At 65.6% G+C, this 57,671-nt stretch carries 42 protein-coding genes; 29 read left to right on the top strand and 13 right to left on the bottom strand.

Translation table 11 applies throughout. The features are described 5' to 3' along the window. Positions 1–319: 319 nt before the first annotated feature. The 3 genes from F2P45_RS20615 (at position 320) to F2P45_RS20605 (ending at position 4,687) form a co-directional block, all read left to right on the top strand. A complete protein-coding gene (locus F2P45_RS20615; protein ID WP_370663290.1) occupies positions 320–997 on the top strand; it encodes an N-acyl amino acid synthase FeeM domain-containing protein in 678 nt (225 codons plus the stop codon). A gap of 96 nt (positions 998–1,093) precedes the next feature. Beyond that, entirely contained in the window at positions 1,094–3,865 is a 2,772-nt protein-coding gene (gene prsT / locus F2P45_RS20610; protein WP_166879331.1) for an XrtA/PEP-CTERM system TPR-repeat protein PrsT, read from the top strand. Positions 3,866–3,919: 54 nt separating this feature from the next. Then, on the top strand, positions 3,920–4,687 hold the full coding sequence (locus F2P45_RS20605; protein ID WP_229505195.1) for an N-acyl amino acid synthase FeeM domain-containing protein: 768 nt from the start codon (positions 3,920–3,922) through the stop codon (positions 4,685–4,687). Here F2P45_RS20605 and F2P45_RS20600 read toward each other — a convergent pair. The 8 genes from F2P45_RS20600 to F2P45_RS20565 all read right to left on the bottom strand — a co-directional run bounded on the left by F2P45_RS20600 (position 4,684) and on the right by F2P45_RS20565 (position 12,313). Next, entirely contained in the window at positions 4,684–6,273 is a 1,590-nt protein-coding gene (locus F2P45_RS20600) for an FAD-binding oxidoreductase (RefSeq protein WP_166879328.1), read from the bottom strand. The two genes, F2P45_RS20605 and F2P45_RS20600, sit on opposite strands and share 4 nt — an antisense overlap. A 126-nt stretch (positions 6,274–6,399) precedes the next feature. Beyond that, positions 6,400–7,350, bottom strand: coding sequence for an EDSAP-1 family PEP-CTERM protein (locus tag F2P45_RS20595; protein WP_166879325.1), 951 nt, complete (start codon positions 7,348–7,350; stop codon positions 6,400–6,402). 157 nt (positions 7,351–7,507) lie between these two features. Further along, complete coding sequence (locus tag F2P45_RS20590) at positions 7,508–8,608, bottom strand: nucleotidyltransferase domain-containing protein (protein ID WP_223164796.1); 1,101 nt, start codon at positions 8,606–8,608, stop codon at positions 7,508–7,510. Next, entirely contained in the window at positions 8,605–9,519 is a 915-nt protein-coding gene (locus F2P45_RS20585; RefSeq protein WP_166879323.1) for an HprK-related kinase A, read from the bottom strand. The genes F2P45_RS20590 and F2P45_RS20585 overlap by 4 nt, the downstream gene beginning before the upstream one ends. Next, positions 9,516–9,797 carry an HPr-rel-A system PqqD family peptide chaperone gene (locus F2P45_RS20580; protein WP_166879321.1) on the bottom strand — a complete coding sequence of 94 codons (282 nt, stop codon included), beginning with the start codon at positions 9,795–9,797 and terminating at the stop codon, positions 9,516–9,518. Before F2P45_RS20580 ends, F2P45_RS20585 begins: the two co-directional genes overlap by 4 nt. Before the next feature lie 43 nt (positions 9,798–9,840). Beyond that, positions 9,841–10,494, bottom strand: a complete 654-nt coding sequence (locus tag F2P45_RS20575; protein ID WP_166879318.1) for a hypothetical protein — start codon at positions 10,492–10,494, stop codon at positions 9,841–9,843. Positions 10,495–10,733: 239 nt separating this feature from the next. Next, positions 10,734–11,342 carry an XrtA/PEP-CTERM system exopolysaccharide export protein gene (locus tag F2P45_RS20570; RefSeq protein ID WP_166879404.1) on the bottom strand — a complete coding sequence of 203 codons (609 nt, stop codon included), beginning with the start codon at positions 11,340–11,342 and terminating at the stop codon, positions 10,734–10,736. Between the two features lie 131 nt (positions 11,343–11,473). After that, the gene (locus tag F2P45_RS20565; protein ID WP_229505194.1) at positions 11,474–12,313 is read right to left on the bottom strand and encodes a S1 family peptidase; all 840 of its coding nucleotides are present in this window, start codon (positions 12,311–12,313) and stop codon (positions 11,474–11,476) included. A 472-nt stretch (positions 12,314–12,785) separates the two neighbouring features. Here F2P45_RS20565 and F2P45_RS20555 point away from each other — a divergent pair, with 472 nt between their 5' ends. The 17 genes from F2P45_RS20555 (at position 12,786) to F2P45_RS20475 (ending at position 36,674) form a co-directional block, all read left to right on the top strand. Continuing rightward, entirely contained in the window at positions 12,786–14,321 is a 1,536-nt protein-coding gene (locus tag F2P45_RS20555) for an XrtA system polysaccharide chain length determinant (RefSeq protein WP_166879313.1), read from the top strand. 25 nt (positions 14,322–14,346) lie between these two features. Next, positions 14,347–15,264: an XrtA-associated tyrosine autokinase gene (locus tag F2P45_RS20550; protein WP_166879310.1), complete on the top strand. Its 918-nt coding sequence runs from the start codon at positions 14,347–14,349 to the stop codon at positions 15,262–15,264. Then, on the top strand, positions 15,257–16,804 hold the full coding sequence (locus tag F2P45_RS20545) for a TIGR03016 family PEP-CTERM system-associated outer membrane protein (RefSeq protein WP_166879308.1): 1,548 nt from the start codon (positions 15,257–15,259) through the stop codon (positions 16,802–16,804). The genes F2P45_RS20550 and F2P45_RS20545 overlap by 8 nt, the downstream gene beginning before the upstream one ends. Before the next feature lie 16 nt (positions 16,805–16,820). Next, positions 16,821–17,834 (top strand): XrtA/PEP-CTERM system-associated ATPase, encoded by a 1,014-nt coding sequence (locus F2P45_RS20540; protein ID WP_166879306.1) that lies wholly within the window; start codon positions 16,821–16,823, stop codon positions 17,832–17,834. After that, positions 17,831–18,715 (top strand): XrtA system polysaccharide deacetylase, encoded by an 885-nt coding sequence (locus tag F2P45_RS20535; protein ID WP_229505193.1) that lies wholly within the window; start codon positions 17,831–17,833, stop codon positions 18,713–18,715. Before F2P45_RS20540 ends, F2P45_RS20535 begins: the two co-directional genes overlap by 4 nt. Continuing rightward, on the top strand, positions 18,712–19,809 hold the full coding sequence (locus F2P45_RS20530; protein WP_166879303.1) for a FemAB family XrtA/PEP-CTERM system-associated protein: 1,098 nt from the start codon (positions 18,712–18,714) through the stop codon (positions 19,807–19,809). The genes F2P45_RS20535 and F2P45_RS20530 overlap by 4 nt, the downstream gene beginning before the upstream one ends. 2 nt (positions 19,810–19,811) lie before the next feature. Further along, complete coding sequence (locus F2P45_RS20525) at positions 19,812–21,029, top strand: TIGR03087 family PEP-CTERM/XrtA system glycosyltransferase (protein ID WP_166879302.1); 1,218 nt, start codon at positions 19,812–19,814, stop codon at positions 21,027–21,029. Further along, the gene (xrtA, locus tag F2P45_RS20520) at positions 21,029–22,588 is read left to right on the top strand and encodes an exosortase A (RefSeq protein WP_370663289.1); all 1,560 of its coding nucleotides are present in this window, start codon (positions 21,029–21,031) and stop codon (positions 22,586–22,588) included. The genes F2P45_RS20525 and xrtA overlap by 1 nt, the downstream gene beginning before the upstream one ends. Then, positions 22,585–23,733: a TIGR03088 family PEP-CTERM/XrtA system glycosyltransferase gene (locus tag F2P45_RS20515; RefSeq protein ID WP_166879299.1), complete on the top strand. Its 1,149-nt coding sequence runs from the start codon at positions 22,585–22,587 to the stop codon at positions 23,731–23,733. The genes xrtA and F2P45_RS20515 overlap by 4 nt, the downstream gene beginning before the upstream one ends. Further along, a complete protein-coding gene (locus F2P45_RS20510) occupies positions 23,721–25,622 on the top strand; it encodes an XrtA/PEP-CTERM system amidotransferase (protein WP_166879297.1) in 1,902 nt (633 codons plus the stop codon). Before F2P45_RS20515 ends, F2P45_RS20510 begins: the two co-directional genes overlap by 13 nt. A 17-nt stretch (positions 25,623–25,639) precedes the next feature. After that, positions 25,640–26,854, top strand: coding sequence for a TIGR04063 family PEP-CTERM/XrtA system glycosyltransferase (locus F2P45_RS20505; RefSeq protein WP_166879393.1), 1,215 nt, complete (start codon positions 25,640–25,642; stop codon positions 26,852–26,854). Continuing rightward, on the top strand, positions 26,851–28,032 hold the full coding sequence (locus F2P45_RS20500; RefSeq protein WP_166879295.1) for a glycosyltransferase family 4 protein: 1,182 nt from the start codon (positions 26,851–26,853) through the stop codon (positions 28,030–28,032). The genes F2P45_RS20505 and F2P45_RS20500 overlap by 4 nt, the downstream gene beginning before the upstream one ends. Then, on the top strand, positions 28,023–28,982 hold the full coding sequence (locus F2P45_RS20495) for a glycosyltransferase family 2 protein (RefSeq protein ID WP_166879292.1): 960 nt from the start codon (positions 28,023–28,025) through the stop codon (positions 28,980–28,982). Before F2P45_RS20500 ends, F2P45_RS20495 begins: the two co-directional genes overlap by 10 nt. After that, positions 28,979–30,097 (top strand): glycosyltransferase family 4 protein, encoded by a 1,119-nt coding sequence (locus tag F2P45_RS20490; protein ID WP_166879289.1) that lies wholly within the window; start codon positions 28,979–28,981, stop codon positions 30,095–30,097. Before F2P45_RS20495 ends, F2P45_RS20490 begins: the two co-directional genes overlap by 4 nt. A 3-nt stretch (positions 30,098–30,100) precedes the next feature. After that, positions 30,101–31,387: a glycosyltransferase gene (locus F2P45_RS20485; protein ID WP_166879286.1), complete on the top strand. Its 1,287-nt coding sequence runs from the start codon at positions 30,101–30,103 to the stop codon at positions 31,385–31,387. Beyond that, positions 31,384–32,841: a lipopolysaccharide biosynthesis protein gene (locus F2P45_RS20480; protein ID WP_166879283.1), complete on the top strand. Its 1,458-nt coding sequence runs from the start codon at positions 31,384–31,386 to the stop codon at positions 32,839–32,841. The genes F2P45_RS20485 and F2P45_RS20480 overlap by 4 nt, the downstream gene beginning before the upstream one ends. A 581-nt stretch (positions 32,842–33,422) precedes the next feature. Beyond that, positions 33,423–36,674, top strand: a complete 3,252-nt coding sequence (locus tag F2P45_RS20475) for a hypothetical protein (protein WP_166879281.1) — start codon at positions 33,423–33,425, stop codon at positions 36,672–36,674. 4 nt (positions 36,675–36,678) lie between these two features. Here F2P45_RS20475 and F2P45_RS20470 read toward each other — a convergent pair whose 3' ends face one another. From F2P45_RS20470 to F2P45_RS20450, 5 genes are all read right to left on the bottom strand, one after another. Beyond that, on the bottom strand, positions 36,679–38,802 hold the full coding sequence (locus F2P45_RS20470) for a GNAT family N-acetyltransferase (protein WP_166879278.1): 2,124 nt from the start codon (positions 38,800–38,802) through the stop codon (positions 36,679–36,681). Continuing rightward, positions 38,766–39,932, bottom strand: coding sequence for a DegT/DnrJ/EryC1/StrS family aminotransferase (locus F2P45_RS20465; RefSeq protein ID WP_166879275.1), 1,167 nt, complete (start codon positions 39,930–39,932; stop codon positions 38,766–38,768). Before F2P45_RS20465 ends, F2P45_RS20470 begins: the two co-directional genes overlap by 37 nt. 6 nt (positions 39,933–39,938) lie before the next feature. Beyond that, complete coding sequence (locus F2P45_RS20460; protein WP_166879273.1) at positions 39,939–41,792, bottom strand: asparagine synthetase B family protein; 1,854 nt, start codon at positions 41,790–41,792, stop codon at positions 39,939–39,941. A gap of 88 nt (positions 41,793–41,880) precedes the next feature. Continuing rightward, the gene (locus tag F2P45_RS20455) at positions 41,881–43,116 is read right to left on the bottom strand and encodes a pyridoxal-dependent decarboxylase, exosortase A system-associated (RefSeq protein WP_166879270.1); all 1,236 of its coding nucleotides are present in this window, start codon (positions 43,114–43,116) and stop codon (positions 41,881–41,883) included. After that, positions 43,113–44,723, bottom strand: a complete 1,611-nt coding sequence (locus tag F2P45_RS20450) for an acyl-CoA ligase (AMP-forming), exosortase A system-associated (protein WP_166879267.1) — start codon at positions 44,721–44,723, stop codon at positions 43,113–43,115. The genes F2P45_RS20455 and F2P45_RS20450 overlap by 4 nt, the downstream gene beginning before the upstream one ends. Positions 44,724–44,971: 248 nt before the next feature. On the opposite strand from F2P45_RS20450, the gene F2P45_RS20445 reads away from it, so the two are divergent. From F2P45_RS20445 to F2P45_RS20400, 9 genes are all read left to right on the top strand, one after another. After that, positions 44,972–46,318, top strand: coding sequence for a putative O-glycosylation ligase, exosortase A system-associated (locus F2P45_RS20445; protein ID WP_166879264.1), 1,347 nt, complete (start codon positions 44,972–44,974; stop codon positions 46,316–46,318). Further along, positions 46,315–47,361, top strand: a complete 1,047-nt coding sequence (locus tag F2P45_RS20440) for a polysaccharide deacetylase family protein (protein WP_229505192.1) — start codon at positions 46,315–46,317, stop codon at positions 47,359–47,361. Before F2P45_RS20445 ends, F2P45_RS20440 begins: the two co-directional genes overlap by 4 nt. 208 nt (positions 47,362–47,569) lie before the next feature. Beyond that, positions 47,570–47,815: an acyl carrier protein gene (locus tag F2P45_RS20435; RefSeq protein ID WP_099873596.1), complete on the top strand. Its 246-nt coding sequence runs from the start codon at positions 47,570–47,572 to the stop codon at positions 47,813–47,815. Next, positions 47,815–49,692: a hydrolase 2, exosortase A system-associated gene (locus F2P45_RS36325; RefSeq protein ID WP_229505191.1), complete on the top strand. Its 1,878-nt coding sequence runs from the start codon at positions 47,815–47,817 to the stop codon at positions 49,690–49,692. The genes F2P45_RS20435 and F2P45_RS36325 overlap by 1 nt, the downstream gene beginning before the upstream one ends. 34 nt (positions 49,693–49,726) lie before the next feature. Further along, positions 49,727–50,353 (top strand): tetratricopeptide repeat protein, encoded by a 627-nt coding sequence (locus tag F2P45_RS20420; protein ID WP_166879261.1) that lies wholly within the window; start codon positions 49,727–49,729, stop codon positions 50,351–50,353. Positions 50,354–50,406: 53 nt separating this feature from the next. Then, a complete protein-coding gene (locus tag F2P45_RS20415) occupies positions 50,407–51,618 on the top strand; it encodes a VanZ family protein (RefSeq protein ID WP_166879259.1) in 1,212 nt (403 codons plus the stop codon). A gap of 58 nt (positions 51,619–51,676) precedes the next feature. After that, positions 51,677–52,441, top strand: a complete 765-nt coding sequence (locus F2P45_RS20410; protein WP_166879256.1) for a tetratricopeptide repeat protein — start codon at positions 51,677–51,679, stop codon at positions 52,439–52,441. Positions 52,442–52,681: 240 nt separating this feature from the next. Next, complete coding sequence (locus F2P45_RS20405; RefSeq protein ID WP_166879253.1) at positions 52,682–53,512, top strand: tetratricopeptide repeat protein; 831 nt, start codon at positions 52,682–52,684, stop codon at positions 53,510–53,512. A 248-nt stretch (positions 53,513–53,760) separates the two neighbouring features. Continuing rightward, on the top strand, positions 53,761–57,534 hold the full coding sequence (locus tag F2P45_RS20400) for a DUF6531 domain-containing protein (protein WP_166879250.1): 3,774 nt from the start codon (positions 53,761–53,763) through the stop codon (positions 57,532–57,534). Positions 57,535–57,671 lie beyond the last annotated feature (137 nt).

Here is a 57,671-nt window from a genome sequence, read left to right as displayed (position 1 = left end):
CTTAAAGACCGTCATTCCCGCCTGCGCGGGAATGACGGTTTTGCCGTTGATGGGGCAATCGAACGTGGGCAGGACGCCGGCCAGGCGAGGAGATCCATCACTCAGCTGTTGCATATTTGCGAAGAAAAATTTTAATTGTCTCCCTGCATCTTGCTGTCGATGTTAGGATAGTCCTTGTTAGCAATATGTTACTGAATTCGCAGCTTGGACAATATCTTCGGGATCATAGTCGATGGATCAGTTTCTCAATAATGTTGAAACAACTCGTTTCAATTTTCCCGCGCCCGATACTGGTAATCTCGGCAGCCATTGCGTTTTTGTGGAAGATAATTCTGATAACATCTCCGAGATGACGATCAATACACGAAGCTTCGGGATTCGCGTTGCCGACACCGAGGAAGGGCGTAACCGCGCCAGCATGCTCATCAATAAGATGTATGCCTGGCGTGGATATGCCGGGACCCATCGGCTTGAGGACAATCCCAACCAGATCACCCTGTCGGCCTTCGACCAGGGCGAAGTCATCGGCACCGTGACGCTCGGGGTCGACTCCCCGGTCGGCATCCTGGCCGACGAAGTGTTCAAGGATCACATCGACGAATTCCGCGCGCGCGGCGCCAAGGTGTGCGAAATCAGCAAGCTGGCCTTCGACCCCACGGTGCGCTCCAAGTTCGCGCTCGGCTCGCTGTTTCACATCCTGTACATCTACGCCCACCATATTTACCAGTGCACGGATGCGTTTATCGAGATAAATCCGCGTCACCGGCGCTATTATGAGCACATGCTCGGTTTTCGCACCCAAAGCGGGGTGCGGATCAATCCGCGCGTTGATGCGCCCGCTCATTTGCTCTGGCTCAGCCTCGATTTCATGGGGTCCGAGATCGAACGCCTGGGCGGCGTGCACGACGATGCGGGCACCGAGCGCTCGCTCTATCCCTATTTTTTCTCGAAGCGCGAGGAAGCCGGCATCGCCGACCGCCTGCTGTCGATCGGCTGAGCCCTGCCGCAGGCGGCGCGGCATGCCGGCGGCGCTTCATTCCCGCAATCGGCGCGGGGCGGCATCAGGCCAGCGCCATGGTACAACAGGATCGTCATGTCAACGCAAGCGCACTCCCTGGCCGGCGCCGCCGCCCTCACCACCCTCCTTATGCTGGGTGCATTAGGCGGCTGCGGCAAGACCGAAACGGCGGCAACCCTGCTGGCCGACGCCAGGCAATTCCAGCAGAAGGGCGACCATGTGTCGGCCCTGATCCAGCTCAAGAACGCGGTCGCCAAGAATCCGCTCGATGCCGAAGCGCGCCTGGCGCTGGGCGAAGCCTATAACAAGCTGGGCGACGCCGTCTCGGCCGAGAAAGAAGTGCGCAAGGCCATGGAGCTGGGCATGGCGCCCGAACGCACCTTGCCCGAACTGTTGTTGGCGCAATTGTTTCAGGGACAGTTCCAGAAAGTCATCGACGCCACCGCCGACAGCGCCTACACGGCCAACGTCAAGGTGGTCAGCCAGCGCGGCGCCGCCTTTTACCAGCTCGGCAAGCGCGCCGAAGCGGCCGACGCGTTCGAACGCGCCCTCAAGCTCGATCCCGGCTATCCGGTCGCGCTGATGGGCCTGGCGAATATCGCGCTGGCCAATGGCGACCAGGCGGGCGCGGCGCGCTATGTGGCGCAGGCGGTCGAGAAAAACCCCAAGGATGTCGAGAGCTGGCTGTTCAAGGGCGATTTCGAGCGCTCCCAGGGCAAGCCGGCCGAGGCGCTGGCCGCGTACGACCAGGTGCTCGCGCTCGACCCCGCCAGCGCCGGCGGCCACCTGCAAAAGGCCTACCTGTTCATTGCCGAGCGGCGCTACGAGGAAGCCGGCGTCGCGCTGGCCGCCGCCAAAAAAAGCGCGCCGAAGAACCTGATGGTGACCTACGCCCAGGCCATGCTCGACTTTACCCAGGGCAAGCACGCGGCCGCGCTCGACTCGCTGCAGCAAGTGCTGCGCGTGGCGCCCGACCACATGCCCTCGGTGCTGCTGGCCGGCGCCGTGCACTTCACCCTCAAGTCGCTGCCGCAGGCCGAGCAGAACCTGAAGAAATACCACGAAGCCCATCCCGAGAGCGCTTACGCGCGCAAGCTGCTGGCCTCGACCCGCATCGCCGCGGGCGACCCCAAGGGCGCCATCGCGGTGCTCGCGCCGGTCGTGGCCGCTTCCCAGGATGCCCAGCTGCTGGCCATCGCCGGCAAGGCCTACACCGACAACCGCGAGTTCGGCAAGGCCACCGAGCTGCTCGAGCGCGCCAGCACGCTCGATCCGAAAAAGGCGCAGCTGCGCACCGCCCTCGGTTTGAGCAAGCTGGAACAGGGCGAGCAAGCGCGCGCCCTGACCGAACTGGAACTGGCCAGCACGCTCGACCAGACCACCAGCGCCGCCGGCACCACCCTGGCCATGACGGCGCTGCGCCTGAACCAGTTCGACAAGGCCCTGGCCGCGCTGGCGCCGCTCGAAGCGCGCACGCCGGGCGACCCGATGATCCTCAACCTCAAGGGCCTGGCCCTGCTGGGCAAGAAGGACCAGGCCGGCGCGCGTATCGCCTTCGAAAAAGCGCTCAGCCTGCATCCGGATTTTTTCCCGGCGCTCGACAACCTGGCGCGCCTCGACATGCAGGCCGGCAACCTGGACGCCACGCGCCGCCGCTACGAAGGCTTCCTGGCCAAGTATCCCGACAGCGTCGACGCGCTGACCGCGCTCGGCGCCATGGCGGTGGCCCAGCGCCGCCTGCCGGAAGCCGCTACCCTGCTCGAGCGCGCCAGCGCGGTCGACCCGGCCGCGGTCGGCCCGGCCATGGTGCTGGCCAACCATTATGTGCGCACCGGCCAGGCGGACAAGGCCCTGACCCTGGTGCGCAAGCTGCTGGTGGCCAATCCCGACAACCCGGCCGTGCTCGACCTGCTCGGCCAGCTGCAGGCCGCCACCGGCGACAACGGCAGCGCCATGGAAACCTTCACCAAGCTGACCGTGGCCGCGCCGCAGTCGGCCGAAGCGCATTTCCGCCTCGGCACGGCCCATGCGGCCATGGGCAACCTGCCCTCGGCCAGCGCCTCGCTCAAGCGCGCCCTGAGCTTGCAGCCCGCGTATCTGGACGCCCAGCTGGCGCTGGCGTCGGCCCACCTGCGCCAGAAACAGTTCAACGATGCGCTCGGCGTATCGCGCGCCATGCAAAAGATGCATCCCAAGCTGCCGGTCGGCTATGTGGCCGAAGCCGATGTGTTTTTGGTCCAAAGCAATATGGCGGCCGCCATCCCCCTGTACGATAAGGCGTTTTCTTTGGGCAACAATGCCGAGCTGCTGATCAAGCTGTACGAAGCCTTGCGCATCGGCGGCAAGGCCAGGGAGGCCGATGCCAAAGTGCAACAATGGCGCGCCGCCCATCCGGACGACGTCAAGGTGCCGGGTTACCTTGGAGAGCAGTATATTTCCAATAAAAAATATCAATTAGCAATTACGGAATTTGAAGCCATACTGAAGAAGTCACCCGGCTATCCGAGCGCGCTGAACAACCTGGCGGTGGCCTACCAGCTGGCTGGCGATGCGCGCGCACTGCCGACCGCCGAAGCGGCCTTCAAGGCGCTGCCCGGTAACGCGGCGGTCATGGATACCCTGGGCTGGCTGCTGGTGCAGCAGGGCGACCTGGCGCGCGGCTTGCCGCTGCTGCGCGAGGCCAGCGCCAAGCTGCCCGGCGTGCCGGAAATCCGCCTGCACCTGGCCAGCGGATTGATCAAGGCGAAACAACACGCGGCGGCGCGCAAGGAACTTGAATTTTTGCTGGAGAAACACAAACAATTTCCGCAACTGGAAGAAGCACGGGGTTTGCTCAAACAACTATAGAGCGGCCAGCCCGGCAGCCATGCCGGGCGGCCCGGCGCGACAGGGAGTTTTCACATGAATGCAGCGCACGACGCAGTGGAAGCGATGGGCAGGCAGCAGGCCCATCTGGAGTCGTCCTACGTGGTCGGCGGCGAAGAGGAGGGGGCGGCGGAAGATGGCAGCCTCCTGATCGGCAACTTCACCGATAACGACCGCACCTTCGGGATCCGCCTGGCCGATACCGACGAGGGCCGCAATTCGGCCAGCCTGTTGATCAGCAAAATGTACGCCATGCGCGGCTACAACGTGGCCAGGATGGAAAAAGACCCGAACCGCATCACCCTCTCGGCCGCCGACCGGGGCAACGTGATCGGCACCGTGACCCTGGGACTCGATTCCGAACGCGGCATCCTGGCCGACGAAATTTTTCGCGACCATGTCGACGCCTGGCGCGCGCGCGGCGCCAGGCTGTGCGAAATCACCAAGCTGGCCTTCGACCCGCAGGTCAAATCGAAGATGGCGCTGGCGGCCCTGTTCCACGTCCTGTTCATTTACGCGCGCTACATCCACGGCCGCACCGACGTGCTGATCGAAGTCAATCCGCGCCACCGGCGCTTTTACCAGACCATGCTCGACTTCCAGGACCAGGCCGAGCTGCGCCACAATACCCGGGTCGACGCCCCGGCCTACCTGATGTGGCTCAGCGTCGAGCACATGGCGCGGCAGATCGCGCGCCTGGGCGGCACCAGCAGCCATCCCGGCACCGAACGTTCCCTGTATCCGTATTTTTTCTCGCAGCGCGAGGAAGAGGGGATCGCCAACCGCCTGATCAGGCTCGGCTAGTTCTTCGCTGCGGTGGCCGGCGCGCTGGGCTGGGCATCGTAGCGTCCCGGCGCGATGATGCCGTCCGGATCGAGCCGGGTCTTGAGCGAGTGGATCACGGCCCAGTAATGCGGATCGCGCCGCACGATGGCGGCCATCATGTCGGCGCGCGCGCGGTACACTTCCAGCCCCATCTCATGGATCTTGTCGAGCAGGCGGTCGGCGCAGTAGTGGGCGCGCTTGACCCCTTCCAGGTTGCTGCGGTCGAACAGCAGGTTGATCACCGCCACCAGCGAGGTCGGGGTTTCGATATTGATGGTGATGTACAGGGTGTCGTGATAATAGCGCGCCGCCGTTTTCTTCATTTCATCGATGAAATGGTCGACGAAGGCCCCGTCCAGCGGCAGCGCCGGATTAATGAACAGCAAGCCGCAATTCGACTGGTCGAGCTGGGCCGCGCCGAGGTCGGTACGTCCGAATTTCCACAACAAATTATCGATCGCCGCATCGGTCGGCACCCCCAGCGCCAGCGTATGCAGCGGCCGGATGGCCGAGATCGCGGCGGCATTCGCGCGCGCCGCCGGAATGAAGCGCAGCCAGTGCGCCACCGCGTAGGCGGTGTCGAGCAACTGGTGCGTGATCGGGCGCACCCGCGCCAGCCCCTTCATGCGGCGCCGGATTTCGACCAGGTTGGCCTTGACCTGGGCCTTTGTGCCGGTAATGGCGCCCAGGCTGGCCCACTCGCCCGGCGCGATCAGGTCCATCACGCTTTCGGCTTCGGAAAAGGCGCGCTCGGGCGTGTAGGCGCATTGTTCTTCCAGGTACTTCGTCACGCCGTAGGCCAGGGTGGCATGGGTGCGCGCGCGGTTGGCGATGTGGGTGACCGACTCGATCAAGCCTTCGCGCTTGCAGTTGGCCAGCTCGTCGATAAAGGCCGGCAAGTCTTCTTCGCGCCGCAGCGACAGCGACAGCGCCACCTGCCTGGGGCGCTTGGGCACGAGGCGGAAACAGGCGCTGACCACGATCCCGAAATTACTCTGGAAAAACAGCCCGTCGATCATCGGTCCCAGGCCGTAGGGATTGCTGGTGCCCAGCGGCGAGCGCTTGAGGCGGCGGAAACCGGTGCGCAGCAGCTTGCCGTTGCCGCACACCACGGCCAGCCCGAACAGGTCTTCCTTGCGCGGGCCAAAGTAACCGACCCCGCGGTCGAGCGCATTGCCGATGATGCTGGTGGCGCGCGCCGAGCCGGTCACATTGAAGGTCAGGTTCGGATGGTGTTCTTCCAGGAAGTCGTACAGCATGCCTTGCGTCACGCCGGGGCCGATCACGGCCACCGGCAGCACCCGGCCGCTGGTCTTGTCGACCGTCATGCGGATCGAGTCCAGCGAGCCCAGGTCGACCAGCAGGCTGCCGGCCGCGGTGGGCGACTTGCCGCCGTAGCCGAAGTTCAGCCCGGTCGAGAATGGATACAGCGGCGTGCCGTTCCTGCGCGCTTCGCGCACCAGCTTGATGACGGCGCGCACGCTGGGCGGACGCACCTGGCCGCGCACATCGGTGGCGCGGCCAGTGATGTTATTGCTGGGATGCTCGCTCTGGGTGTAGGCCATTTATGCATTATCGCTTAAAAATGCCTGCAGAAAAGCGAACGACCCGAGCGCCGGGGCGGTCGGGTCGTTCGCTGACAAACACCGGTGCGCGCAGGGGCCGGGACCACCCCGCTGCGCGCATGGATCTTACTTGGCGGCCTTGCGGCGACGCGAGGCTGCGCCCAGGGCCAGCAGGCCCAGGCCGACCAGGACCATGCTGCCTGGTTCAGGCACGGCACGCACTTCCGAAGCGATCGAGTTCGATGCCTGGTTGATGGTCAGCTTGTAGGTACGGCCGCCGGTCAGGGTGACCAGGTTCGACAGGGTGGTGCCCGACGTTTCCTTGATCGAATTTTGCGATGGATCGCTCGAGGTCACGCCGTCGTTGATCTCGGTCGGGCTCCAGTTCAGGATCGTGGTCGAGACGTTGCCGATCACTTCTTGCAGCGACAGCGCCCAGCTGATGGTGGCCAGCGAGGAACCGTTGACGCCGTTGAGCGCATCGACGAAAGCGGCCACGTAGGCGTTGTAGCCCAGTGCAAATTTCGCCTGCAGCGTGTCGCCCACGGTGAAGGTGGTGATCGAGGTGGCCGAGTTGGCGATGGTCGCGTTGGCGCTGCCGGCGTTACCTGGCGACATGACGGACGAATCGGCACGGGTCAGGCCGTTGGCGCCGGTCACGCCCAGCGCGGTGCCGGAGATGAACATGTCGCCCATGGCATAGTTGCCGTTCGGTGCGGCAATGTGCGCCGTGAAGTTGTTTTCCACGCCGCCTGGATAGTTACCAGCTGGCATAGCCGCGCCGCACGATGGACCTGCGCAACGGTTTTTCACGTCGACCGTGCCGCCGATGGTGGTGCTGAAAATGTTGCCGACGCCGTCGCCGGAGCCCTCGGCATTGTTGAAGTTCGAGTTGGCGGTGCCGGTGCGGTTTTCGTTCTGGATCACGATGCCGCTGGTCACTGGCGCATTGTTGGCGTTCAGGATGATCAGACCGGTGATGGCCAGGTCAGCCATGCCCATGGTGGCGGCCGATGCCGGCGCTGCGATGAACGCGGCCGAGACGGCGGCGGCGGCGAGGTATTTTGTCAGTTTCATAAGTAGTTCTCCCGGTTTTTGTTTGTTGATCCTGCGTGCCTCTCTATAAGCAGGAGTCGTGCCAGAAGATAGGGTTTGTTTTAAATCAAGGACTTATCACCGTTTTCATGGCATGTGCATGAGATAGTGTAAGGAAAACCGACAGCGCGGCCGCCGATTAATCTTTACGAGGAGAAATAAATGCCTTGTGAAACAGATGTCGTGTTAATAACATCGGCGGCATGCGCAGCCAGTTGCCGCGGATATACAGCAAAAAGCGCGCGCCGGCGCTGAAGCGGTCGGCGCAGCTGCGGTGGTGCGGCAGCAGGGCGCGCAGGAACAGGGCGTCCATCAGGGCCAGCAGCGGCGCGCCGGGGCCGGCCGCGCGCACGGCGGCCTGGGCAGAGTCGGGCACCGCCGTATGCAGCAGGCGCGCGCAGTAGCGCAGCGCGTAGAACAGCGGGCGGCCCAGTTCCAGTTCGGCGGCGCGCGCGGCCAGCAGCTCCCAGAAGCCGGGTGCGGCGCCGAAGCGGGTCAGCAGGCGGTGCAGGTCGAGCAGGTCGCGCAGGCCATGGTCGAATTCGCCGTCGTAGAACAGATGCACGGCGCTGTGCAGCACCATGTCGGCCGGTCCCAGCACTTGCAGCGGCGGCTGGCCGGCCGGCCCGGGCAAGGTCACGGCGGCGGCGCGCAGCCTGGCCGGGTCGGGCCGCAGGCGCGCCGTTTCCGGCAGGATCGCGTGGTGCACATCGATCACGCTGGCGCGGCGCGCATGCTTCATCGGCGGCAATTCGTGCATCCAGGTGCGGTAATAGCGCTGGTCGTAGGCATCCTGCGCCACTGTGGCCCAGCCGTGCAGCATCAGCGCCGCTTCGACCTCGGCCAGCCGTTCCTTGGGCACCAGGATATCGATGTCGGAAAACAGGCGCCCGCGCCCGGCCGGCAACTGCGCCATGGCGTAGGCGCCGCCCTTGAGCAGGAGCAGCGGCACGCCGCTGGCGGCCAGCGCCGCGCCGATCCGCGCCACTTCGAAGCGCACCGCGCGCGCGTGGCGCTCGGCGTGCACCCCGGCCCAGTCCAGGTGGCGGCGCGCGGCGGCGGGAATCGTGCCGGCCAGGCCGTGTTCGTCCAGCAAGCCGTGCAGGCTCGCTTCCACCCGCGCCGCCGCGGCCTGGCGCAGCAGCAGGTCCCAGTCGGCCAGGCCCAGGCTGGCGGCGCGCCCCGGGTCGCGCAGCAGTTGCAGGAGCAACGGTCCGGCCTCGGTCATGGCAGGGGTCATGGCGTGCGCGCCAGTTGCTCGAACACGGCGATCGCCTCGTCCAGCGCGCTGTACGTGAAATCGATGCTGCGCGTGCTCTCCACCAGGGTGGCCAGGGCGGCGAAGCCGCGCGCGCCCAGCACGCTGTAGTTAAAGCCGTTCTCGGCCACGCGCATGAAGGCGCGCGCCGGCGCCACTTCCAGCAAGGTGGTGGCCGCGTCCGCCGTGTATTTGGGAAACACGATCCAGCCCGGACGCGCCGCTTCGTGGGCGCGCGCGATGCTGGCGGCCGGCGCTTTCAGGTGCGCCACCGTGCCCTTGGTGGTGTCCGGCACCGGATTGCTGATGACGGCGTCCGGCTGGTAGCGCCGCATGACCTCGATCGAGGCATTCTTCAGGCTGATCGGGCGCGGCAGCGGCGCCAGCAAGCCGTCTTCAGGCCGCACCAGCGCCAGTTCGTCCGACAGCAGGCGCCAGCCGCGGCTGACCAGGGCCGCGCACAAGGTGCTTTTGCCGGAACCGGGCGGGGCCGGCAGGATGGCGGCGCGCCCGTTCTTCTCGACCACGGCCGCGTGCAGGATCAGGTAGTCGTGCGCGCGGCTCGACACGCACCAGTTCATGCCCCATTCAAACATCGGAAACGCTTGCGCGGCCGGCAGCGGCAGGAACGGCACCATGCCGTCGTAGACGAAGCGCGCCAGCGGCCTGTACCAGCGCCGCAGCGAGGGCGGCGGCGCGATGTCGACGTGGAAGTCGGCAAAGTCGTTGTTCTCCAGCAGGGGGTAGTCGGCGTACAGCAAATGCAGGCCATCGGCCACGCTGGCGAACGGGCTGTGGATGCGGGTGACGAAGGCGCCGGTTTGCAGGTCGATGCTGCCTTCGCGCAGGCGGCGGCCCAGTTCGACGCGGCCGAGCGCGCTGACAGTGCTCATGCGCGCTGTTCGATCAGGTCGATGGAAGCGAGTTGCTCGAGCAGCGCCTGCAACGCGCAATCGGCTTCCCCCTCGGCGTCGTCTTCGGCCCCGAGCGCAGCGCGCAGCGCCGCCAGGCCGGCCGCGCCATCGCGCACGGCCAGCAGCACCGCCAGCGCATCGGCGTCGAGCAGGTGGGTGTCGCCACTGAGGTCGTTGAAGAGGACCGCTTCCTGTTCCCATTGGCGGTAGTGCAGGCGCTGGCCGGGAAGGACGTGCCAGGAAGGGGCGTGCGGCATGGTCTCGGAAAGGCGGGCGCGCGCGGCGCCGGCGCCGTGCAGGCTACTGATGGAAGGTGGTTTTCAGGTAAGCGACGATGTCGTCGCCATACCATTTGACGCCGGCCGTCGGCGAGTAATAGCCCAGCTTGCCACCGCCGTTGAACTGGTATTCGTGCCAGATGGCGCGCAGCTGCGTTTCGGTCAGCACGGTCGAGCGCTTGGACTGGATGTTCAGGTAGGCGGCGAGCACATGGCTGGCCACATTGTGCGGATCCAGGTCTTCGCTCTTGAACGGGCCCTTGCCGCCTTTGCCGCCGTGCTTGTTGCCGTTGGTCTTGAATACCTCGGCCAGGGTCAATTCGCCCAGCATGGCCTGGCTGGCGTTGACCGTGAACACATCCTTGAACTTGCGGGTCGGCGCCGGGTTCGATGGCCATCCGGCCGCGTTGTTGGCATAAAAGCCCGGCGAATTGCCGCCGCAGGTGAGCGGATTGTCGGGCCGGTGGCTCGATTGCAAGCCGTTCGACAGCGAGCCGGACGGCGAGGCGCACACGGTGGCGGCCATGCCGGGCTGGCTGGCCAAGGTCATCAGGACCCCGGACGCGCCCAGGCCGGCGCGCGTAAAGCGGCGCCGCGCGTTGCCGGACGCCGTCAAGGACGCTGGCGGCGCTGCTGGTTCGCCGCTGGGGCGGTCCGGTTGATGATTGATAGTCACGTCAGTTTCCTCGAATTGAACGGCAGCGTCAGGCGATGCCTGGCATGCCGTGCCTGATACAAAGTTAAAGCAATTTTTATTCCAATCGCGTGCCCCGGCGCTAAATACTGATGCAGATCAAGGGCTTGGTGGCGCTTCGTGTTAGCGGCGTCGGCACCAGGCGGCCGGTTCTGTAAAAAATCCCGACAGCCTGTCTTTCGCGCAAGTATTCCACCATTTGGGTCGTCTGTCGACCGCCTTTAGAAGAAGCTTTCCGGAATCACCAGCACATCGCCCGGGCGCATGTAGATATTCGCCGAAATATCGCCCTGCTTGATCAGGTCGTTCAAGCGCACGGCCAGCTTTTCCGGCTTGCCGTCGACCTTGCGGATAATGATGGCTTTGTTACCAGAGGCAAACTCGGTGACGCCGCCGACCGCGATCAGCACATCCATCAGCGACATGTCGCGCCGGTAAGCGAGCGCTTGCGGACGGGCGGCCTGGCCGATCACGCGGATCTGTTCGCTGTAATTGCCGACGAAACTGGTCACGATGACGGTCACCACCGGCTGCTGGATGTACTTTTCCAGCGCCTTTTCGATATCGCGCGCCAGGATGGTCGAAGTCTTGCCGCTCGCTTGCAAGTCTTCCACCAGCGGGGTGGTGATCTTGCCGTCCGGACGCACCGGCACCGTGGTCGACACTTCCGGATTGCGCCACACCACGATATTGACGGTATCGCCCGGGCCGATCAGGTATTCATGGGCGCTGGCCGGCGCCGGGTCCGGCACCACGGTCGACACCGGGGAAGCGCAGCCGCCCAGCAGCAGGGCGGACAGGGCCAGTGCGCTGCCGCCCAGCCATTTCATCGTGTATTTGAACGTGTTCACCTGATTTTCCTTTATGCGGACGAGGATTACTATAGTGCAATTTTAATTACAACAGTTTCTATTTTAGCATGAAGTTTTTCAAGCGAAAGGCTGGGCGTGGTTTTCCTGCCTCAGGGTGTTGTTTGCGCCGCTGACTGTTGCAGCAGCGCACGTACATGAACCACCGGAATCGCATAGCTGATGCCGCTCGGGTTGGTGATCGCATTTTCCTTCAATCCCTTGACGAACACCATGTTCAGCACCGCCAGCACCTGGCCCGTGTCGGGATCGTAGACCGGGCTGCCGCTGTTGCCCGGATACGCGGTACCGTCAAGCTGGTAAATGGGCGAGGGCGCCCGCGCCAGCTGCGCGATCGCGCGCGCATCGAGCTTGCGCGCACTGGCCGAGGGCATCACCAGCGGCGTGATGGCCGACAGCATGGCGCGGTGGGTCACCGGATGCAGGCCCAGCACCATGCCGAGCGGAAAGCCCGTGAACGCCAGCGCCTGGCCTTCCTCGACCGCGCCGCCGTCGCCCAGGCGCAGGGCCGGCATGGGCGCGCCCGCCAGGCGCAGGTGGGCCAGGTCGTGCAGGCGGTCGAGTCCGGCCAGCCGGGCCGGCCGGAAATCGACCTTGTCGCCGCGCGCCACCACGATGCCCAGCGTTTCATTGCGTTCGCTGTCGAGCGTGTCGGGAATGCCGTGCGCGTTGGTGATCACGCTCAGGCCGTCGCCGGTGACAAAGCCGGTGGCCACGAACACGATCGCCGGACTGCGCGTGGGCTGGTAGGTGCCGATCCCGACCACCGAGGGCTTGACCGCGGCGATCACCTGGCCGAAGGGGGCGGCCGCGGCGGGCCCGGGAGCGAGCGCCAGCGCCAGTGCCAGCGCCAGGGCGGGGCCGGCCGGCAGCGCGCCGCCCAGGCCCAGGCGCATGCCAGCACAGGCGCGTAAAAGAAGGGAAGAAGTCATGCGCCGACAGTACCCGATTGGCGCGCCGGCAACAACTAGTTTCATTCACGCAAACCGCCTGGCAATGGTCGGTTCGCCACTGTTGTAAATTCGGCTTTCGGACCACGGTTTTCCTCCTTTTTTGGGAATCGATGTGCGAAACTCTTTGCGAGGGGCAACAGGATTGGCCGAATTGTCATTGAATACATGAGTGATGCCGTAAACAATTGTTGAACGCACACTGTACGAGGCGAATTCAGTATCAATAGGCAACGGATTTCCTGTATCATATGATTATTAATCAATGCCTTAAAGCAATTTCTTGTCAGGCTTTCTCAGCTGCCGTAACAAATTGCCTTTTGTGCATCCGACAACACTTTGGCTGGCGCTGTGCGGCACCGGGCGGTCCGTCCGCGTGTGTGCGCAAAGTTGCCGGCCTGGGCCACGCTGCGGGAGTCGCTCCCGGGATGCCCTTTATGGCGAGATTGACGAGATGGCAGAACTGCAGGCCCTACTGACGAACTTCCTCAAAGCGATCTGGAAATATCGCTGGTATGCGGTCGTCATTTCCTGGATCGTGGCCATCGTCGGCTGGGCGGTGGTGTACCGCCTGCCGAACGAATACCAGGCCTCGGCGCGGGTGTACGTCGACACCCAGAGCATCCTGCAGCCGCTGCTGGCGGGCATGACTTCGGTACCGAACGTGGACCAGCAGGTGGCCTTCATGCGGCGCACCCTGATCAGCCGTCCCAACGTCGAGCGCGTCATGCGCATGGTCGACCTCGACATCAAGGCTTCCACGCCCAAGGAAAACGAAAAGATGGTGGACGACCTGATGGCGCAGATCAGCATCGGCGGCACCGAGCGCGACGACATCTACACCATCTCGTACAAGAATTCCAACCCCAAGCTGGGCAAGGACATCGTGCAGTCGCTGCTGACGATCTTCGTGGAAGGCAGCTTCGGCGGCAAGAAGCAGGATTCCGAAAAAGCGGTGCAGTTCATCGACGACCAGATCAAGAACTACGAAGAAAAGCTGGTGCAGGCCGAAAACGCGCTCAAGGAATTCAAGATCAAGCACCTCGGCATGCTGCCGCGCGCCGGCGGCGACTTTAGCGCCAACATGACCACGCTCGAAGATTCGCTCAACCAGGCGCGCCTGGAACTGACCGAAGCCGAGGAAGCGCGCAACGCCATCAAGCGCCAGATCGCAGGCGAAGAACCGGCCCCGCTCACGCCGCCGGAAGCGGCCACCGTGGCCAATCCCGAAATCGATGCGCGCATCGCGGCGCTCAACAAGAATCTCGACAGCCTGCGCATGCAGTACACCGACGCCCACCCCGACATCGTGGCGGCGCGCCGCCTGATCGGCCAGCTCGAAGCGCGCAAGCTCGAAGAAGCCAAGCGCAACAAGCGCAACAATGACCCCGGCGCCAACTACAGCCCCATGCTGCAGCAGATGAACGTGGCGCTGTCGGTGGAAGAAGCGCGCGTGGCCTCGCTCAAGGCGCGCGTGGGCGAATACACCACCCGCGTGGCGCGCCTGCGCGCGCAGAGCACCAACGCGCCCGAAGTCGAGGCCCAGCTGGCCCAGCTCAACCGCGACTACCTGATCAACAAAGAGAACTACGAAAAACTGGTCGGCCGGCGCGAAGCGGCCAAGCTCTCGGGCGACCTCAGTTCGGCCACCGACATGCTGACCTTCCGCGTGATCGACCCGCCGACCGTGCCCTCGACCCCGTCGGGACCGAACCGCCATCGCCTGTTCTCGTTCGTGTTCGCCGCCGCGCTGGCGGCCGGCCTGGGCGTGGCGCTGCTGATGAGCCAATTGCGTCCGACCTTCATGAGCCAGGGCAGCCTGCGCGACGTGACCGGCATTCCTATCCTCGGCAGCATCAGCATGAACTGGACCAACGAGCAAAAGGTCATGCGCACCAAGCGCCTGTACGCCTTCAGCGCGGCCGTGATCGTGCTGTTCGGCGCCTACGGCGGCGTGATGGCGGCCCTATTTGTCCGACCGCTGCTCTGATGCGGCCTTCACTGGAGAGAACAGCGTGAGCATTATCGAAAAAGCGGCCAGCCGCATCGAACACAAAAAAGACGAGCAGGGCGCGCCGGCGGCCGCCGCGCGCGCGGCCGAGAATCCGGCGCCGGCTACCGCGCCGGCTACCGCACCGGCTACCGCACCGCCAGCGGCGCCGTCCATGGAAGCACCGGCCGCGGCCCCCGTGCACGCGCCGCGCCGCACCGCCAACCAGGTCGAACTCGACCTGGAACGCATGCAGGCGCTCGGCCTGGTGACGGCGGCCGGCGGGCGCACCACCCTGGTCGAGGACTTCCGCATCATCAAGCGGCCCTTGCTCAAGCGCGCCTTCGGGCCGCGCGCGCCCGGCGAAAAACCGGGCAACCTGATCATGGTCACCAGTTCGCTGCCGGGCGAAGGCAAGACCTTTTGCTCGATCAACCTGGCCATGAGCATCGCCATGGAACTCGATCACACGGTGCTGCTGATCGACGCCGACGTGGCGCGCCCGTCGGTGCTGCGCACGCTCGGCCTGCCGGCCCACCGCGGCCTGATGGACATCCTGCTCGACGACAAACTCGACATGGCCGACGTCATGCTGCGCACCAATGTGAACACGCTCAGCATCCTGCCGGCCGGCAGCAACAACCCGCGCGCGACCGAACTGCTGGCCAGCCAGGCGATGAGCACCTTTGTGAACGAAATCGCCAACCGCTATCCCGACCGGATCGTCATTTTCGATTCGCCGCCGCTGCTGCTCACCAGCGAAGCGCACGTCCTGGCCAGCCACATGGGCCAGATCGCGCTGGTGGTCGAAGCCGAAGGCACCACCCAGCACGCGGTCAAGGAATCGCTGCGCCAGCTGGAAGGCTGCAGCAATGTGAACCTGATCTACAACAAGACGCGCGAATTCCCCGGCACCGAAACGTATGACTACCATTATGGCTAAGCGTCGCTTTGGACGGCGCCGCGCCGTGGTCGTGCCGGCGGCCCTGGCGGCCCTGCTGGCCGCGCCGGGCGCGCGCGCCGAGTGGCGCTTCACGCCCACCGTCGACCTGCGCGAAACCTACACCGACAACGTCGCCCTGAGCCGCGCGGAAGACGCCAGGAGCCGCTTCGTGACCGAACTGACGCCGGGCTTCACGCTGCTTAACCGCGGCCCGCGCCTGAAAGCCTCGGCCAACTACCAGCTGCACTACTACGCCTTCGACGACGACGGCGTGGAAGGGGTGCGCCACGCGCAGTCGCAACTGCGCACCGACGTGCGCGCCACCGTCGTCGACGACCTGCTGTTTTTCGATGCCGACGGCGCCATCGGCCAGCAGCCGGTATCGGCCTTCGGCCCGCAGGTGAACGGCAACGGCTATGCGAGCGCCAACCGCGCCAACGTCAAGACCTGGCGGGTCAGCCCCTACCTGCTGCACCGCTTCGGCAACAGCGCCACCGCCGCCGTGCGCTACACCCACGACTCGGTCGACGCCGGCCGCACCGGCTTCGGCGACAGCACCGGCGACGTGCTGACCATGAACCTGAACAGCGGGCGCACCTTCCGCCGCCTCGGCTGGGGCCTGCAGTACAGCCACCAGCGCGTGGACGACAGCATCGCGCCCGAATCGAGCGTCAAGATGGTCAGCGCGAATACGCGCTACCGCCTCGGCGCCGACTTCAACCTGACCGCCAGCGCCGGCTACGACGAATACGATTACCAGTCCGAGGGCGAGCCGACCAAGGGGCGCTTCTGGCAGGGCGGCATCGAATGGACCCCGAGTCCGCGCACCAGCCTGGTGGCCGGCGCCGGCAAGCGCTATTACGGCAACACCTACAACCTGCAGGCGCTGCACCGCAGCCGGCGTTCGGTCTGGAGCATCAACTACAGCGATTCGGTCACCACCACGCGCTCGCAACTGCTGCTGCCGGCCACCATCGACACGGCCACCATGCTCGACCGCCTGTTCACGGCGCAGATTCCCGATGCGGTGGCGCGCGCGCAGGCGGTCGACGCCTACATCCGCGCCACGGGTCTTCCGGCCGCGCTGGCCGACAGCATCAACTACTTCAGCAACCGCTTCATCTTGCAGAAGCAGTTGCAGGCGTCGGTGGCCTTCAACACGGCGCGCACCACCCTGATCGTGAGCGCGTTCGACAGCCGGCGCGAGGGCCTGTCGCTGATCCAGACCGACAGCCTGCTCACCGGGCCGGCCAGCGCGCGCCTGAACGACGACACCACCCAGCGTGGCGGCAGCGCCATGTGGAACCTGCGCCTGACCTCGCGCAGCGCGGTCAACGCCTCGTGGATCAGCTCACGCCAGGAGTCGAACGGCACCGGCCTGGCGAGCAAGAATACCGCCTTGCGACTGGCCGTGACGCGCCAGTTTTCGCCCAAAGTGCGGGGCGCCTTCGAGGCGCGCCGCGTGTCCGGTACCACGGCCGACCAGGCCGCGTCGTACCGCGAGAATGCCGTAACGGCCTCTCTGTCCTTGCAGTTCTAGCCGAATCGAGTCAGCGATGTATGAAACCTATTATGGGCTGAGCGACAAGCCCTTCCGGCTGCGGCCGGACCCGCATTTTTTCTTTGCCAGCAAAGGCCACAAGCGCGCCATGGCGTACCTCGAGTACGGCCTGTCGCACGGCGAAGGCTTCATCGTCATCACCGGTGAAGTCGGCGCCGGCAAGACCACCCTGGTGCGCAACCTGTTCAAGCAGATGCCGTCCGAGCAGATCGTGGCCGCCCACATCGTCAACACCCATCTCGATGCCGACGACACCCTGCGCACCGTGGTCGCCGCCTTCGGGCTGCCCTACGAGAACGCCAGCAAGACCGCGCTGCTCGAACGCCTCGAACAGTTCCTGCGCGCCTGCGACGATGAAGGCAAGCGCGCCTTGCTGGTGGTCGACGAAGCGCAAAACCTGACCCCGCGCGCGGTCGAGGAACTGCGCATGCTGTCGAACTTCCAGACCGACGACAAGTCCTTGCTGCAAACCTTCTTGCTGGGCCAGCCGGAGTTCCGCACCACCCTGCATAGCGCCGGCATGCAGCAGCTGCGCCAGCGCATCACGGCCAGCTATCATCTCGGCCCGATGGACGGCCCGGAAACCCAGGCGTACGTCGAGCACCGCCTGCACACGGTCGGCTGGAAGGACGATCCCTCGTTTTCGGCCGGCGCGCACGCCGCCATCTACGACTACAGCGGCGGCATTCCGAGGAAGACCAACGCCCTGTGCGACCGCCTGCTGCTGATGGGCTACCTGGAAGAGATGCACGCCTTTACCGAAGCCGACGTCAACGAAGTGGTGCGCGACATCCGCCAGGAATACGAACTGCCGCCGGAAGTGGTGCGCGAACAGGCCGCCGCCGCCCTCTCCGGGGTGGCATCGCTCGGCACGCTCGACAATCCGGGCTACCTGGACGAACGCATCCTGAAGATGGAAAAGTCGATGGCCTCGGTGCTGTCGATCCTCAAAAAAGTCGTCAGTACCTTGCCGGCATTGTCCCACCATCCAAGCGACCATCACGAATGAACGACCGCCTGCATCCCGCCGCCATGCCGCGCGCGCTCGGCCAACCGATCCGCAATGCGATGACGATCGACGTCGAAGACTACTTCCAGGTGTCGGCCTTCGCGCCCATCATCGCGCGCGAGTCCTGGCCTTCGCGCGAGTGCCGGGTCGAAGCGAACATCGAACGCATCCTGGCCATCCTCGAGAGCGGCGGCGTGCACGCCACCTTTTTCACCCTGGGCTGGATCGCCGAACGCTATCCGGACATGGTGCGCCGCATCGTCGCCGGCGGCCACGAACTGGCCAGCCACGGCTACGGCCATCTGCGCGCATCCGACCAGACCCGCGCCGAATTCGCCGACGACGTCGGGCGCAGCAAGGCCCTGCTCGAAGACATCGGCGGCCAGGCCGTGCTGGGCTACCGCGCTCCGAGTTTTTCGATCGGTACAAGCAACCTGTGGGCGCTCGACGTGCTGCAAGAAGCCGGTTACCGCTACAGTTCGAGCATCTATCCGATCGCCCACGACCACTACGGCATGCCGGATGCGCCGCGTTTCGCGTTTTATCCGAACGGCCCCGATGGCCTGCTGGAAGTGCCGATCACCACCGCCATGCTGGGCCAGCGCAAGCTGCCGGCCGGCGGCGGCGGATACTTTCGCCTGCTGCCTTACAGCCTGTCGCGCTGGATGATGCGGCGCGTGAACAGCGACGACGGCCAGCCGGCGATCTTCTACTTCCACCCGTGGGAGCTCGATCCCGGCCAGCCGCGTCCCGAAGGCGCCAGCCTGAAAACCCGTTTCCGCCATTACGTGAACCTGCAACGCATGGAAGGGCGCATCAAGCTGCTCACCCGCGATTTTGCCTGGGACCGCATGGACCGCATCTTTTTAGGGACCAAATGAGTTCGACTACCGACGCTGTGCAGGACCGCCCGGCCACCACCACTGGCGGTGCCGCCACCGTGCATCTGCTGCGCGCGGGCGACGCCGGCGACATGGCGCGCTGGGACGCTTTCGTGGCGGCCTGCCCGGAAGCGACCTTCTTCCACCGCGCCGGCTGGCAAACCATCATCGAGCGCGTGTACGGCCACAAGACCTGGTTCTACTACGTCGAACAGGATGGCCACATCGTCGGCGTGCTGCCGCTGGCCGAGATCAAGAGCCGCCTGTTCGGCCATTCCCTGGGTTCCTTGCCGTTCTGCGTGCTGGGCGGCGTGGCCGCCACCAGTGACGCGGCGCGCCCGCTGCTGGACGCCGCCGCCGACAAACTGGCCGCGTCGCTCAAGGTCGGCCATCTGGAATACCGCAACCTGCTGCCGGCGCACGCGGGCGACCCGGCCTGGCACCAGAAGGAGCTGTACGTCACCTTCCGCAAGGCCATCACCGCCGACGACGACGAGAACATGAACGCCATCCCGCGCAAGCAGCGCGCCATGGTGCGCAAGGGGATCAAGTGCGGCCTCACCGCCGAAATCGACCAGGGCGTGGACCGCTTCTTCATCGCCTACGCCACCAGCGTGCACCGGCTGGGCACCCCGGTATTCCCGAAAAAGTACTTCGCCGCGATCAAGGAAGTCTTTGGCGAGGAATGCGAAATCCGCATCATCGTCAAGGATGGCGCGCTTGTCGCTGGCGTACTCAGTTTTTACTTCCGCGACGAAGTGCTGCCGTACTACGGCGGCGGCATGCCGGCCGCGCGCGAGTTCGCCGGCAATGACTTCATGTACTGGAACCTGATGCAGGCCGCTAGCGCGCGCGGTGCCCGCATCTTCGACTTCGGCCGCAGCAAGCTCGGTACCGGCGCCTTCGACTTCAAGAAGAACTGGGGCTTTTCGCCCACGCCGCTGGCCTACGAGTACCGCCTGTACGAATCGACCGAACTGCCCGACAACAACCCGCTCAATCCCAAGTACCAGCTGTTCATCAAGCTGTGGAAAAAGATGCCGCTGGCGCTGGCCAATGTCCTCGGTCCGCACATCGTCAAGAGCCTGGGCTGAGCGTGGACGACCTGCTGCTGCTGATCCACCGGATTCCCTACCCGCCCAACAAGGGCGACAAGATCCGTTCGTATCACCTGCTCAAGCACCTGGCGCGCCACTACCGGGTGCACCTGGCCACCTTCGTGGACGATGCCGACGACTGGCAGCACCTGCCGCGCGTGCAGGCCCTGTGCGCGTCGAGCCACTTCGCCCGGCTCGATCCGGCCATGGCGCGCGTGCGCAGCCTGGGCGCGCTGCTGGCCAACCGTTCGCTCTCGCTCGACTACTACCGCGACAAGGGGCTGCGCGAGTGGGTCGGCAAGACCATGGCGGCCAACAAGGTCGAACGCATTTTGGTGTTTTCGTCGGCCATGGCGCAGTATGCCGAGCCGTACCGCCAAGCGCGCCGCGTGGTCGACTTTTGCGATGTCGATTCGGACAAATGGCGCCAGTACGCCGTGCAAAAATCCTGGCCCATGAGCATGCTGTACGCGCATGAAGCGCGCCAGCTGCTGCGCTACGAGCGCAAGGTGGCGCTTGAATGCGCCGCCGCGCTGTTCGTCTCGGCGCCGGAAGCGGCGCTGTTCCGCGAGCTCGCGCCCGAAAGCGCCGAGCGCATCGGCTTTTTCAATAACGGCGTCGATACCGACTACTTCACGCCGCAGTCCGCGCAGCTTGATTACCCGAATCCGTTCGTGGCCGGCCAGCAGGCGCTGGTGTTTTGCGGCGCCATGGATTACTGGCCCAACGTGGACGCGGTCAGCTGGTTCGCGCGCGAGATTTTCCCAAGCGTGCTGGCGCGCCATCCGGCCGCGCAGTTCGTCATCGTCGGCGCGCGGCCGTCGGCCGAGGTGCTGCAACTGGCCGCGCTGCCCGGCGTGACCGTGACCGGCACCGTGCCCGACGTGCGTCCGTTCGTGGCCCACGCCGCGCTGTGCGTGGCGCCGCTGCGGATCGCGCGCGGCATCCAGAACAAGGTATTGGAAGCGATGTCGATGGCCAAGACGGTGGTGGTTTCGCCACAGGCGCTGGAGGGCATCGCCGCCGAACCGGGGCGCGACCTGCTGCTGGCGCACGATGCGCCGCAGTTCGCCGCCGCCATCGGCCAGGCCTTGACCACGCCGCAGCCCGGGATGGGCGGGGCCGCGCGGCGCGTGGTCGAAACCCGCTACGGCTGGTCGAGCAACCTGGCGCCGGTGGTCTCGCTGCTGGAACAAATGTCTGTCGAAAGCGCATAGTGGAACAAGGTCTTGCCCTCAACCCGGCGCGTCCGGCCCGCCCGTATCTGCTGCAGACGCTGCTGATCGGCGCCGTGCTGCTGTTCCCATTGCTCGCCTACTTCCAGACGGCGGCGTCGATCGTGGGCATCTGGGACAGCTCCGGCACCTTCGCGCACGGTTACGTGATCCTGCCCATCAGCCTGTGGCTGATCTGGGGCCGGCGCGACGTGCTGCGCAGCATGCAGGTAGCGCCGTGGTGGCCCGCGCTGCCGCTGCTGGCCGCCTGCGGCGCCGCCTGGCTGCTGGGCGAAATGGGCGAAGTGCAGATCGTGCGCCACTACGCGTTCGTGGCCATGCTGCCCCTGTCGGCGCTGGCGATCCTCGGCCTGCCGATCGCGCGCAGCCTGGCTTTTCCGCTGGCCTTCATCCTGTTCGCGGTGCCGTTCGGCGATGTGTTCATCGAACCGCTGATCGGCATGACCGCCAACTTCACGGTCGACGCGCTGATCGCCACCGGCATTCCGGTTTTCCGCGAAGGGAACAACTTCAGCATCCCGAGCGGCAACTGGTCGGTGGTGGAAGCGTGCAGCGGCGTGCGTTATCTGATTTCGTCGGTGACGCTGGGCTGCCTGTACGCCTACCTGACCTACCGCAGCACCTGGCGCCGCGCGCTGTTCATCGTCGCCTCGATCATCGTGCCGATTTTCGCCAACGGCGCGCGCGCCTACCTGATCGTGATGATCGGCCACCTGAGCGGCATGACGCTGGCGGTCGGCGTCGACCATCTGATTTACGGCTGGGTGTTCTTCGGAATCGTGATGTTCCTGCTGTTCTGGATCGGCGCGATCTGGCGCGAAGACACTGCGTCGGCTACCGCGCCCGCCGTCGAGGTGGCGGCCGCGCCGGCACTGCCGGACGCGCCGCCGGCGCCGGCGGGCAAACTGCTGCCGGCCGCGCTGGCGATCATCGCCTGCGTCGGCATCTGGCCCGCTTACCAGTATTATCTCGAGAAGACCGAAGCGGCGCCGGCGCCGGTGGTATTGAGCGGCGTGGCCACCGCTGCGCCGCGCGGCCCGGCGTTCGTCGACTGGACCCCGGCCTTCCCGAAAGCGAACGCCGAACTGCAGCAGTTCCACGCGCAGGACGGCGTGGGCGTCGGCGTCAAGCTGCTGTACTACCGCAAGCCGCCCGAGGGCACCAAGCTCATTACCACCACCAACCGCCTGTCGCCGGTCACCGACCCGGTGTGGCGCACGGTGAGTACCATTGTGCGCGATGAAGCCATCGGCACGCGCGGCCTGCGTGTGCGCGAGAGCACCATGTCCGGCCCCGGCGGCAAGATGCTGGTGTGGCACTGGTACTGGATCGACGGCAGCACCACCAGCAACGACTACGTCGGCAAGCTGCTGCAGATCCGCCAGAAGCTGCTGCACGCCAGCGACGACGGCGCCGCCGTGATGGTGTTCGCCCAATACGACGAAAATCCGGAGCCGGCGCGGGTGGCGATGCGTGCCTTCCTCAAGGGCGACCTGGCCGCCATCGAGGCCGCGCTGGCCGCCAACACGAGGCACCGATGACCGATACGCCCCTGGTCGTCCACCTGATCTACCGGCTCGACTTCGGCGGCTTGGAGAACCTGCTCGTCGAGCGCATCAACCGCATGCCGGCCGCGCACTACCGCCATGCGGTGGTGTGCCTGACCGACTACACCGCGTTCGCCGACAAGATCACCAAGCCCGGCGTGGAGCTGTTCGCGCTGCACAAGCAGCCCGGTTTGTCGCTCGGCACCCACGCGGCGCTATTCACATTGCTGCGCCGACTGCGCCCGACCATCCTGCATACCTATAACCTGTCGGCGCTCGAATACGCCCCGGCGGCGCTGCTGGCCGGGGTCCCGGTGCGCATCAACGGCCTGCACGGACGCGACGCGGGCGATCCGCAAGGGCGCAACCGCAAGCACAACATGCTGCGCCGCCTGATGCTGCCGTTCTACGACTGCTGCTACGCCAATTCGGCCGACATGCTGGCCTGGAACCGCACGGTCATCGGCGTGGCCGAGAACAAGAGCCGGCTGCTCTCGAACGGGATCGACGCCGACAAGTTCACCCCGCAGGGCGGCGTGGTGCGCCATTTCGGGCCTGAGACCATCGTGATCGGCACGGTCGGCCGCATCCAGGACGTGAAGGACCATGCGACGCTCTTGCGCGCCTTCGTGCTGCTGCACGCGCGCCTGCCGCAGGTGCGCCTGGCGGTGGTCGGCGGCGGCCCGCTGCTGGCGGCCCTGCAGGCGCAGGCCGAACAGGCCGGCGTGGCCCATCTGGTCTGGCTGCCCGGCGCGCGCCTTGATGTCGCCGATATCCTGCGCGGCTTCGACATGTTCGCGCTGTCCTCGATTGCCGAAGGCACGCCCGGCTCCGCGCTGGAAGCGATGGCGAGCGGCCTGCCGGTGGTCGGCACGCGCGTGGGCGGCGTGCCCGAAGTCGTCGCCGACGGCGTGACCGGCCTCTTGGTGGCGCCGTCCGACGCCCCCGCCATGGCCGCCGCGCTGGAACGCTACGCGCTCGACGCCGCGCTCAGGCTGGAACACGGCACCGCCGGCCGCGCCCGGGTCGAACGCCACTACAACATGGCGGCCATGGTGGCCGCTTACGAATCCTTGTACGACGCCTTGTGCGAACATAAAAAACAATTCAGGAAGAGTGCGAAATCATGTGTGGAATAGTCGGCATTTTTGATACGCGCGGTGCGCGCGAGATCGACCCGGCGCTGGTCAAGCGCATGAACGAAACCCAGCACCATCGCGGTCCGGACGAGGGCGACGTGTACATCGAGCCCGGGGTCGGCTTCGGCCACCGGCGCCTGTCGGTGATCGACATCCTGAGCGGCCAGCAGCCGATGTTCAACGCCGAAGGCAATGTCGGCGTGGTCTTCAACGGCGAAATCTACAACTACCCCGAGCTGACCGAGGAACTGCAAAAGCTCGGCTACGTGTTCCGCACCAAAAGCGACACCGAAACCATCGTGCACGCCTGGTCGGCCTGGGGCGAAGACTGCGTGCGGCACTTTCGCGGCATGTTCGCCATCGCCGTGTGGGACCGGGTCAAGCAGACCATGTTCATGGCGCGCGACCGCCTCGGCGTCAAACCGTTCTATTACGCCGTGCTGCCGGACGGGATGTTCATCTTCGGCTCGGAACTCAAGTCCCTGCGCGCGCATCCGGGCCTGCCGCGCGCGATCGATCCGCGCGCGGTCGAAGATTACTTCGCCTACGGCTACGTGCCGGAGCCGAAAACCATCTACAGCGGGGCGCTGAAGCTCTCGCCCGGCTTTTGCCTGCTGGTTACCGTCGGCCAGCCGATTCCGCAGCCGCGCCAGTTCTGGGACGTGCCGTTCAAGCTGCACGGCGCCATGACCCAGGCCGACGCCGAGGGCGAACTGGTGGAGCGCCTGCGCGAAGCGGTCAAGATCCGCCTCAAGGCCGAAGTGCCGCTGGGCGCATTCCTGTCGGGCGGCGTCGATTCGAGCGCCATCGTGGCCATGATGGCCGGCCTGATGAAGGACCCGGTCAACACCTGCTCGATCGCCTTCAACGACAAGGCCTTCGACGAATCGGAATACGCCGAACAGGTGGCGCGCCAGTACAAGACCCACCACCACACCGAAACGGTGGACACCGACGACTACGCGCTGCTCGACACCCTGGCCGACCTGTACGACGAGCCGTATGCCGACAGTTCGGCCATTCCGACCTATCGCGTGTGCCAATTGGCGAGGAAACGCGTGACGGTGGCGCTGTCGGGCGACGGCGGCGACGAAAACCTGGCCGGCTACCGCCGCTACCGCTACGCCATGGCCGAAGACAGCGTGCGTTCGCGCTTGCCGACCGGCCTGCGCAAGCTGGTCTTCGGGCCGCTCGGAAAATACTATCCCAAGGCCGACTGGGCGCCGCGCATGTTCCGCGCCAAAACCACCTTCGAAGCGCTCTCGCGCGACCTGGTGGAAGGCTACTTTCACGGCGTGTCGATCATGTCCGACGCCATGCGCGCGCAGCTTTTCACGCCCGCCTTCCACACCCGGTTGCAGGGCTACCGCGCGATCGACGTCATGCAAGGCCATGCGGCCAAATCGCCGACCGACGATCCGCTCTCGATGATCCAGTACCTCGACATGAAAACCTATCTGCCGGGCGACATTCTCACCAAGGTCGACCGCGCCAGCATGGCGCACGCGCTCGAAGTGCGGGTGCCGCTGCTGGACCACAAGCTGGTGGAATGGATTTCGGGCCTGCCGCCCGAGATGAAGCTGCGCGGCAGCGAAGGCAAGTACATCTTCAAGAAAAGCCTGGAGCAGTACCTGCCCCACGATATCCTGTACCGCAAGAAGATGGGCTTCGCGGTGCCGCTGGCCGGCTGGTTCCGCGGCCCGCTGCGCCAGCGCGTGCGCGATTCGCTGCTGGGCGACACGCTCAAGGAAACCGGCATCTTCAACATCGATTACCTGACCGAGATGGTCGAGCAGCACGAGTCGGGCCGGCGCGACTACAGCGCCCCGATCTGGACGCTCCTCATGTTCGAGGCCTTCCTGCGTAAAGAGCTGGGAGCGTCGGCATGACGGGGGAGGGCGCGCCATTGCGCATCCTGCACGTACTCGATCATTCGATTCCGCTCCACAGCGGCTACACCTTCCGCACGCGCGCGATCATCAACGAGCAGCGCATCCTGGGCTGGCAGACCTTCCACGTCACCAGCCCGAAGCAGGGCATGACCCAGGCCGCGTTCGAGCAGGTCGACGGCCTCGATTTCTACCGCACCGCCGCCGCCGGCGGGCCGCTCTCGCGCCTGCCGGTGTTTAACCAGGTCGCCGTCATCGACGTGCTGGAAGACCGCCTGCTCAACGTCGCCCTCGATATCAAACCCGACGTGCTGCATGCGCATTCGCCAGCACTGAACGCGGTGGCCGCGCTGCGCGTGGGGCGCCGCCTCGGCATTCCGGTGGTGTACGAAATCCGCGCCTTCTGGGAAGACGCCGCCGTCGACCATGGCACCAGCCGCGAATGGGGCCTGCGCTACCGCATGACGCGCGCGCTGGAAACCTATGCGCTCAAACGCGTGGACGCCGCCACCACCATCTGCGAAGGCTTGCGCGCCGAAATCGTCGGACGCGGCATCCCGGCCGGGAAAATCACCGTCATCCCGAACGCGGTCGACGTGGCCGACTTCAGCGTCGACGGCGCGCGCGACGAAGCACTGGCTTTGCGCCTGCACCTGATTGGCAAGTCGGTGCTCGGCTTCATCGGTTCGTTCTACGCCTACGAAGGGCTGGACGTGCTGCTGCGCGCGCTGCCGTCGATGCTGGCGGCGAACCCCGACATCCGCGTGCTGCTGGTCGGCGGCGGCCCGCAGGACGCCGCGCTCAAGGCGCTGGCGCAGGAGTTGAAAGTAGCGGACCAGGTGATCTTTACCGGCCGCGTGCCGCACGACCAGGTGCAGCGCTACTACAACCTGGTCGACGTGCTGGTCTACCCGCGCCTGAAGATGCGCCTGACCGACCTGGTCACGCCGCTCAAACCGCTCGAAGCGATGGCCCAGGGCCGCCTGCTGGCCGCATCCGACGTGGGCGGCCACCGCGAACTGATCGACGACGGCCGCACCGGTGTGCTGTTCGCCGCCAGCGACCCGGCCGCGCTGGCGCGCAAGGTGCTCGACCTGCTGGGCGCGCCGGAGCGCTGGCCCGCGCTGCGCGCCAACGGCCGCGCGTTCGTGGAACGCGAACGCACCTGGGCCGCCAGCGTGGCGCGCTATCAAAAGGTGTATGGCTCGCTCAAGCGCGCCGGCGACAAATGAAAATCCTGACCTTCACGACGCTGTTCCCGAACCAGGTCAAGCCGAATCACGCCATCTTTGTCGAAACGCGCCTGCGCCACCTGGTCGCCAGCGGCCAGGTGGAGGCGCGCGTGGTCGCGCCCGTGCCGTGGTTTCCGTTCACGGGCAAGCGCTTCGGCCAGTACGGCGACTTTGCGCGCGTGCCCGCCAGCGAGGAGCGCTTCGGCCTGCCGGTGCTGCACCCGCGCTATCCGGTGATCCCGAAGATCGGCATGAATTTGTCGCCGGCGCTGCTGGCCAACGCCGCCAGGGACACGGTGGGGCGCATGCTCGACGAGGGATTCGACTTCGACCTGATCGACGCCCACTATTTTTATCCCGACGGCGTGGCGGCGGTCAAGCTGGGCAAGCATTTCAACAAGCCGGTGGTGATCACCGCGCGCGGGTCCGACATCAGCCTGATTCCCAATTTTGCCAAGCCGCGCAAGATGATCCAGTGGGCCGCCGCCAACGCCGCCGCCGTCATCACCGTGTGCGACGCCCTCAAGACGGAGCTGGTGCAGCTGGGCGCCGACCCGGCGACCATCACGCCGCTGCGCAACGGCGTCGACTTGCAGCGCTTCCATCAGGGCGACCGTGCGGGCCTGCGCCGCGAGCTCGGACTCGAAGGCTTTACCCTGCTCTCGGTCGGCCATCTGGTGGAACTCAAGGGCCACGACCTGGCCATCGGCGCGCTGCCGCTGCTCCCGGGCGTGACCCTGCTGATCGCCGGCAGCGGCGTCGAACTGCCACGCCTGCAGGCGCTGGCGCGCGAACTGAAGGTCGAGGAGCGCGTGCGCTTCCTGGGCGCCGTGCCGCAGCCGGAGCTGCCGCGCTACTACGGCGCCGCCGACGCGCTGGTGCTGGCGTCGAGCCGCGAAGGCTGGGCCAATGTGCTGCTCGAAGCGATGGCCTGCGGCACCCCCGTGGTGGCCAGCCGCGTGTGGGGCACGCCTGAAGTGGTGGCAGCACCGGCCGCCGGTGTGCTGATGATGGAACGCAGCCGCCAGGGCGTGGCCGACGCCGTCAACGCGCTGCGCGCCGATTATCCGGCGCACGACGACACGCGCCGCTACGCCGAGCAGTTCAGCTGGGACAGCACCACCGCCGGCCAGCTGACACTCTTCAACGCGATCCTGGGAAAACAGCCATGCCCTTGACAAGCACCCCGCTGATTTCGGTGATCATCCCCTGCTACAACGCGCAGCGCTACATCGGCGCGACCATCGCCTCGGTGCTGGCGCAAAAAGACATCGCGCTGGAGATCATCGTCGTCGACGACGGCTCGCGCGACGAGTCGGTGGCGCTGGTGCGCAAGGGTTTCCCGGCGGTGCGCATCATCGAGCAGGCCAACGCCGGCGTGGCGGCGGCGCGCAATGCCGGCATTGCCGCCGCGCGCGGCGAGTGGATCGCCTTCATCGACGCCGACGACATCTGGCTGCCCGGTAAGCTGGCGGCCCAGCTGGCGCAGATGGCGGCGCTGCCCGAGTGCCGCATGTGCTACACCGCGTGGAAGGTGTGGCCGAGCGACGTGCCGCAGCCAGCGCAGGACTACCTGGCGCGCCTGCAAGACGAAGCGGTCGATGGCGCGCTTTGGCGTGGCGCCAGCGGCTGGATTTATCCGCAGCTGCTGCTCGACTGCGTGGTGTGGACTTCGACGGTGCTGATGCGGCGCACCTTGCTGGCCGAATTGAACGGCTTCGACACCAGCCTGCGCCTCGGCGAAGATTACGACCTGTGGCTGCGCGCTTCGCGCATCACGCCGATTGTGCGCGTGGCGCGGCCGTACGCCCTGTACCGCATCCACCCGGCCAGCATCACGCGCGCCACCCCGGCCGAAAACTACCGCGCGCGCGTGATCGGCCAGGCGCTCGGGCGCTGGGGCCTGGCCTCGCCGGACGGGCGCGCGGGCGATGCCAGCGCGGTGCGGCGCATGCTGGCCAAGAGCTGGAGCGACTTCGCCGGTGCGCACCTGGAAGCGCGCAACCTGGGCCAGGCGCGGCGCGCCGCCTTGACCGCGCTGCGCACCGACCCCACCCACGTGCCGGGTTGGAAAGTGCTGGTCAAGACCGGCCTCAAGGCGCTGTCGCCATCAAAGGAAAACGCATGACACTCAATATCGGACTGGTGGCGCGCTGCCTGAACACGGAACATATTCGCGGCATGGGCAAGTACGTGTTCGAGCTGCTCAGCCACTCGAAGGAGCATCCCGAGATGCACTGGCGCCTGTTCGGCGACGACGACCGCCACGGCATGGTCACGCCGCCCGGCGCCAACCTGGAAACCGATGTGTTCACCTTTCGCGGCGACCGTTTCCGCGCCTGGGAGCAGCTCGGCCTGCCGCTGCGCCTGCGCAAACTCGATATCGACCTGCTGCACGCGACCGAAGGCGCCCTGTCGCTGTGGCAGCCGAAACCGACGGTGGTGACGGTGCACGACACGCTGGCGTGGGAAGAACGCGCCGACACGCTCGGCGCGCGCCTGTACTGGGACCACACGATTCCGGCGGCTTTGAGAAAATGCGCGCACGTGATCACCATCAGCGAATGCTCGCGCACCGACATCCTGGCGCGCTGGCCGTGGCTGGAACCGAAGCTGACGGTGATTCCGCACGGGATCGACGAAGCCTACTTCACCAACGACTTAGTTAACAACCCCTGTCCGATGCACGCCGAACTGGCGCAGAGAATCGGCACGTCGCCGTACGCCGTCTACCTGGGCGGGCCGATGAAGCGCAAGCGCCCCGAGTGGGCGATGGAAGTGGTCGCCGCCAGCGGCCAGAAGGACCTGAAGCTGGTCATCTGCGGCTTCGGCGCCGCCGCCCGCCGCACGGCCTTGGCCGAACTGCCGCCGCATTTGCAGGGCCGCGTGCTGTTCGCCGAATTCCTGTCCGACGCCGAACTGCGCGCCCTGTATCGCGGTGCCCGGGCGGTGCTGTACCCGACCCTGTACGAAGGCTTCGGCTTTCCCGCGCTGGAAGCGCAGGCAGCCGGGGTGCCGGTCATTTTCAGCGCGCTGGGCAGCCTGAAGGAATTGATTGGCCCGCTGGCGATGGTGGTGCCGCCGCACGACCTGGAGGCCTGGGTCGCGGCGCTGGACCGCGCCGCCAACCTGGGCGAGCAGCGCGCGCCGATGGTGGCGGCGGCGGCGGCGTGGGTGCGCAAGTTCGCCTGGTCCGAGAGTTTCGCCAGTCACCTGGCGGTGTATCGCAAAGTGCGTGGCTGACCGATGAAGAAAGTGCTGGTCATCGCTTATCTGTATCCGCCGATTTTCAATTCGGGGACGCGCCGCAGCCTCGAATTCGTCAACCATTTGCCCGACCATGGCTGGACCCCGACCGTGCTCACGGTCGACAGCCCCGATCCCCAGCACTGCGACCCCTCGCTGCTCGACGAAGTGCGGCCCGGCACCCGCATCGAACGCGCGCCCTTGTGGACGCGCCACATGGCGCCCAGGTTCGCGGCAAAATTCGCCAGCCTGGTCGACCCGCAGCGCCTGTCCGGCGCCCTTGAGTGGCGCGTGCGCCGCTTCTGGAACGTGCCGGACGAATGCGCCAGCTGGATTCCGATGGCGGTGCAACATGCGGTGCGCCTGCACGCGCAGGAACCGTTCGACGCCATCTACGCCACCGGCTGGCCGTGGTCCTCCTTTCTGGTGGCCGAAAAAGTCAGCCGCCGCACCGGCGTGCCGTTCGTGGTCGATTACCGCGACCTGTGGAAGCCGGCCGAGGTGGAGTGGGACAAGACCAGCTGGCTGCAGCGGCGCCTGAACCCCGGCCTGGAGCGGCGCGTGCTGCGCGCCGCCTCCGGCGTGATCGCCACCACCGAATCGTTTCTCGGCCTGCTGCCGCAGGAACTGCTGCCGGCGAACCGTTTTTTCATCACCAACGGCTTCAATGAAGGGGACTTTCCGCCCGCAGGATCGGCAGCGGCGCCGGCCAGTGAGCGCGTGCGCATCGTCTACACCGGCGTATGGCGCCCCGGCTACGGCCCGGACGATCTGTACGCGGCGGTGCGCTTGCTCAAGCAGCGCGGCACGCCGCATCTGGCACGCCTCGATATCGTGGTGGCCGGCTACGCGCCCGGTCCCGCGCGCGAGTACGGCATCGACGACATCGTCGAAGAACGCGGGCGCGTGCAGCATGCCGAGGCAACCGCGCTGATGTCGGGCGCCAGCGTCCTGTACCTGCCGGTCTCGAAAGGCCTCTACGAGCACGCCAGCATGCCGGGCAAGCTGTTCGAATACCTGGGCAGCGGGCGGCCGATCCTGGCGTCGGCGCAGGCGGTCAGCGAAGTGGCCAAGACGCTCACCCAGGTCGGTGGCGCGCGGCGCGCCGATCCGGGCGACGTGGAGGGGCTGGCCGCTATCCTGGCTACCCTGTGCCAGAGCGGCCCGGGCGCGATCTTTTCAAAGCGCATTCCGAGCGAACTGGCGATGTACACGCGCGCCAGCCTGACCGGCAAACTGGCGCTCGCCCTTGGCGCCATCGTGCGGCACCCCCGGAGCGCCGCATGAGCACCGTGCGGCGCGCCATGGTGTTCTCGTTCCTGGAGAGTTATCTCGGCATCGCCCTGAACCTGGTGTCGTTCGTGCTGCTGGCGCGCCTGCTCACGCCCAAGCAGGTCGGCCTGTTTTCGGTGGCGCTGGCGATCATCAGCGTCACCCAGGTCATCCGCGATTTCGGGCTGGTGAATTTTTTGATCCAGAAGAAGGAGCTCACCAGCGAATACATCGCCAGCGCCTGGGGCCTGGCCCTGATCCTCGGCGCCGGCCTGTTCTTGCTGATCCAGCTGTGCGCCCCGCTGATCGGCGCGTTTTATCATGAAGAGAGCCTGACCACGATCGCCCGCATCGTCGCGCTCAACTTCCTGATCCTGCCCTTCAATTCGGTGTGCCTGGCGCTGCTGCGCAGGGAGCTCAATTTCCAGTCGGTGATGCGGATTAACCTGTCGGGGGCCGTGCTCTCGACCATCGCCACCCTGCTCATGGCGTGGCAGGGCGCGGGCGCGTATGCGCTGGCGTTCGGCGCGGTGCTCAACAACGCGATCATCGCCGCCGGCATCTGGCATGTGGGCGCGGCCGCTCGCCTGCTGCGTCCCGCCCTCACCAAGTGGCGCGAGATCATGAAGTTCGGCGGTCCGCTCACCGTGGCCAACGTGATCACCTCGATCACGATGGATATCAACGATCTGGCGGTCGGCAAGATCATGGGCTTTTCGGCGGTGGCCATCGCCAGCCGCGCCCAGGGCTTGATGAACCTGTTCCACCGCGACTTCATGGGCGCGGTGCGCAATGTGGCTTATCCGGCGTTTTCGAAAGCGGTGCGCAACGACGACAACCTGGAAGAAAAGTACGTCCTCAGCGTCACCAACGTCACCGCCATCGCCTGGACCTTTTACGGTTTCGCCGCGCTGTTCCCGCTCGAAGTGCTGCGTTTGATGTTCGGGCCGCAGTGGGACCAGTCGGCGCCGCTGGTGCCGTTCTTTTGCCTGGCCGGCGCCGCCAGCGCCATGATCAACCTGACCCCGACCGTGCTGCTGGCCGCCGGCCACTCGCAACTGGTGGCCACGGCCGAACTGGTGATCCAGCCGGTCAAGGCGATCGCCCTGTGCCTGGTGGTCTTCTATTACCGCAACCTGGAGTATTTCGCGATCGGTTTCATGGTCATGGCCGTGGTCAGCGTGCCGTACTGGTATGCGCTCAAGCAGCGCCGCCTGCCGACCGATTTCGGCGCGCTGCTGCGCAACGTGGGCATGAACCTGTTGCTGGCGGTGCTGAGCCTGGCACCGGCAATCGCCATGGTCATGTGGCTGCGTCCGGCCGGCCAGGCGCTCGGCCACGCCGTTTTCTTTGCCTGCGCCGGCGCCACCTGCGTGGCCTGGCCATTGCTGCTGTGGACATTCCGCCATCCCTTGTACCGCGAATTGATGGCAATCGCGCAGGCGCGCCGCAAGTCGGCCGGGGCTTGATCGCGCATTAATGCGCGCCCCCGGACTTGATTATCCCGGGCACCCCGGCGGCGTTGCCAAAGATATTATCACCGTTGTGTTTCTCGAATACTTGAATATTGAACAGCGCATTCCAGATCCGCCTTATCCCTTCTTTACAGACCAGCCCGCCTTATTATATCGCAGCGCGATTATCCGGGACCGCCGTTGCCTCTTCCCGCCCCGCTGGGGCAAGCCCCCGTTGCCCGTGCGGGCATGACGGCGCTGTTCATTATTGTCGAGGCCGGTTAATATGGCGGCACCGCGCCTGATAATGCCAAAGCGGCTATCTGATTATGCCGGCGGTAATATTGACCAAGCCTTCATTATTATTCCAATTCGGCAATTCAATAATCATTGCCATTTAATCATCCCGCAAAAATAAATAGCCGTTTTTCTCGTTTTGTTTGTGAACCGTCATTTCGCGCGCGGTAAATATGCGGGTAGAATGGCGTTTCCATGCCGCAACAAACGAACTCATCGCCGCGCTATTGGGGTGGTCTAAAGAACGAGCGACGCCGCGTTAATAGCACTCTTTTCATTGTTATTACGAAGAAACCATTATGACCGACTTGCAACGCCGTATTTTCCTCCGACGCTCCACCATGCTGGTCGCCTCCGGCGCGCTCACCGCTTGCGGCGGCGGCGGCGGCGATGGCGATGGCGCCGCCGCCGCGCCCACCTCGACCGCCGCCGGCGGCGTGCAGACCACGGCCTCCGGTCCCTTCGACCAGGGTACGCCGCCGCTCGTGCCGCAGCCGGGCGCGCCGGTCCCGAATGCCTCGTTTACTGTCGTGAGCACCACCGGCCAGGCCTCGGTGCCGTTCAGCCTGGGCTTCGCCTTCCGCCGCGGCGATGTGCCGGCCGGGCGCACGCTCGGTTCGGACAAGGGCGCGCTGCAGGTCAACGTCAAGAATGTGTGGCCGGACGGCTCGCTCAAATTCGCGCTGCTCTCCGGCCAGGCCAGCTTGCCCGGCGCCGCCGGCACCACCGTCAACCTGGGCACCATCGCGGCCCCCGCGGGCGAGAGCCTGATCGACACCGCGCGCCTGCGCAACAGCGGCGCCGTCGCCGAAGTCGGCTGCGGCGCGTTCGGCACCGTCAGCTGGCAGGGCGCCGACTGGGACAGCCCGTTCAAGACCTGGGTCAGCGGTCCGCTGATGTCGTCCTGGATCTACCGCAAGCCGGTCGGCAGCGACCCGCACCTGGTGGCCTGGCTCGAAGTGCGCCTGTGGGCCAGCGGCGCGCTCGAGGTGCTGCCGTGGATCGAGAACGGCTACCTGCGCGTGGCCGCGCCATCGAACAAGGCGGCCACCTACACGTTTTCGCTCAATGGCAGCCTGCGCATGTCGGCCGCCATCGACCTCAAACACCATCAGCGCACGCCGTTGATCAGCGGGACCGCGCTGTCGTACTGGGGCGGCGCCGATCCCGGCGTGGTGCCGCGCCAGAATCCGGTCTACCTGCAGGCGACCGAACTGGTGCCGTCGTACCAGGCGCGCCTGACCGCCGATGCGAGCGCGGTGAAGGCCCTGGCGGCCAGCTACACGCCGCTGCAGGCCGGTAACTTCACCTATTACGGCGACAGCATGGCGTCGTCCGGCTACCAGGACCCGATCGGGCTGCTGCCGCAGCACGACGTGCTGTTTCTGGTGGCCGACACCCCGGCCACCTACGCCGGCGTGGTGCGCAACGGCTTTTCGGCCGGCCGCTACGGCCTGCACTACCGCGACGAGAACACCAACCGTCCGCTGCGCTTTTCCAGCCATCCGACCCTGAACATCCGCGCCGGCCATGGGTTCAAGGATACCGGCGGCTCCACCAACGGCCAGTACACCCCGGTCGCCACCGGCGGCAATCCGCCCAGCTGGGATGTGGCGCACAGCCCGTCGGTCGGGTTTGCGGCCTACCTGGCCACCGGCCGTTTCTACTTTATGGAGCAGGTGCAGTTCGCCGCCACCGCCAACTACCTTGGCAATGGCGACAACACCGCGCTGCGCACCGGCAGCAAGGGCCTGGTGCAAACCGCCGTCGCGGCCTGGCAGACCCGCAGCTGCGCGTGGGACTGGCGCACGCGCGTGCAGGCCCTGTGCGTCACGCCCGACGACGATCGCGAACTGCGCGCCGAATTGATCGCCTCGGTGGAAGCGAATATCGAGCACTTCCACGGCCGTTACGTGGCCCGTCCGAACAATCCGTTCGGCTGGATCAAGCCGGGCGAAGGCTACGACGGCACCATCCGCATGGGTTCACCGTGGCAGCAGGACTTCGTCACCGCGGCCTTCGGCTATTCGGTCTCGCTGGGCTTGCCGATTTCGGCGGCCGCCAGCACCAAGCTCAGTGCCTTCTTCGCCTGGAAGGCGCGCAGCGCGGTCGGCCGGCTCGGCACCAAAGCCGCCTTCTGGTACGTCAACGCGGTACCGTACACGATGGTCATTTCGCCCAGCGCCAAGCCCGATTACGATAACGGCACCGGTCCCTGGTACAGCTCCGAGGCCGAGGTATACCAGGCCACCTATGCCACGCCGCCGGCCTGGCTGGGCAAGACCGAAGGCGTGCTGGCCGCCGAATACATGCCGGGCGAGCGCGCCATGTGGGGCAACCTGGTGCCGGCCATCGCCTACGCGGTGCGCCATGGCGTGCCGGGTGCGCGCGAGGCGTACGAACGCATGACGGGCGCCACCAACTGGGGCGCCTTGCGCGCCGCCTTCGACGTCAAGCCGGTGTGGGGCGTGAAACCGGCGCTGTACGCGCCGCCCACGCCGCTGCCGGTGCCAAGCACGCCGCACGAAGGCGATCCGTCCTGGTTCGCCGGCACGGGGCTGGGCGAGTGGATCGAAATCGCCGGCACCCTTGGTGCCGGCGGCTCGGCGGTGCATGCCTACAGCGGCATCGCCTTCAATGAGCGCAGCAACGAAATCCTGATCGCGGCGGCCGGCGGCCACCTCGACTCGCCCGACAACCGCGCGGTGTCGCTGCGCCTGACCGACAATGCGCCGGTATGGCAGCTGCGCCAGGGCCAGAGCGCGCGCACCGCGATCGACGTGGCCTACTACGCCGACGGCAAGCCGACCTCGCGCCACCTGTACAGCACCGCGCATTACGTGCCTCAACTGAACCGGATAATGACCTTCGGCGTGCGCGCCGCCTACGGCAATGCGCACTCCTTCCACAACGTCGATGGCTTCGACCTGGAAACGAACACCTGGGATGCGGCCGGCACCTGGGCCGACATTCCGACCGGCCACCTGGGCGCGGTCGTCGTCCGCAACACGGGCGACGTCTGGAGCACCGGGCTGGCGCGTTTTTCGGCGGCCACCCGCAGCTGGAGCCAGCCGATCACGCAGCGCACCGACGATACGATCCGCTGGCCGATCGCACACGACGCCCTGCGCAACCAGCTGTTTTCGCTGAACTGGGCCGATGGCATGGGTTACGGGACGCCCGGGGTGTTCGCCTCGCGCGTGCCGCTCGAGGGCACGGTGCAGATATCGGTGTCGTTCAATCCGAGTGCGGCGCTGGAGAGCTTCAAGGCCGACAAGCCAACCTACGCCGGCATGGATTACGATCCGGCCAACGACCGCTTCCTGTTCTACTGCGGCCAGGGCGCGGGCGCCGGCCGCATCTACGTGATCAAGCCGAACGGGGGCAATACCTGGGATATGAGCATGTTCGAACTGGCCGGCCGCACCCGTCCGCCCGAGAGCAGCGGGGCCGGGGTGCACAACCGCTTCCGCTACGTGCCGGCGCTGCGCGGTTTCATGCTCATGCCGAACGGGAAGGACAACGTCTTCTTCATCCGCACCTCGGCTTGAGCATTCAAGCGAGGCGGTCGGCCACGCCGCGCGCGGCGCGGCCGGCCGCTTCGCGCGCCAGTCCCCTCAGGCCGCGCAGCGATCGGGGGTTGTACGCCACCACGCCCCAGCGTTCGCGCCGGTGGCTCATCCAGGTCTTTTTATAGGCATCGTCGCCGATCAGGTAATCGATCTCGGTGACCTTGTCCTTGTCGATCGCGTGCTCCATCAGCATGGCCGTGATCAGGGTCCCCGGCGAATAGGCCTTGAAGCCCTCGTCGTAGGCCAGCTTGTAGATTTCGGCCCGTCCGTATGACACGATCCACAACTGCGCCGCCACCGGTTCGCCCTTGATCCACGCCAGTCCCAGGCGCAGGAAACCCTTGGCGGCGTAGGCCTGCATCAGCGCCGGCATGAACGCGGGGAAGGGCTCAGGCTTCTTCCAGCTGGCCGCGTACACCTTTTCGTAGGCCGCGATCGCCACCGGCAAGTCCCTGGCGCTGGTGACGATTTCCAGGGTGCCGCCTTCGTTGGCGAACTTCTTGCCCGTGCGCCGGATGGTGTTTTGCAGCTGCCCGCCGCGCGCGGCCAGGTAGCTGGTCCAGTCGCCTTCGATCGGCTGGTACCAGTTGCCGAAGGCGAAATACTCGAACGCGAGCCAGCCCTTGATGCGCATCGCGCCCAGCAAGGTCTGGTAGGAGTGCGACTCCGGGTCCATCGGCGTGAGCGTCAGCGACCCCAGGCCGGGGAATTCGTCCTGGATGGCCGCCAGCACCATCACCATCTCGCGCGATTTGAGGCCGGGGTCGAGCACCGGCTCGTACAGGCTGGTATAAAAATTCGACAATGAACTCAGTTGCCAGGCGCCGCCGGATTTTTCGGCGCGCAGCGGCAGCACCGCCATCACTTGCCCGCCGCGCCGCAGCACGTAGAAACGCAGCCCGGGATTGGCCGGGTATACCGTGTCGACCAGGTTGCGGTACCACGCCAGGCCGCCGGCCACATTCTGCTTTTCGGCCTTGGTCATGAAGCTTTGCACGTCGGGCGCCAGCGCATCCGGGTGGTGGAACACCTCGACCGCCAGGCCTTCCTGCACGCGCGGCTTGCTGTGCCAGGCGCGCAGCGACACCTTGAGCGCTTCGGCCACGCTCCAGCGGTACAGCGTGCGGTGCCGGATCCAGCGCTGGCCGGTGGCCCATTCGAGCAGATTGGGGTCGGCGTCGGTGTAGAACTCGATGGCGCCGCCCGGATCGGCCGCGAACGCGTGTTCGATCACGCCGCGCAGCAGCAGGCGGCCCGGCGAGTAGTCCGAAAAGCTCTCGTCGTAGCTGGTCTTGAGCATCACGTACATGCCGTTGCGGCGCAGGAGCAGGCGCGAGGCGGCCAGTTTGTTGTCCAGCCACAGCTCGCACACCATGGCGTTGCCGCCCTCCGCGCCCCGGCGCAGCAGGTCGCGGTAGAACTGGTGCTGGGCCGGGCTGGCGCCGACCGCGGTGCCGCTGCGGCCCTTCCAGCCCGCCCCTTCGAGCGCGGCGTAGCGGTCCACCGCCGCGTCCATGGCGGCGGGGTCGAGGATGTACACGTGGCGCTTGGCCACGCCGTTTTCCAGCACGCGTTTCTGGTAGCGCTTGATATTGCTTTGCAGGTGAGCGCGCCCCGACAAGTAGTCCGCGAAACTGCCATCGAGGGCGATCCGCATCGTGCGCGCGTGGTTCAGCAGGTGCTGGCCCGGCACCGGGCCGTCCAGCACCGCGCCCACTTGCGGGTCGTTGCACAGCAGGTCGAGCTGGATCACCAGCGGCGGCAGGCTGTGCGAGAGCGAATCGAGCAGGGCGGCGTCGGCCACCAGGGTGGCGCCGAGCTGCGCCTGCGACGGCAGGAAGCTGGCCCACACCAGCGCGTTGCGCGGCTTGAGTATGCACATCGCCTCGACCTGGCCGTCGCGCCGGCAGGTCCACAGCTGCTCGCTGCCGTCGCCGAACTGGGTCAGCAAGCCGTCGATGAACAGCGCGCCGAGCAGCGGATGGCCGCCGAACAGGCGCGCATTCAATGCATCCCAGGCCGCGCCGTGGCTGCCGAGGGAGCGCTGCAGCGGCACGCCGCTCCAGCCGCTCATGCCAGCGCTTTCGAGACCAGCGCCGTCATCCACGCCATCTGCTGCGCGGACAGGCCCTGGTGGCAGGGCAGGTGCAGCAGGTGCAGGCGGTAGTTGCGCGCCACCGTGCAGCTCGACACCGCCATGTCGTCCCAGCGGAAAATCGGCATGCCGGCCTGCTTCAGCTGGTAGAACACCGGGTCCGGCTCGGCGATCGTGATCGGGAACATATACGGTGCGCAGTCGTCGGGCAGGTCGGGCATCAGCGCCTGGCCGCCGCGCGCGCCGGCCACCGCTTCGAGCCACTGGCTGTAATGCTGGCGGCGCCGTTCGACCAGGGGCGCGAGGCGCGTGCGCCGCATCACCCAGCGCGACAGGGCCAGGCTGTTCTTGTTTTCCATGGCGCGCTCGTACTGGGACGAGGGCCCGTCGTGGCGCTCGACGATGTCGTGCCCGCGCAAGGCCGGGTCGCGCGGCTCGGCGGCGGTGGCCGGCGCATGCGCGGCGCGGTTGCGCGACCAGGCCGACTTGAAGGCCTTGATTTCGCGCAGCAGGCCGGGCCTGGCCGGCGGCGTGATCGGAAACAGCGCCGGGTTGGCCCACAACACGCCGCCGTCTTCGCAGCCGAAAAATTTGTAGGGGCTGGCCATGAGCACATGGTCGGCGTTGGCCTGGCCGGTCTGGGCCCGTTTGGCGGCCACCTGCCAGGCGTGCGAACAGTCTTCGATGAACATGATGCCGTGGTGGCGGCACACCGCGCTCACCGCCGCCAGCAATGCCGGCGGCTGTTCGAAGCCGAAGTAGTGCGGCAGCACGAGGGCCTTGATGCCGTGGTCGCGCGGCGCCAGCAGGGCGCGGATGCTGTCCACGCGCGGGGTCAGGTCGCTGTCGACCTCATAGAACAGCACCGTGCCGCCCAGCGCCAGCGCCGGGTCGATCATGGTGCGGCAGTGGTAGGACGGGGCCAGCAAGACCGTGCCGGGACCGATGCCGCCGGCCTGGCAGGCCGCGTGCATGGCGTAGCGGCCGCGCGCGAAGTGGCGCACGGCGGTGCCGTCGATCAGGGCGGGAGCGACGGTGCCGCTGCCGAAACCGAGGTCGGCCCAGTGCAGGGCCGGCAACAGAGGTACGCGCGGACGGGGAAATTCACATGCTACGGCGTCGAAACGCTGGTATTCGGGCATCGGTAATCAGCTTTGCGGTGCGGAGCGTTGTTTGAACCACTGTTCCATCATCATCAGGACCCACACCATGGTGCCGTGGTAGCCGGCGTGCTCGTTGAGGTGCTGGCCGACCAGCGCGTCGATGAATTCGGGACGCACGATCTGGCGCGCCTTGAGGTCGGACAGGCTGTCGAGCGCGAGCTGCTGCAGCGGCTTGTGCTTTTGCAGCCACACGCCGAACGGCAGGCCGAAGCCGTGCTTTTGCTTGGTGATGATTTCGTCGGGCAGGAAGCCGCGCAGCGCTTCCTTGAAGAAGTAGCGCAGCTGGGTGCCATTGAGTTTCTGTTTGGCCGTCAGGCGCGCCGAGAAGGCCACCATCCGGTCCGACAGGAACGGGAAGGCCGCTTCCATCGCCGCCAGCTCGCAGGCCTTGATCACCTTGGGCAGGTCGTTGTCGGCCAGGGTGACTTTCAGGTCGAGCGCCAGCATGCGGTTGATCAGGCTCGATGCGTCGTTCTGGGCGTAGGTGTGCGACAGGCTGGCCAGCGGCGCGCCGGTGTCGGCACCGGCCAGAAAGCCGGCGGTAAATACTTGCGCCGGGCCGAAGCGGCCCAGCAGGTTGTAGGTTTCCAGGCGCGCCGGCATCGGCAGCGAGGCTTGCTCGATGTAGCTGCGCGCCTTGCGAATCAGTTTGAGGCGTTCGCCGGCCGGGAAGTTGAAGACGGCCGGTTCCAGCAGGGCCTTGCGCAGCAGGCCCGGGACCTTGTCGTACAGGGCGAACACGTGCTGCTTGGAGTAGCGCTCGTTGCCGCCGAATAGTTCGTCGCCGCCGTCGCCGCCCAGCATGCGGGTGACGCCGTCGGCGCGGGCCAGGCGCGCGCAGTAAAAGGCCGGCACCGCCGAGGCATTGCCGAAGGGCTGGTCGAACACCGCGCCGATGCGCGGAATGGCGGCCACCACGTCGTCCGGCGTCACGTAGTACTCGTGGTGGCTGGTGCCGAAGTGTTTCGAGGCCAGGCGCGCGTACGACATTTCGTCGTAGCCTTCGGCTTCGAAACCGATCGAGTAGGTGTTGACCGGCTGGTCGTTCAGCTCGCGCATGATGCCGGCGATGGTGGAGCTGTCGGTGCCGCCGGACAGGAAGGCGCCGTACGGCTGCTTGCCGGCCGCCTCGCGCACGCTGCTGCGCAGCAGGTCGCGGAACTGCTGCTTGAGGTCCTCGAACGAGTGCTGCGGCTGTTCGTCGAACACCATGCGCCAGTAGGCGCGTTTCTCGACGCCGCCGTGCCTGAAGCGCAGGCATTCGCCCGGCAGCAGGCGTTGCTGGCCGCGGTACACGGTGCCCGGCGCCGGCACCATGTGGAAGTAGACGTAGTTGTACAAGCCTTGCGGATCGATCGCCGCCGGCGTTTTTGGGTGGCGGATCAGCGCGTCCGACGAGGTGGCGAACACCAGCGCCTCGCCCACCGTCTGGTAGCTCAATTGGTGGGTGCCCATGCGGTCGATCGCCAGCAGGGCGTCGCCCTTGGCGTCGTCGAGGATGGCGAGCGCAAAGGCGCCGCTCAGTTTGACGCAGACGGCGTCCGGGTCGCGCCGCCACAGGCGCGCCACGCGTTCGGCCAACCCGGCCTCGTGCCCGCCCTGGGCCTCGAGGCCGTCGGCCAGTTCCGGTTCGCCCCAGACGGCCACCAACAGGCCCTCGCCCTGGTACACGTGGGCGCTGGCCGCGCGCGCCGACACCGCCAGCGCGCTGCGCGCCGCTTGCACGGTGCTGACGGGGTTCTGGTCGAAGGCCGCCAGCGGCGCCGCCATCGACGCGATCAGGACCTGGTTGTCAGCGGCACTGGCGCCGTGGCCGATCCAGCCACACAGCCCGCTCACTGCGGCTTCCCGGAAAATTCAGTCATTGCTATCCTCGCGCTTGCGTTGGTTGTCATCGTTGATTGCGGATCGAGTGCGGATTATGGCATCAGACCAGCACTTCCAGCGCCACGGGATGGCTGAGGAAGGCGACCGGGCTGGCCGACAGGCCGTAGGCGCCCGACTGGAACACCACCACCAGGTCGCCCACCTCGGCTTTGGCGAGCGGCATCTGGTCGGCCAGCAGGTCGAGCGGGGTGCACAGCGGACCGACCACGGAGACTGTTTCGCGTTCTTCGGCGTTCATGCGGTTGCCGATGGCGACCGGGTAGTTCTTGCGGATCACCTGCCCGAAGTTGCCGGACGCCGCCAGGTGATGATGCAGGCCGCCGTCGGTGACCAGGTAGACCTGGCCGCGCGACTCCTTGCGCTCGATCACGCGGCTGACGTAAATGCCCGCTTCGGCCACCAGGTAGCGTCCCAGTTCGATCACGATCTCGGTGCCGGGCAGCGCGCGCCGCACGTCCGGCAGGATGCGCTTGAGGTTCTCGCCCACGGCGGCCAGGTCGAGCCGTTCTTCGCCGGGGAAGTAGGGAATGCCGAAGCCGCCGCCGATGTTGAGCGTGCGCAGGGGACCGGGCCAGTGCGCGGCCAGGCGGATCGCCAGCGCGAAGGTTTTTTCGTGCGCGTCCTGGATCGATGCCGCTTTCAGGTTCTGCGAGCCGCTGTAGATATGAAAACCCTGGAAGTCGAGCGCCAGTTCGCCGATGCGTCCCAGCATGGCGGGCACGCGCTCGGCGTCGACCCCGAACTGTTTTGGTCCGCCGCCCATTTTCATGCCGGACGACTTGAGTTCGAAGTCGGGATTGACCCGCACCGCCACGCGCGGCGTGAGGCCCAGGCGCGCGCCGATGACGGCGATGCGCTCCATTTCCGCCTCGGACTCCATGTTCAAGGTCACACCGGCGGCGATCGCGCAGCCCAGGTCCGTATCGCTCTTGCCCGGACCGGCGAAGCTGACCAGGTGCGGCGCCATGGGCGTGTCGAGCGCGACCCGCTGTTCGCCGCCGGAGGCGATGTCGATGCCGTCGACCAGGGTGGCCATGTGCTGGACCACGGCCGGCATCGGATTGGCTTTCATGGCGTAGTGCAGATGGATCTCGGGCGGCAGGTGGCGGCGCAGCAGTTCGACCCGCTCGGTCAGCTTGGCGCGGTCGTAGGCGTAGAAGGGCGTGCGCCCGACCCGTTCGGCCAGGCGCGTGAGCGGCATGCCGCCGATCTGCAGGCAATCGCCCTCGACCTCGAATTGCGCCAGCGGCGCGTGTTGCGGACGGGGTGCGGTCACGAGTTTGCTTCCTTCAAGGGTTCCATAAACAGCTGTTCCATTTGTACGCTCAAGAGTTTGCGGTCGATTTTGCCGTTCGGGTTGCGCGGCAGGCTCTCGGGCGCGATGATCACGCGCGCCGGCAGCATGTAGGCCGGCAGATGCGGTTTGCAGGCGGCCAGCAGGCTTTCGGCGGTCAGGCCGCTGCCTTCGCGCGGGTGGGCGACGACCACGATGGCCTGGCCCAGGGTGGGGTGGGCCAGGCCGATGGCGGCCGCTTCGGCCACGCCCTCGCGCGCGTAGACCACTTCTTCCACTTCGGAGGGGCTGACCCGGTAACCGGAGGTCTTGATCATTTCATCGTTGCGGCTGATGAAGTACAGGAAGCCTTGTTCATCCTTGCGCACCGTGTCGCCCGACCACACTGCCATTTCGGTCAGGGTCAGGCCGTGATGGATTGACACCACCGGCTTGAAGCGCTCGGCGGTCTTGGCGCGGTCGTTCCAGTAGCCGAGCGAGACAAGCGCGCCACGGTGCACCAGTTCGCCGGCTTCGCCGGGATCGCATTCGCTGCCGTCGGGGCGCAAGACCATTACTTCGGCATTCGGGATCGCCTTGCCCATCGAGTCGGGGCGGCGATCGAGTTCGGCCGGCGGCAGGTAGGTGCTGCGGAAGGCTTCGGTCAGGCCGTACATCAAAAATGGTTGCGCGTTCGGCAGCGCGCGGCGCAAGGCGTCGAGCGTGGGGCGCTGCATGGCGCCGCCGGAATTGGTGAGATAGCGCAGGGTGCAGTCGGCCGGCCACGGCAGGGGCGCGATCTGGATCCACAGCGGCGGCACCGCGGCCAGGCCGGTGATGCGTTCGGCTTGCACGGCTTTGAGAATATCGCGCGCCAGCAGGTGGTTGATCAGCACGGCGGTGGCGCCGACGCTGAAAGCGGTGGTCAGCTGGCTCAGGCCATAGTCGAAGCTCAGCGGCAGCACGGCCAGGATGCGGTCGGCCGGGGTATTGTCCAGGTAGCTGGCCACGCTGTTGGCGCCGGCCACCATGTTGCGGTGGGACAGCACCACGCCTTTCGGCTTGCCGGTGCTGCCCGAGGTGTACAAAATCGCCGCCATGTCGGTGTCGATATTGCGCGCCGGGATGGCGGGTTCGGCTGCGGCCACGAATTTGGCCAAAACAGCGTCCCATCCCAGCACGCGGATGCGGGCCAGGGCGGGCGCCTTGTCGATGTTGCCGGTGACGATGACGGTGTGCAGGTCGGGGCAGGCATCGAGGGCGCCGGCCAGCAATTTCAGGCGGTCGGCCGAGGTGACCAGGATGCGCACATTGCAGTCGGCCAGGATGTAAGCGACCTGTTCGGGTTTAAGCAGGGGATTGACGGGCACGAACACGCCGCCGGCGGCCGCGGCGCCGAACATGGTGGCCACATTCTCGATGTTTTTCTCAAGATACACCGCCAGGCGCTCGCCACGGCCCAGGCCAAGGCCGAGCACGGTTGTCGAGACTTGCCGTACGGAATCCGCAAGTGTTGCGTAATCCAGACGGCGGCTGCCATAAACGAGCGCCTCCGCTTGTGGGGAGCGGCCGGCAGAGCGGAAGATGAAGTCGTGGATCAAGTCACTCATTGAAACCTTGCGTACGGCTGGAAGCCAAAGCGTTGCTGTTCGGGACGATAAGGGGGGCGACTTGCGCCGTGGATTGTGCCATGCGTGACGCTAGCCAAATTGTGCGGAGATCAATTTCTCCGTGCAAGCGAAATTTGGAAGAAGTTCAAGTACAATCTTACCACTTGAACACTAACAATATCAATTACATATTACTTAAGCGAATCCGAGAGGGCCGCTTAGCCTAACCGGACCGCGCCAGATCGTTCATGAGAGACTTAGTCATTACGCTGGTTGTGTTCGGTTCACTGCCGTTCATTCTGAAGCGCCCGTATATCGGCGTGCTGATGTGGGTATGGATCAGCGTGATGAACCCGCACCGGCTCAGCTGGGGCTTCGCCTATTCCTTTCCGTTCGCCGCGATCATCGCCGGCGTGACCCTGATCGGCCTGCTGGTCACCCGGGATCCCAAAAAACTGCCCATGACGCCGATTGTGCTCACGCTCATGGTGTTCGGCGTGTGGATGGGAATTACCACCATCTTTTCGATGTGGCCGGACGAATCGGTGGTGATGCTCAACCGCGTCTCGAAGATCATGCTGATGACGTTTGCCACCATCATGCTGATCAAGACCCGCAGACAGATCGAGCTGCTGATCTGGACCCTGGTCGGCTCGCTCGCCTATTACGGGGTGAAGGGCGGCATCTTTACCGTGGCCACCGGCGGCAGCAGCATTGTGTGGGGGCCGCAGGGCAGCTATATCGAGGGCAATAACGAAGTCGCGCTGGCCTTCATCACGATCATTCCCGTGATGTGCTTCCTGTACACGATCCTGAAGAACAAGTGGGCGCGCTGGGCCATGCTGGCGTCGATCATCCTGTGCGCCTTCGCCGCGCTCGGTTCCTACTCGCGCGGCGCGCTGGTGGGGATCGCGGCGATGCTGTTCTTCCTGTGGCTGAAAAGCCCGAAGAAGGTGGTGCTGGGCGCCTTGATGGTGCTGATGGTGCCGATTGCCATCACCTTCATGCCCGACAAATGGTCCTCGCGCATGGAGACCATCAATACCTACAAGGAAGACAGTTCGGCCATGGGGCGCATCAATGCCTGGTACATGGCCTACAACATGGCGAAGGACCGCCCGCTCGGCGGCGGCTTCGAGATTTACAACCGTACCGCCTTCGAGCTGTACGCGCCGGTGCCGGACGATGTGCACGCCGCCCACAGTATCTATTTCCAGGCGCTGGGCGAGCATGGCTTTATCGGGCTCGGCATCTATCTGTTGCTGGCGTTCCTCACCTGGCGCAAGGCGGCCTGGATCGTGCGCACGACGGAGAAAAGGGAGGACCTGAAATGGGCGGCGGACCTGGCCCGCATGATCCAGGTCAGCCTGCTCGGCTTCGGCGTGGGCGGCGCCTTCCTCAGCCTGCTGTATTACGACGTGCCCTATTATCTGATGGCGGCGGTGGTGAGCACCGGTTACCTGGTCGAGCAAACCCTGGCGGCCGAGGCCGCCGCAGCCAGGGCGGCCGCGCGCGAGGCTGCCCGCGCCGCCCAGATCGAGGCCCATGCCCAGGCCCAGGCACAAGCCCAGGCGCACGGCGCGGCCGCCCCATGACCCGTTTCACCACGAAAGAACATGCCATGCCGCTACAGCGCACCGATCGCTTCGACCCCGCGCCGGCAGGACCGGCCCGGGCCGGCATGGCCAGCCGCGCCATGCGTCATCTGGGCTTCATGGGCAGTGCGCGCCAGCGCCTGTCGATCCTGATTTTTCACCGCGTGCTGCCGCGCCAGGATGCGATTTTTCCGGACGAGGTCGATGCGCGCCGTTTCGACGCCCAGCTGACCCAGCTGAAACAGTGCTTCAACATCATCTCGCTGGCCGACGGTGTGCGCGGCTTAAAGGCCGGCAAGCTGCCGCCGCGCGCGGCCTGCATCACCTTCGACGATGGGTATGCCGACAATGCCACCATCGCGCTGCCGATCTTGCAGCGGCATGGGGTGCATGCGACCTTCTTTATCGCCAGCGGCTTCCTGAACGGCGGACGCATGTGGAACGACACGGTGATCGAGCTGATCCGCCGGGCGCCGGACCGGATCGACCTGCGCCCGGCCGGGCAGGGCGAGTTCGAACTCGATACGGTGGCCAGGCGGCAGGCGGCGATTGCGACCCTGCTCGGCGCGCTCAAGTACTTGCCGCTGGAAGAACGCCTGCGCCAGGTGGCGGCGCTGTGCGCGCTGGTGCCGGTGGACTTGCCGACCGACCTGATGATGACCTCCGCGCAGGTGCGCCAGCTGCACCAGGCCGGGATGGGCATCGGCGCGCACACGGTCCATCATCCGATCGTGGCGCGCATGGAGGCGGCTGCGGCGCGCCAGGAAATCGCCGATGGCAAAGCCGCGCTGGAAGCGATCATCGGCGCACCGGTGAGCTTGTTCGCTTACCCGAACGGCAAGCCGGGACAGGATTACCTGGCCGAGCATGTGGCGATCGTCCGGGAACTGGGCTTCGAGGCGGCGGTGTCGACCTCGTGGGGCGCGGCGCGGCCGGGAGGCGATCTGTTTCAGTTGCCGCGATTTACCCCGTGGGACCGTGGCCAGTTCCGTTACATGCTGCGCATGATGCAAAATTTGCGGCGCAATGGCGACACGGTGTAAGGCGCGCGCACGCCGGGTAGCGGTCTGGACTGATCGGGCGAGGCCCGTGTACCATGTCACCCAATGAATACGGCGTTAAACAGCCGCAGTAGAACCGAATATCGCCACACTTCCAACCGTCGTTGCCGCCGAGGGCCGCCTTGGCGCGGGAACGACGGAGGAAAAATCATCGTCAACACACTCTCACGCACTTCCATCTAGGATTTCCATGTATCTCGAAGACATCAAAACCATCCTCACCGACGTGCTCAGCCTGGGCGACGCCGGCAAGGAACTGAACGAACAATCGGCCCTGCTGGGCAGCATCCCCGAGCTCGACTCGATGGCGGTGGTGAACCTGATGGCCGCGCTCGAAGAACACTTCGGCATCACCATCGACGACGACGAAATCAGCGCCAGCACCTTCGAAACGCTGGGCAGCCTGAACGCCTTCGTCAAGCAAAAACTGGCCTGATGACTGCCCATCCCAAGTCGCCGGGGGCCGAGCCCTTCTTTCTCCAGACGGACTTGGGACAACGTTTCTGCCTGTTCCACCCGCCCGCCGGCGCGCGCTGCCGTGGCGCGATCCTGTACGTCCATCCTTTCGGCGACGAAATGAACAAGGCGCGCCGCATGGCCGCCCTGCAGGCGCGGGCGCTGGCGGCGCAGGGCTACGGCGTGCTCCAGCTCGACCTGTATGGCAGCGGCGACAGCAGCGGCGAGTTTGCCGAGGCCCGCTGGGAGATCTGGAAAGACGACCTGGCCGCCGGCTGCGCCTGGCTGTCGGCGCGCCTGGACGCACCGCTGACCCTGTGGGGCCTGCGCCTGGGTGCCTTGCTGGCGCTGGACTACGCGCACCAGGCCCGCCATCGGCTGGCCCGGGTGGTGCTGTGGCAGCCGGTACAGAGCGGCGCCACCTTCCTCACCCAATTCTTGCGCTTGCTCACCGCCAACGCCATGCTGGCCGAGGGCGGCGACGGCAAAACGGCCGCCAAAAGCGGCGGCACCACGGCCTTGCGCGCCACCCTGCTCGGCGGCGAGATGCTCGAAGTGGCCGGCTACGACATCGCCCCGGCCCTGGCCGCCGCCATCGACAGCAAGGACGCGGCCAAGCTCGCGCCGCTGGGTTGCCCGGTGCACTGGCTGGAAACCTCGGGCTCGGCCGAGCGCCCGCTCACGCCCGCCGTGACGCGTCTGGCCGACGCCTGGCGCGAGGCCGGGGTCGACCTGCACCTGCAACAAGTTACCTGCATGCCTTTCTGGTCGACCCAGGAAATCGCCGAGTCGCCCGAGCTGCTGGCGGCCACATCGGCCCTGTTCGACGGCGCGGCGCAGGCCGCGCCAGTCCCGGCGCAGGGCGATGCCGGCGTGGCACCGCAGCGCGACGCCGCAAGCGCCCGCGCCACGGTGGCGAACTCCGCGCCGCCGGCGGTCGCGGCGGACGGCGGCATGCCGGAGGCACAGCGTGCGCCCCATGCCGGTCCCCTCGCGGCGCCCCCCGGCTACCGTGAAGACGTGCTCGGCTTCAGTTGCGGCGATGAAGCCCTGTTCGGGGTTCTCAGCGTGCCCGCGCAGCCGGCCACGCGCGCCGTGCTGATCGTGGTCGGCGGCCCGCAGTACCGGGTCGGCAGCCACCGCCAGTTCACCACGCTCGCGCGCGGACTGGCCGCGCAAGGCATTGCCGCGCTGCGCTTCGACTACCGCGGCATGGGCGACAGCCACGGCGCCATCCGCGACTTCGAAGTGGTCGGCGACGACCTGCGCGCCGCCGTCGACAACTTGTTCAAGGCCCTGCCCGGCATTGAAGACGTGGTCATCTGGGGCTTGTGCGACGGCGCCTCGGCCGCGCTGTTCTACGCCGCCAACGATGCGCGCGTGACCGGGCTGGTGCTGCTCAACCCATGGGTGCGCACCAGCGGCGGCCACGCCAAGGCCACCATCAAGCACTATTACCGCGCCCGATTGTTTGACCCGGAACTGTGGAAAAAGATCCTGCGCGGTCAATTTAATGTCGGTGCGGCCGCCGCCTCGTTCCTGCGCATCGCCGGCGCCGCTGTCGGCAAGGGCGGGGGCGGCGCGTCCGCCGCAGCCGCCGCGCCGGCGTCGCTGCCCGAACGCATGCAGGCCGGGCTGGCGCGCTTTCGCGGCAAGGTGCTGTTGATCATCAGCGGCGCCGACCTGACGGCCCAGGAGTTTCTCGACACCGCCGCCGGATCGGCGCAGTGGCAAGGCTTGCTGGCCGCGCCGCGGGTGTCGCGCCAGACATTGCTTGAAGCGGACCACACATTTTCGCGCCGCGTGTGGAAAGACCAGGTGCTTGACTGGACCGGCGACTGGCTGCGCTCGTGGTAAACGCGCCGCCTTCATGCCATACAAAAGGATATCGATGAAACTATTGCCTTACCTGTTAGCCGGCGCCGTGCTGCTGACCTCGACCGGCGCCCACGCCGTCAACTATTGCGGCGAACTGAAGAACCACTACGGTCCGCTCGACTACCGCAAGCGCGGCGAGGTCAACCTGGAGATCGTCGAGAACGCCCACTTCACGCCCGAGGTCGAAGCCGGCATCAAGGGCACCACCAGCTATCTCGGCGGCGACCTCGACTACACCCTGCGCGCGATTCCCAACCATCCGCGCGCGCTGGCCACCCTGGCCATGGTCGCCTTGCGCGACAAGCAAGTCAAAGTGCCGGCGACCAAGTGGCCGGTGGAATGCTATTTCAACCGCGCCATCCGCTTCGCGCCGGATGACGCCGCCGTGCGCGCCACCTACGGCACCTATCTGCTCGCGCTCGGCAAGACCGACGACGCGGTCGGCATGTTCGCCACCGCTGTCGAGATGGCGCCGGAAGACCCGACCATCAATTACAACGCCGGGCTCGCCTACCTCAAGAAAAAAGAGTACGCCAAGTCCCGCGTGCACGCGAAAAAGGCGTACGCGCTGGGCTTTCCTTTGCCAGGGCTCAAGAACAAGCTGGTCGCGGCCGGCAAATGGGACGAGCCGGCGCAATGACGGGTACGCCGCAGCAGGGCCGCCGCTGGCGCAGCCCGGACTGAGGCGCAGCGATGCGCCGCCTGGTCCTTGTCTTCCTTGTCCTGATCGTCTACGGCAGCCTGTATCCGTTCAGCGGCTGGAGCGAGCCGCCCGCTCCCCTGTTCAGCTTCCTGTTCGCCAACCCCGCGCGCGTGGAAAAGGCCGACCTGGTCCAGAACGTGCTCGCCTACATGCCGTTCGGCCTGTTCATGGTGGCCTGGCTGATGCGCAGCACGCGCTTTCACGTGGCGCTGGTCACCGCCGCCGTCGCTGGCGGCGTGCTCAGCCTGTCGATGGAAGCGATCCAGCAATTCCTGCCCAGCCGGGATGCCTCGCGCATCGACCTGGTATTGAATATTTTCGGCAGCGTGGCCGGCGGCCTGCTCGCGTCCCTGCTGCACGGCCACACTGTGGGCGGGCCGCGCCTGGTGGCCCTGCGCGCGCATTGGTTACGCACGGGCACCTTGCCCAACCTGGGGCTGGCGGCGCTGGCGCTGTGGGCCCTGTCGCAAACCAGCCCGCTGGTGCCGACTTTCGACATCGGGCAGGTGCGCCACGGGCTGGCGCTGCTCTACGGCTCGCTGCGCGCACCGGAAACCATGCAGATCGCCCAACTGCTGACCTATGCCTGCTACCTCGCCGGCCTGGGCTTGCTGGCGCGCACGGTCACGCGGGAAGACAAGCCCGCCTTGCTGCTGTTCGGTTCGCTGGTGGCCTGCGTGCTCGTGCTCAAGATCATCGTCGAAGGACGCCAACTGTCGCTCGAAGCCGTCGCCGGGGCGTTTGCCGCGTGGATGTTCTTGCTCCTCGTCAGCCGCGTGCGCCAGGCCGCGTGGATGGGCATCGGGCTGATCGGCGCCGCTTTCGTCATCAGCGAACTGGCGCCGGGGCCGGACGGCATGATGTATGGTTTTAACTGGATTCCGCTGGTGGGGCAAATGCGTTCGCTGTCGGGATTGCAGAATATCCTGGAGATTTTCTGGCCGTTTTTTGCGATCGCGTATTTTGCGCGTTCGATCACGCCGATCGGGCACCGCCAGCCGGTGGTGGCGATCGGCACAGTGGCCATTGCGGTGGCGGTATTCTGGCTGGAATGGTCGCAGCAAGGCTTGCCGGGGCGTTTTGGCGATATTACCCAAGTGCTGCTGGCGTGCGCCGGATGGATCATTCCGTGGACGTTTTCGGGGCCGGATTTTGCTGCGCAACCTGGGGCAAAAAGGGACGCGGGCCGGATTGACCGATGATTCCCGATACCCCCATCCGGCATGATATTGACAGCCATGCCATTAAGTTTTCTATAATATGGCAAGGGCGGCAACATGGCTGCCCGATGACACTTGCTGGAAAATAGAAACACGGTTCGCTTGCGGCCGGGGTTCGGAAAACGAAAGGAAAAATCGGATGTTAATGTCAGAAGAACGCAAGATCCCGGCGCGCAGTCCCGAACTGGCCCCATTGAAACACGCGGCGGAGGACGGCGACGCACAAGCGCAGGTCGACTACGCCAAATATCTGCATCAGCAATTCGACGATCCGGTCGAGGCATTCCGCTGGCTGGAACGCGCCGCGGCGCAACAGCATCCGGAAGGCCTGTACATCCTGTCCTTGTTCTACTTTAACGGCTGGAATGGGGTGCAAAGCCCTGGCGTTGCGTTCAAGCTGATGCAGGCGTCGGCGGAAACCGGCTTCCCGCCAGCGCAGCTGGACCTGGGCTTACTGTACATCAAAGGCAACGGCACCGCGCCTGATTTGCAGATGGCGGCGGAATGGATTTCGAAGGCGGCGGCGGCTGGCCTGCCGGTGGCCGAGTACGAAATGGGTTTGCTGCATTTGAATGGCGAAGGCGTGCAACGCGATTTTCTGACAGCGCTGCGCTGGTTCAAGAAAGCGGCGGATCAGCATCATCCCGATGCACTGTTCTATATCGGCGCGGCCGTGTACGAAGGTTCGGGGACGGATAAAAATCCGGCGCATGGCTGGGAGATTATTCAAGAGGCCTTGCGCATGGGGTCGAGCGTCGCGCGAAACAACATCCAGAACTATCCGGACCCGGCAGCCGGCCGCTGAGCGGCGCCAGCGGCAAAAGGCCGGTTTCCCCGGTTTTTTGCCTGTTTTCCATGTGATTTTGATGATTCGCATGGGCGACACGCGGTGTCGGCCTCCATGATCCACTTGAAGGGTTGCGCCGGACGACACCCAACGGTGTGAATATTTACACTCCCTCCATTCTCCTTCCTATAATGGCTTGACAGTCTGCAATATGGCCGTGCGAACATATCTCGACCTTGGTTTTGAAGGAGCTACGCAATGCAAAAAAATGGAACAACACGACAGCGTATCGCCAGCGATGCGTTCGAGCGCCCTGTGCGCGGCTCCTTGAAAGCGCGCCTGCTGCTGTGCGCGGCCGTGCTGCTGGCCTGCGGTGCGGCGTCGGCCGAAGTGCAGAAGGCTGAAAACCAAAATCGGAAGACGATCGCCGAGGAACGCAAGATTGCGCCACGCACACCGGCTCTCGCGGGGCTGAAACGGGCGGCGGAAAACGGCGACGCCGATGCGCAGGTCGAGTATGCAAAAAAACTGCACCGCGAGTTCAACGATCCGGTCGAGGGATTCCGCTGGCTGGAACGCGCCGCGGCGCAAAACCATCCCGAAGGCCAGTACATCCTGTCGCTGTATTATCTGAACGGCTGGAGTGTCGCCAAGAACCCTGAGATGGCTTTCAAAATCATGCAGGCATCCGCCGATACCGGGTTCCCGGGGGCGCAGCTTGACCTGGGCTTGTTCTACATAAAAGGCACCGGCACCCGGACCGATTTGAAGAAGGCGGCGGAGTGGATTCGGAAAGCGGCGGATGTCGGCCAGCCGGTAGCCCAGTATGAAATGGGATTGCTGTATCTGAATGGCGAAGGCGTGCAACGCCATTTTGGCACAGCACTGCAATGGTTTTGGAAAGCGGGCGCGCAGAATCATCCGGACGCCATGTTCCATGTCGGCGCCGCTATTTATGAAGGTGCGGGTGGCGTCGAGAAGGATCCGGTCAAGGGCTGGGAAATCATACAAGACGCTTTACGACTGGGTTCGAAAGTCGCACGCGACAATTCGAAGGGCTACCCGAAGCCTGCCGAGGCGCGTCCCTGATCAGTGCCCTGGGCGAAGGGCCGGTTATCTCGGCCTTTTGCCTGTTTTCACGCTATGTTGATGATCGTCACCATAAAACCTGGACGGCCGATTCCGCTCCGTCACAAGAGATCTCTCCCTCGCAGTAAGTCCTAGCCGCAACTGCATGCTTGCGCAAATGCAATATCTCTATCTCTGACTTTGCTACGCTTGGTTTTCCCACTGGCAATTCTCCGCCAGCATTCTTCACGTAGAAGACAGGAAAAACCATGCCCATTCGCGCCACCAGCAGTTTTCATTGCATCAATCAATTCCTGCGTTTCGCGCTCTTGTTTCTTGTCCTGATGCACAGCCCTGCGCGGGCGGAAAACGACTTGCCTGAGGGAACGCTAGGCTGGGAATACTACACCGGGATTTTCGGACCGGACGAGTATGCGGCCGATCCCGTCACCGCTTGTCAAAAAACCGCAAAATGGCACATGAGAACGGCGCTTAAAGCGATAGAACCATATGAAAATCGCCGTGATTGGTATAAATGCATCTATCCGCATTTCTTGCTTGTCGGCGGTGTGGAGTGGTTTGGAAACACCATATTGAGATGCAAACCCGGATACAACGCATACTCCCAAGGGGTCTGTCGCAAGGAACAACCCGAGGTTGCCCTACCCTTGACCTGCCAGGGTTCCTCGGGAAACCCGGTGCAATTCACCAGCGGCGCCAAAGTCCAGCATGAAACCGACCTGGTCGCTGGCCCGGAAGCGGCGCTGCATATCAAGCGCACCTACCGCAGCGTTCGCGAAAACGGGCTCGGCCAATCGGCCGGCGCGGGCTGGTCGTTTTCTTTCGAGCGCGCCTTCTACGCTCGCCGCGAGTTCGGCGGCCCCAACCGGCCCACAGTCAGCGGCGCCCTCAGCGACGGCAGCTATTTCCAGTTCTCGCGCCAGCGCGACGGCACCTATCGTTCCGACTACGACCGGAGCATGGCTCTGGTGGCACAAGGTGACGACGCCGGCTGGCTGCTGACGACACCCGACGGCACGGTCGAACGCTTTACCAAAGTAAATGACACCTTCAGACTCACCAGCGCGCTTACCCGCGACGGCATGGTCACTCACTACGCCTACAACGCGAACAACCAGCTCAGCGACATTTCCAGCGCCAGTGGCCGTCGTGTGACGATCAAGTGGGAAGGCAACACCATTGCATCGATCTCCGGCGCCAGCGGCAGCGTGCGCTACGAATACGAGCAGATGGAACTTCCTGGCTCTGGACCGATTGAGGGCATGGGGCGCCTTGTCGGCGTGCATTTCTTCGACCGCGCCGGCGCCGAGATTTCGTCGCGGACTTACCACTACGAGGACCCGAATCAGCGCTTCCTGCTGACCGGCATCACCGACGAACATGGCAAGCGCTTCGCCACCTACGCGTACGACATCGATGGCAGGGCCGTGCTGTCGGAGCATGCCGGCGGCGCCGGGCGTCACACCTTCGAGTACCCCAGCCGCACCAGCCGCATCGTGACCGATCCGCTCGGCAGCCGCCGCACCGTGGACCTGGCCTTCGGCACCGACGGCACGGGCCGGATCGTCGCGCAAAGCCAGCCCGCCAGCGCCAGTGCCAGGACCTACAGCGCCAAGGGCGACGTCACGAGCACGACCGACTTCAACGGTAACAAAACCTGCTTGTTCAGCGACCCGCTTCGTGGAGCCGAGATCGCCCGCATCACGGGACTGGCCAAAGGCGCCGCCTGTCCCGCCAGCATCGACAGCGCGCTGCCGGCGGGCGCGCGCAAAACCAGTACGCGCTGGCATCCCGATTTGGCGTTGGCAGTTGCCACCGCCGCGCCGGCACGCCTGGAAACGAAGGTCTACAACGGCCAGCGCGACGTCGTCGGCAAGGTGGTGGAGTGCGCCGGCGGCGCGCTGCTGCCGAATGGAAAGCCAATTGCCGTCGTCTGCCGCGCCACGGTCCAGGCGAGCAACGACAGCAATGGCGGACTCGGGTTTGCGGCGACCGGGACCGGTCCGATCCAGGAATGGCGCTACACCTACAACCGCAGCGGCCAGTTGCTGACCAGTAGCGGCCCGCTTGACGCCAATGGCAAGGCCGAATCGGCCAGCATGAGCTACTACACCGATAGCAGCGCAAGCCACCGTCCGGGCGACCTGGCAAGCGTACGCAACGGCGTGGGCGAGGTCACCACTTACCTCGAATACAGCGAGGATGGATTGCCGACCAAAATCGCGCATCCGAATGGCCGGATCGTTGAATCCGAATACGACCCGCGCCAGCGCATGATTTCCAGCACCGTCCGCGCGGCCGGTGCGCAGGCCGAAACCACGCGTTATGCGTACGACGTCGCGGGCCAGCTGATCCGCATGACGGCGCCCGATGGCGCGGTGCTGGAATACAGCTACGACGATGCCCATCGCCTGATCGGCTTGCGCGACCGCGCCGGCAACAGCATCGACTTCACGCTCGATGCAATGGGCAATACCGTGCGCCAGGAAGTGAAAGATCCGGGTGGCAAACTGGTAGCGCAGACCACGCGTGCCTTCGATGCGCTCAACCGCTTGCAGCGCGAACAGAAAAGCGAGAAGGACTCTGGGGCGCGCTTTGAATACGATGCCGTCGGCAATCTGACGGCGAGCATCGATCCGCTGGCGCGCGCCAGCAAGGGAACTTTCGACACGTTCAACCGTCTGATACAACAGACGCTCCCTGCGGCGGATGCCACGGGCAAGCCGGCGATGATTGACTACGCCTACACGCCGCAAGATCAGCTTGCATCCGTGCTCGATCCGCGCCGCTTGCAGACGCGTTATGTCTTCAACGGGCTGGGGCAGCAGACGACGTTGATCAGCCCCGATACCGGCACCACGAGCACGCAGTTCGACGGCGCGGGGAACGTGATATCGCGCCTGGATGCGGCTGGGCGAAAGACGGCCTATCGCTACGACGCGGCGGGACGGGTGACGGGCATCGGCGCCAGCACGTTCGAATATGGCGCGGCCGGCACGGCGGCAGCGGGCCGAGTCACGCTGATGACGGATGAGGCCGGAAAAACAGTGTACGCCTACGACGGTATGGGAAGGCTGTTGAGGAAGGAGAAAACGAACGGAGCGGCGGCGCGGCGCTTCGTGACAGCCTACACCTATGGCAGCACGGGCAGCGCTGTTGGGCACGTTACTTCGATGACCTACCCCAGCGGTAATCGCATCGATATTACGTACGACAGCAATGGGAAACCGTCGGCCCTGGGGCTGACGCGCCCGAATGCGGCGCGCGTCACGATTCTGAGCGACATCACATACCAGCCGTTCGGTGCCGTGCGGTCGTGGTTGTGGGGTAATCACAGCGCTGCCAGCCCCAACAAATACGAGCGCCAGTTCGACCTTGAAAATCGGCTGGTCAGCTATCCGCTGGGGCACCTGGCGGCTGGGGGGGCAGTACGCACGCTCAGTTATGACGCAGCCGGGCGGATCGTTTCGATGACGCATAAAGGCAACACCACGCCGGGCAGGCTCGACCAACGGTATTACTACGATGGACGAGATCGCCTGATCGGTTTCGACAGCGCCACGGCGAGTCAGCGTTTTGAATACGACGCCAACGGGAATCGCACAAAGTTAACTCTCGGTGCCAACAGCTACCTCAACACTATTGATCCCGGCTGCAATCGGCTGGCGTTCACTTCCGGGCCGGTGCCAGCCAAACGAAACACATACGACGCCACAGGCAATCTGATCAGCGATGGGACTCTGCGCTTCGGCTACGGCAACAACGACCGCATGAGCAGCATATCAGGCGGCGCTGGTGCGTCAGTTCAATACCGCTACAATGGAAGTGGACAGCGGGTTATCAAGTCGGATGCGTTTGGTGCATCGACTTACTTTGTCTACAACGAGGCTGGACAGATGGTGGGCGAATACGACAATGCAGGAGCGCTAATACAGGAAACGATTTATCTCGAAGGTGTTTCAGTTGCCGTGATCAAGCCGCACACGGCTGCCGCAGCCGAAAAATATTCTATGTTTATGTAGATCATCTAACCTCGACTTTGTCCAACTATCTCGCGTAGCAGACGGTTTCTGTCAGGCGCTCGAATAGGGCACGCGGAATTTTCACCATATCGCATTGGCTCCCCGACCCTTTGTAATTCTCTTGACTCCACAGCGAG

Origin of the sequence: Massilia mucilaginosa (assembly GCF_011682145.1) — a bacterium.
Classification (GTDB): domain Bacteria; phylum Pseudomonadota; class Gammaproteobacteria; order Burkholderiales; family Burkholderiaceae_D; genus Telluria_A; species Telluria_A mucilaginosa.
The sequence above is the reverse complement of the archived record's forward strand: the minus strand, read 5'-3'. Positions and strand labels throughout refer to the sequence as shown.

Coding starts and splice junctions, on each gene's coding strand:
- prsT (WP_166879331.1), top strand. CDS start 1,094: ATGTCAACGCAAGCGCACTCCCTGGCCGGCGCCGCCGCCCTCACCACC.
- F2P45_RS20605 (WP_229505195.1), top strand. CDS start 3,920: ATGAATGCAGCGCACGACGCAGTGGAAGCGATGGGCAGGCAGCAGGCC.
- F2P45_RS20600 (WP_166879328.1), bottom strand. CDS start 6,273: ATGGCCTACACCCAGAGCGAGCATCCCAGCAATAACATCACTGGCCGC.
- F2P45_RS20595 (WP_166879325.1), bottom strand. CDS start 7,350: ATGAAACTGACAAAATACCTCGCCGCCGCCGCCGTCTCGGCCGCGTTC.
- F2P45_RS20590 (WP_223164796.1), bottom strand. CDS start 8,608: ATGACCCCTGCCATGACCGAGGCCGGACCGTTGCTCCTGCAACTGCTG.
- F2P45_RS20585 (WP_166879323.1), bottom strand. CDS start 9,519: ATGAGCACTGTCAGCGCGCTCGGCCGCGTCGAACTGGGCCGCCGCCTG.
- F2P45_RS20580 (WP_166879321.1), bottom strand. CDS start 9,797: ATGCCGCACGCCCCTTCCTGGCACGTCCTTCCCGGCCAGCGCCTGCAC.
- F2P45_RS20570 (WP_166879404.1), bottom strand. CDS start 11,342: ATGAAATGGCTGGGCGGCAGCGCACTGGCCCTGTCCGCCCTGCTGCTG.
- F2P45_RS20565 (WP_229505194.1), bottom strand. CDS start 12,313: ATGACTTCTTCCCTTCTTTTACGCGCCTGTGCTGGCATGCGCCTGGGC.
- F2P45_RS20555 (WP_166879313.1), top strand. CDS start 12,786: ATGGCAGAACTGCAGGCCCTACTGACGAACTTCCTCAAAGCGATCTGG.
- F2P45_RS20545 (WP_166879308.1), top strand. CDS start 15,257: ATGGCTAAGCGTCGCTTTGGACGGCGCCGCGCCGTGGTCGTGCCGGCG.
- F2P45_RS20540 (WP_166879306.1), top strand. CDS start 16,821: ATGTATGAAACCTATTATGGGCTGAGCGACAAGCCCTTCCGGCTGCGG.
- F2P45_RS20535 (WP_229505193.1), top strand. CDS start 17,831: ATGAACGACCGCCTGCATCCCGCCGCCATGCCGCGCGCGCTCGGCCAA.
- F2P45_RS20530 (WP_166879303.1), top strand. CDS start 18,712: ATGAGTTCGACTACCGACGCTGTGCAGGACCGCCCGGCCACCACCACT.
- F2P45_RS20515 (WP_166879299.1), top strand. CDS start 22,585: ATGACCGATACGCCCCTGGTCGTCCACCTGATCTACCGGCTCGACTTC.
- F2P45_RS20510 (WP_166879297.1), top strand. CDS start 23,721: ATGTGTGGAATAGTCGGCATTTTTGATACGCGCGGTGCGCGCGAGATC.
- F2P45_RS20500 (WP_166879295.1), top strand. CDS start 26,851: ATGAAAATCCTGACCTTCACGACGCTGTTCCCGAACCAGGTCAAGCCG.
- F2P45_RS20495 (WP_166879292.1), top strand. CDS start 28,023: ATGCCCTTGACAAGCACCCCGCTGATTTCGGTGATCATCCCCTGCTAC.
- F2P45_RS20490 (WP_166879289.1), top strand. CDS start 28,979: ATGACACTCAATATCGGACTGGTGGCGCGCTGCCTGAACACGGAACAT.
- F2P45_RS20485 (WP_166879286.1), top strand. CDS start 30,101: ATGAAGAAAGTGCTGGTCATCGCTTATCTGTATCCGCCGATTTTCAAT.
- F2P45_RS20480 (WP_166879283.1), top strand. CDS start 31,384: ATGAGCACCGTGCGGCGCGCCATGGTGTTCTCGTTCCTGGAGAGTTAT.
- F2P45_RS20475 (WP_166879281.1), top strand. CDS start 33,423: ATGACCGACTTGCAACGCCGTATTTTCCTCCGACGCTCCACCATGCTG.
- F2P45_RS20465 (WP_166879275.1), bottom strand. CDS start 39,932: ATGCCCGAATACCAGCGTTTCGACGCCGTAGCATGTGAATTTCCCCGT.
- F2P45_RS20450 (WP_166879267.1), bottom strand. CDS start 44,723: ATGAGTGACTTGATCCACGACTTCATCTTCCGCTCTGCCGGCCGCTCC.
- F2P45_RS20445 (WP_166879264.1), top strand. CDS start 44,972: ATGAGAGACTTAGTCATTACGCTGGTTGTGTTCGGTTCACTGCCGTTC.
- F2P45_RS20440 (WP_229505192.1), top strand. CDS start 46,315: ATGACCCGTTTCACCACGAAAGAACATGCCATGCCGCTACAGCGCACC.
- F2P45_RS20435 (WP_099873596.1), top strand. CDS start 47,570: ATGTATCTCGAAGACATCAAAACCATCCTCACCGACGTGCTCAGCCTG.
- F2P45_RS36325 (WP_229505191.1), top strand. CDS start 47,815: ATGACTGCCCATCCCAAGTCGCCGGGGGCCGAGCCCTTCTTTCTCCAG.
- F2P45_RS20420 (WP_166879261.1), top strand. CDS start 49,727: ATGAAACTATTGCCTTACCTGTTAGCCGGCGCCGTGCTGCTGACCTCG.
- F2P45_RS20415 (WP_166879259.1), top strand. CDS start 50,407: ATGCGCCGCCTGGTCCTTGTCTTCCTTGTCCTGATCGTCTACGGCAGC.
- F2P45_RS20410 (WP_166879256.1), top strand. CDS start 51,677: ATGGCAAGGGCGGCAACATGGCTGCCCGATGACACTTGCTGGAAAATA.
- F2P45_RS20405 (WP_166879253.1), top strand. CDS start 52,682: ATGCAAAAAAATGGAACAACACGACAGCGTATCGCCAGCGATGCGTTC.
- F2P45_RS20400 (WP_166879250.1), top strand. CDS start 53,761: ATGCCCATTCGCGCCACCAGCAGTTTTCATTGCATCAATCAATTCCTG.